A 57,671-nucleotide genomic window follows, 5' to 3' on the forward strand; every position below is an offset into this window, starting at 1 on the left:
GTTCCGGCCTATTGCAGAAGGCCGGAACGACGCCCGACACCAACGAAACTGCAAAGCAATGAGGGGGTCAGTTCTTCGTTTCGCCCCAGGGGTCAAATCCTCACTTCGCTTGACACAGCTTGAAGGCGCTTTGTTCCAATAGAGAAAATCGCGTCTCCTTTTCCTCTAGGCTGAGGTCGCTATTGATGAACGTTGCTGGGACTTTCTTTTTGAGCAGATCGGAAACCTGCTCCGACATCAGCGTCTTAAGTGGGGAAACGACTATCGACACCCCGCGCCGGAGAACGGCTGGGAGTTGGAAGCAAAGCGTTTTACCTGATGCCGTGGGGCTGACGACCAGCACTGATTTCCCGGACAGTGCGGCCAAAACAATAGGCAACTGCCCACTGCGAAAACGTTGCAAACCAAACAAGTGAAGGGCCGGGCCGAAGTTGCCACTGGCTTCCGAGATTGTGCCCTCTCGGTCGAGCCAGCGCGCAATCGCTATAGCCCACCGTTCCAACGCCCGGCGAGCCAATCCTCCAGCGAGATTTGGGTGATGGCTGGCGTGACATCCGTCGCAGAGGGTGACAAGGTTCGATAGTTCATCCGATCCGCCCATAGATCGCGGGAGAAGATGATGAACATCAGCTTCGCGCGATTTGAGCCCGCGGCCACAAGACACGCACCGATAGCCGTCACGCCGCAGCACTTGACGGCGGGTGGTCTCCCAATTGTCCGATACGATGTTCAGCGCATCCCCCAGACTTTGAGAATAGCGAGTAGACTGTTGCCCGCCAACTCCCCACGTCTGCCGTCACTGGTTATGCCTTCAGCTCAGTTTCGCGGTCGCCGCGAAATGTGACCGCCGGCGCGATCGGGGACAAATTGGGACTCTGGCCAGCTATCGCCACCAACCTCGTTGGAAGAGACATGCGGTCGGAGACACTCTGCAAATCCAAGGACTCCAACGAACGTTGACATTGTCGGATTTATTTTGTAACTTTCTGACATTGGAGATTGGGGCAATGAGCGACGGACCGCACAGAAGTCTGCCAATGCGAAGGCCCTGGAAAGAGGTGGCCAAGCGCGGAGATCAGCGCACCTATGATTCTGCGCAGGTGACCGAAGCTGCGACTTATGCCCTGACCAGTGATTTCAAGAACGAGGTCTCCGGCGCGCTGATCAGCGCGTTGAAAAGCGTGTTCAATGGCCGGGAAAACTCGTTGCGGCTTCCGGAAATCGCGCTTGACCAACTCGAGGCCGCAAAGCCACTGGCAGCCGGCTCCGTGTTCGGCACGAACGCCGTTTCTTGGTGCGTCCAACTTGTACATGAGGGTCGGATGGACCCGGATGCGCTTTACGAAGCCGTAGGCCTTGCTGCCAAGGAACGCGGCTTTGCAGCAACGCGACAGGTTGAGGAGCACTTCCTTCGGAAATCCAGTCAGCGACGGGCCGACGGCGTCAGCTCTAGGTTGGAAGGCGCGATATCCGGAATGTCGGAGGGCCGGCTCGGATCGATGCTGATCGATCCGCAGCCAATCGCACGTCGTGCGCCGAGCAAGCGAACCGACATCAACGACGGGGTGCCACTGTCATGAGCGCTCTGGCGCGACTTCTCGAGCTCAATGAATTGACCGTGGACGTGGTCGAGGCCGGCGCGCGACCACGCCGAGGCTCCGTCGCTTGTGAGTTGGGTCAGAACATCACGTTCTCAACAGAGATTCTTGAAAGCTTCTCATCGACCAATTGGCAGGCGGTCGTCTATGACGCGCTGGTCGTCTCGGCGGCGGTAGAGTTCTGTGATCGCGGCTTGGCGCGCAGGGCGCTGAATTGGGGCCGCCGCTTCGACGTGCGGGTGCCGGTTCATGATCCGGCAAGGTGGTCCGACGGACACGTTTCTCGTTCTCTCGTCGAGGCACTGAACCTGCTGACCGGAGATGACTGGCACTTCGAGTTTCGTGCAAGACGCGTGTCGTCCGTGCCGCCCGCTCAGAACCGTATGGAATTCCCCTACGATGCCGATGCGGTCATTGCCTACAGCGAGGGCATGGATTCGCGCGCGGTGGCTGGGCTTGAAGGCAAGCGCTTGGGCAGCCGTCTGGTACGCGTCCGGGTTGGCACCAAGAAGCCAGACACCCCGAAGAAGGAGCGTGCCAGGCTGCCGTTTGCGGCCGTTCCGTACGAGGTCAGGCTGGGCAGCAACAATGCCGAAACGACTGCGCGCAGCCGAGGATTCAAGTTCGCTCTTGTCGCAGGGATTGGCGCCTATCTGATCAATGCCCCGGCCGTAATCGTGCCCGAAAGTGGGCAAGGCGCGCTGGCACCAGCCATCCTTCCGGTTGGGCAGGGGTATGCGGACTACCGCAATCACCCGGTCTTCACGGCTCTGATGGAGAAGTTCGTCAAAGTCCTGCTTGGACACGGGCTTCGATACCGATACCCACGCTTGTGGACGACGAAAGGAGAGACGCTGCGTGAGTTCATCGATAACTGCGGTCCCGAGGCTTCATCCTGGGCAGCCACGCGCTCGTGCTGGCAGCAATCACGGCAAGCGTCCGTATCTGGAACCAGGCGCCAATGTGGCGTCTGTGCTGCGTGCATGCTTCGTCGCTTGAGCGTCCATGCTGCCGGCGAGAAGGAAGCGCATGACATCTACGTATGGGAGACCCTGAGCGCGCGGACTTTTGAAGACGGAGCGAATGCCAACTTCAACCATATCACAACTGCTCTGCGCGAGTATGCCCTCGCAGGGGTTCTTCACTTTGAGCACTTCTCGTCGTTCCGCGATTCTACCCAGCACGCACTCCTCAAACGTCGCGCTCAAAGCGAGCTGGCAAGATCGTTGCAAGAGCCAGTCGACATGGTTGCCAAAAGCCTCGATCGGCTTCTGCAACAACACGCCACGGAATGGCGAGCATTCACGAATGAGCTTGGCGAGAGCTCGTTCGTGAACAGATGGATAGATATCGCATCATGAACAAACCAGGCCATGAGTTAAGCCCTGTTGAATTGGGCGAGAGATTGAAGGTCGCAAGAGAGACCGCGAATGTTAGGCAGGAGGTTGCCGCGACGACGGCCGGAATTGCTCGGACAACGCTCGTCGCCATCGAAAAGGGACAGCGCGCTGCACGTATCGAGGAGCTCCAGGCGCTGAGCCGTTGTTATGGCGTATCTATGAATTCGCTGCTTCGCCGTGAGGCGGTCCATGTAGACCTCGTTCCGCGTTTCAGGGCTCTCCCCGAGACCGGAGACACGGGGATCGACCAGGCCGCGCGAACGCTCAATGACTTGGTTCGTGCTGAAGTCGAGCTTGAAAATATTCTGGGCGTCCAGAGAAGCCATAACTATCCCGTGGAGAGGACCATACTCCCGGGCGACGTGCGGACGCAGGCCGAGCATGATGCGCAGAATTTACGACATTGGCTGGGGCTGGGAGAAGGCCCCGTCCAAAATCTGTTTGCCCTGATGGAGCTGCAGCTTGGCGTGCGCATCTACAGCCGCAAGCTCGATCCGAAGGTCTCAGGCCTGTTCGCCTATGACGAGGCCGTGGGCGCATGCATTCTGATCAATTCCAGTCATCGGAGAGATCGTCGCAATCAGACCGGCGGCCATGAACTCGGGCATTTTACCGCGACCCGGCGTGTGCCTGAAGTCTATCAGGACGAGAAGTACGACAATTCGCGGGAGGAACGCTACGCAAACGCGTTTGGCCGGGCGTTTCTCACGCCAGCGCGCGCGGTCATGGAGAAGTTCAACGAGATCACCACCGGATCGAGCCATTTGACTCGGCGCCACATTATCCTGCTCGCACACTTCTTCGGTGTGTCCCGCCAGGCGATGGTTATGCGGCTCGAAGAACTCGGACTGACCAAGAAGGGGACGTGGCACTGGTTCAAGGACAACGGCGGCATCAGCGATGAGCAGGTTCGGCAGGTTCTCGGCTCGGACGCTTACGACTCGTCCGCGTTCGATGGTCCGCTATCGTCGCGACTTTTCCTGCTCGCGATCGAGGCTTGGAAAAAAGACCTGATCAGCGAAGGCCAGATGTCGGAGATGCTGAAACTGGGGCGCGCGCAGGTTCGCGAGCTGCTCGACGAAGCAGCGGCGGAAGAGGATGAGGCAGATGACCTTTTCAAGCTGTCTCACTGAGGAGGACAGTGCGCTCGCTCTAGATTCCAGCGTCGTCATCAACCTCCTGGCGACGGGACGGGCTCGTCCTATCCTACAGGCGTTGTCCAAGCCGATTGTGATCACCGACAACGTGATCCGCGAAATCGAGCGCGGCGCCGTTAGCGGACGTCCCGAGGTCGATCTGTTAACTCAGATGATCAGCGATCAGTCCGTGCGCGTAAGCGAGCTTGATGGACCAGCTCTGCAAATATTCTTCGATCTTGTGTCGGGGAGCGCCGCAGAGTCGCTCGGCGATGGCGAAGCCGCGACGCTTGCCTTCGCCCATGCCAATAATTGTTCGGCGGCCATCGACGAGAAGAAGGCGACAAAACTGTCCGCTGATCGCTTCACCGCGTTGCGGCTTGCCACAACCATCGACATCCTCGCGTTTGACGCGGTGCGATCTGCGCTCGGAAAGGCAGCATTGGCCGAGGCAACGTTTCAGGCGCTTCACTTAGCCCGGATGCAAGTTCGGGAGCACCAGTTCGAGTGGATTCATGCGTTGATAGGGCCAGATAAGGTTGCCACCTGTTCGAGTTTAAAGCGATTGTCTAATAGTCACGCAAAAAGATCTCTCGAGCCTGTCATTCGATAAGGCAGCCGTGCACGGCTCGCCTTTCAAGAACAATGAAGCAATATTGACCATCGCGCGGGCGCGATTTGGGAAGGTCTAACTGCAACATGCTGCACAATTGCCCTCCGCCAATGCCTTTGCTCAACCGTTGGCTTCGCGGGGCCGCGCGGGTGAACGGAAACTATGGGCATCTGCTTTTCGAGCAGGTGATGCCGAGTGATAATGCCGTCGTCGACGAACTTCGCCCCTATTTCGAATCCGCGCACCTTGACGCGCGGGAGGTGTTTCATCGTGCCGCTCGGATCGACCTCCATCCCGATGCCGACGGACCGGGGGGAAATGCACAATATCCGAACTGTCTCCCGGCCACTGCGAGGAAGGGGCTGTTTGGAGAGGTAATGGCCGGCCTGATGACCCAAGCTTACCAGTTCATCGGCGGCCATCAATGGTCGATCCCGATCTTCCTGTTCCGCTATCATGCCGAAGTCGAGGCCTACATCTTCGATCTAGCGCGTGATGCGGCTCGCGTCCGAGAGGTTTCCGGTCGCCATGGCAATGACTTCATTGCCCTGGGGATCGATCCGGCCAGTGGCCAGGTAGTGCGGTTTATTGCTGGCGAGGCGAAGTGGCGCGCCGCGCTGACACCAAGCGCCATGAACGACATGATGCTTGGCAATTGGACCGGTCCTGCAGGAGCCAGAGTCCGCGGCAATGACGGCGTGTGGAACGAGATGAACCGTGGGCTCGCGGCACCGCAAGGGCTTGAGCAGATGCACCGGCTCCTGTGTGAGAAAGCCCGGGAAGATTATGCGGAGGCAATAGTCTCGCTCGATCGAGCCTTGCTGGTTGGCGCCGCGCCGCTGCCGCGAACCGATCTGGTCTTCGTCGCCGGCAACCGGTCGGCGCGACGGGCCGTGGGCGATGCCTTCCTGCCTACGGGCGCTCCGCCCCCGGAATACACTGCGGGGAGACCGCTTCAGGTTGTCGAGCTGGTGGTCGAGGGCGGCGTGGAGCTAATCGAGCAACTCTATCGTTCGCTATGGAATAACCGCTGATGGCTCGGCTCGATGAACAGCGTCGCGCACTGGCTATGGATCTCCGCTTCAATCGGGCGACCGCGAATGAACTGACACCCGCGCAGGCGCGGCTGTTTGTCCGAAGCCTGCAAACCTCCTGGCAAGTGCCTCCCATAGCCTGGGTAGCGAGGGAATCCCATGAGCAGTTCGACGATGCTCGGCGGCTGTTGCACGCCGCTGGGATCTTCCGCGAGATCGACGGCTTGGGCTCACCGGCATCTCTCGATTGCTACCGTCGCGCTGCAGAACTGCTCGAGTGGCTGACACGAGCATCGGATGCGGTTACGCGCGATGTGCCTGTCGGCCTGCTTGCCGCTGGAGCTTACCAGCTGGCGGGCCTGCCGGCTATGGCGACAAGTCTGCTGCGACAGGGTGGCTATGGCAGTGGCGTCGCCGAAATCTTTGCGGCCTTCCTGAGTGCTGACTTCGACCGCCTACTCGAGCAGTCTGGCGCATTCTGGAGAGATAATGCGGCGCTCACCGGGCGCGACGGCTCGGCGCCGCTGCTGGCTGCCGAGGAGGACGCGGGCATGGAGATCGACGATCCTGCCGAAGACAATCCCGATGTCGCCTTCGGGCTGCGCGATCGCGTCGAGCCGGAACCGCCGCGCGCCGGCAGCAGAATTGGCTGGTATGTGGTGGTGGAGCTGGTACGGGCTGTTGGTCTCATTGGAGACAGTCTACGTCGCGGCAACAACTCGCGGCTGACACAGGCGATTGCCAAGTTGTCGGGGCTCAGTGCCTTGGCGACGCGCCTGTCCAGCGACGAACTGTGGGTCCTGATCAACCTGATAGAGGCGACTGCAACACGCTTTGCTGCCAATAGTCTCCACAGCCGCGTGGCAATTCTCGCCGCGCGCGCGCCCAATCACCAATTACGGATGTGGCGCTTCGCGCGTGAGCAGTTCGCGCGTGGCCGCGGCGTGTTGTGGAGCTCTCAAGTCCAGGGGCTCGAGCGCCTCATCGCCAGTGACAGCTTTGCACTGTGCACGCCCACGGGATCAGGCAAGACGCTTGTTGCGAATCTAGCCTTGGTGAAAGAGTTGCTTTTAGTCAACACCCAGCCCGGCGAGGCACCGTTAGCGCTCTATCTGGTTCCTTCACGAGCTTTGGCGAGCGAGGTGGAAGCGAAGTTGACGGCAGAGCTCGGCAACGACCTGATCGTGACGGGGCTATACGGCGGCGCCGATTGGGGGATCACCGATTATTGGCTGACTGCGGACCGCCCCGTGGTCCTGATCGCGACAGTCGAGAAGGCCGAGGCCTTGATGCGCTATGTCGGCCATTTGCTTGTGCAACGTCTGCGACTCCTTATCATCGATGAAGCGCATCAGGTCGTCAGCGAAGGCGATGCTAATGCACAGGAAGCGCTCGCCACGCATAGCAGTCGAGCGATGCGGCTTGAGGCGATGGTCTCGCGCCTGCTCGCGATCAAGCCGGATATGGCGCGGATCGCGTTGACTGCAGTCGCGGGCGGTGCGGCACTCCCCGTCGCTCAGTGGGTCGAAGGCCGTATGGACGCGACCCCGGTCGGTGTCGGCTATCGTAGCAGCCGTCAGCTGATTGGGGGGCTGCGGGTCAATTCCCGGCGCGCGCCGGAAGCCGTGCTCGACATCATGAATGGTCAGACGCTCTATGTCCGCGGACGCGATGCGCCGGTCTATCTCCCGTTACGCATTCCCGCGATGCCGCTTCCCTCCGCGATCATCCGAAATAGTCTACCTCACTACAATCAGCTCTACGTTTTGTGGACGGCCTTGCATCTGCTCGAGGGCAACAGGCGGGTGTTGATATCGGTCGCGCAATCACCGGAGCGTTTGATGAAGCGCTATACGGAGGCCTTCGATCTTCCGGGTTGGCAAAACGTGCCACCGTTTGTTCCGCCAGCCGATCCGGATGGCCAGGCCCGGTTGCAGGAGACCCGCGCTGCCTGCGTCGACTATTGCGGTGCGCAGTCCTTTGAAGTGCGGCTGCTCGATCGCGGTATTGCGACAAGTCATGGCCAGATGCCACAGCGCTTACGACGGCTGATGACCGATCTAATCGACCGCAGAATCTGCCCCGTTACGCTCGCGACAGCGACGCTGACCGAGGGGGTTAACCTGCCGTTTGACATTATATTTCTCACCAGCCTCGAACGGCGCAGCTTCGACGCGCAGGTTGGACAGCCCATTGTCATTCCGATGTCGACCGCCGAGTTTCGGAACCTGGCGGGGCGCGCCGGTCGGCCGGGCGCCGCTGAATCGATCGAGGGTATGACGCTCGTTGCCCTTCCGGAGGCGGTCTCGACCACCGCGCGAGGCCAGCGCACAGAGCAGGTGCGTCAAATCCGACGAGCAGCTCAGGATTACAACAATCTGCTTGGCCGGCTTCAGGCTGAGGACGCGGCCGGCGCTGTCCATAGTCCGCTCGTCATCCTGTTGCGATCGATCTGGCAAAAGGCCTCGGTACAATTCGGGCTTCAGACCGAAGATCAATTCGTAGCCTGGCTGGAGGCGACGCTGCCTGAAGGTGCCGGTGCCAACCTTGGTGTCGCGTCACGGACCCCGGCTGACCAGCTCGGCGACAGTCTGGACGAACTCGACGGATTTCTTCTCGCCGCCAGCGAGGAACTTAGCCACATCGAACTGGCCGGCATCGACGGTGCGCGCGCCGAGATTTTTTTGCGCGATTTGTGGCAACGCACCTTCGCCAGAGTGACTGCCGCTGAGGAGGCGTGGCTAGAGCGAAGCTTCGTGAAGCGCGGAAGAGCATTTGTGGAGCGGCTTTACCCAAACCCGCAACAGAGGCGGCGGCTCTACCAATATGGTTTCACACCGTATATCGGCCGGCGTTTCGAGTTCGTGGCACCCCAGTTGATAGCAGAACTGCAAGGGGCGCTTGGGTATAGCGCGTGGACCGCTGAGCATCGTTTCGCGTTGCTCGTCCGGCTCGGCGAACGCATTCGCGCCGAGCCCGGGATCGGTTTTCGGGTCCGCGACACGATCGGGGATCAATTCTTGCTTGCCAACTGGCGCGGTATCATGGGCTGGTGGATGCAACTGCCAGCCGCAGTGGCTCCCGATGCCGAGCCCCTGCGCTCATGGCAGCGGTTCGTGGCCGAGAATATCGAATTCAAGCTTGGCGTCGCGGTGGGCGCGGCGGTGGCCCGAGCTTGGGGCGAGAATGCCGGTGATTTGGAAACACCTACCCTCGAAACCTGGCGCGCGACCAGTGGCCTGCCCTGGGTCGGATTCTGGTTCCGCGAACTGCTACGTTGGGGGACGCTCGATCCCTTTGTCGCCTTTGCGCTCGCGCAAGGACTGGCACGGACGCGCGAGGAGGCGGCCGCTCGACGTCCCGCGTTCGAAGCATGGCTTGCCCAAGAAGGGTTCGATCGTAACGCCGAGACGCTGATCGACCCGCAACGATTCCTCGCATGGCAACGATCCCTCCTTGCGCAGCGAGACGCAGCCGAGGCGGTGCGGGGAATCGCAGCGCAGCTTACGACGGTGGACGGTCGGCGCGGGTTGTATGATGTACGCCCGATTGTTCGCAACGATGGCATCGATTGGATCGATGCTGCCGGATATTCGGTAGCCCGATCGCCCTACTCAGCCGAACTGCTAACCGGCCATCCTGAGCGACATGATTTCAGGCTCACCGCTCTACCGGCAGCGGAAGTAACACGAACCTTTTAGGTTGAGGCAAATGCCCACTATCGAGCATCAGCGATTAGGGACAATACGAAGACATCGTCGCCCCGGTCGGCCAAGGCTGCGGAAGTTAAAACTAAAAAAAGGGGGCCATCGCTCGTCGTGTCGTCTTCGAGCAGTTTTCAATGGCATTCTCCCCATAGGCGACGTCGAAATTGCACGATCCGTGGCGCTTCTGGGCGAAAGGGCGAGAATCCCCCAACAAAACCGCCATCACCCAACTATCTGATATTTATACTGGAATGGCGCACCCGACAGAATTCGAACCTGCAAGAGGCCACAAGGTCGTTATGGAGAACCGGGTGACCTCGGCATCGACAGCGCTGAGTCTACGGCTTTGCCTGAGAACTCAAATGCGGCTGGCACGCCATCCCTATGTTTTATAGATCTTCGCGCCGGCAACCGTCGGTGCGCCAAGGAAGAACGGCGCATAAACAGCAGTCCTGCGCGCGTCCACAACAGTGGACGGTTGTCGCGCGTAGGACGGAGGAAATTCGCCCCCGCCGAGGGCGGTGAACGGGACAGCCGTAGGAGCGTCAGCATAGCGCCGGCCGCAGGACGGGACGCGGGACCGACTGTCCCCGTCCACGGCGTCCGCATGTTTTGCGTCAGGATGGAAGTTGACCGGCCGAGATCGCGGCCGGTTCCAGTTCTCAGCAGTCCGGTCGCTGATCGGCGAAGATGCCATGGGATTGACCCGCACTTGCGCCGAGTTACCCCTGAAGAGATCGATGAGGTCTTGCATCCTTCAACTCCCTCAATTGCGTGGAAGCTTGTGAACTTCCAGCCTGACAGGCCCGCCCCTGTCACAACTCGTGCAAAAAAGCGCGCGCTCGACCGAACTGAACAGAGCGCCTTTTCCATAGCGCTCGATGAGTCCGGCAGGCTTTACCGTTGCATGGTGCGAACAGGATCTGCACCACGCCCGCAACAGATGCCACTCGCGAATATCTCCGAGCGCCACATCTATGCCGGCGTGAACGCTGCCGTCGATGATGGTCTGTGGCGAGATCTTCACCTCGCCTGGTGTCAAGATTTTCTCCATGACATGCCGACTGTTGTAATGGATCAGCAACATGCCCGGCCGGCGCCGGATGGCGGCTTGCCAGGCTGCCTGACTCACCGTTGAGTCGGGGGAACGCGAAATTGTTTCTGCCAAAGCCTGCTCTTCGCGATCCCAGACCTCGATCCGAAAATTGTCTTCCGCTGTTTTTGCCATAGCCTCGCCGGCCAGCGCGATTGACGCCGAGCCATGGTCCTTTGCTGCTCCAGATCAAGCTGAAATAAGGAACATATTCCTCTCCCGTCAAGAGCAAGCTCGACTCTTTGTTCTCATTTTGTTCACATTGGCAGGATGAGGTCATAAGGAGGCGAACCATGGACCTTCGCTTGAACATCGAGGACGCAACATCCGAAGAGCTCGCACGCGGCATCGCGGCAGCCGAAGCCGTGTTTGCACACGCCGGCATTACGGCTTTGGAAGGCGCAGAAGGACTGTTTGCGTTGGAAGGATGGGATATCAAAGGCTTTCCCGAAGACGACAAACCTACGGAGGACGAGGACCGAGCCGCCACAGTTTGGTTGGAAGCCGACGAGGCTGCAGCCGCTGCATGTTGTGCAGGCTGGCCTGATGAAAAAATTCCGCACCATCAGATCATGGAGTTGATCGATGTTCCCCGCACGAAGTTGCAAGCTGAAGCAATTCCAGACACCTGGCCGGAGCGGAAGCAACTCTATCCCGACGTCGTCAAGCGGCTGGAGATCACGACCGGCCCGGACCGCCAGATCGATTTCGATATTGCTTTCGTTCTCGGTTGGGTTCCCGAGCGGCCGACGTTGGATCGAGTTGAGCCGCTTTCGGAAGATGGAGACCGTATCCCCTTTTTCACCAGCGACCTCGCCCAGGTCGAAGAAATGGCTCGCAAGGCGCTCAAGGACTGGACAATCGAGATTGACCGAGATCCCTGTGATGCCCACGTTTTCGACCCGGCGGCCGGCGATGACGATGACGATGATGAATTGCGCATGGCGGCATGGCGTGATTTCGACGGCTCCTTGCATATGGAGAAGCCGCCAGCAAATCCTGCAATCGCGCTGACGCTGGCAATGATGCGCGGCCAGTCAATGCATTTCGAATAGTGGTCAAACGCAGTCGGGGCTCACCAACCCCATCGGTCATAGACCGCGACTGGCCACACCAGGTTGCGCTGCCGGATGACCTCTGCACCGACCGGAACTTCACCATGATCGCGAAGTTCTGCCAGGAACGAGGGCTTAAGCACCAGACGCGGCATGTGCAGGCGATATGGCCGAGTGGCAAATATGAAACCTATCGGCTCCATTGCTTTAGCGATGCCGCATCGGCAGAGGTGTTCCGTGATCATTTCGAGGGGCTGATGTTCGATCCGAGGCGGGATCGGGAGAATGGAAAGTTGCGGGGCGTGTGGCGCCGCACGGGCGAATACATGCCAGTTCTCGATCTCGGTCCGCTCAGCGTACCGGAGATCTTGCGGAGCTAAGTCACGCGCTTTCGGGGCGAACGGTCTCCACCGAGAGCGATCCGGCTGGAAGCGGCCGCAGCAGTTCAGCCTCAGGCTTTGTCAGATTGATCCAGGCCGCCCAATTCTCCGGCTGAAGGACCACAACCTGCCGATTGTGATAGGGCGCGACATCCGGTCCGGGATCGGTCGTCAGCATGGTGAAGGTGGGCGGCTTGTTGCCGACTGCCCCACGCCAAAGCCCCGCGACAGCCATGAACGGCGAGCCGTTGAGCGTGAAGCGATGTTTGGCCTTCGGATATTTCGTGCCTGTGAATTCGAAGAACGCGGACGCCGGAACGAGGCAGCGGTTACTGTTTCCGAATTGCCGCCCTTCGGAGCGGAAGTTGAACACAGGCCCTCCCTTTGGTCCGGCAGGCGGAAATCCGAACGTCATCGATGCCAGTTCGATCGCATCCCCGGCGGCGCGCATTATGGGCGCCGGGTCATTGATGCGGACGTCGTCCGCCTGGGGCAACTCGAGTTCAGTTTGATGAGTGGGTATTTTGAGCGCCAGCGACGCCATCATTCGGCAATATTCGGCCCAGGCTATATGTTGCTCGTAATCGTTGCACATGGACTGCTCCGGACTGCGATCTTATCACACTACGGCATATAGAGACGCGACGGAAAGCGGCCTCACTCGGTCATGCCGCCACGCCAATTTTACATACCACCGCCGCAGCCGTCGGACACGTTCCACACATCCACGATCTGCTTGGCGGTAAAACCGTGTTCATGGATCAAGTATTTCGCCAGCCCGCCATACACCTTCCGGGGCCAGCATTGGCAGCAGCACGGGCCTTTCTCGTTCGAGTTGGCCATTGCGTAGTCGTAGGCCTTCTGCTCATCGCCGGTGAGTTGCAGGTCGTAATGGGAGGCCGCCTGCTGCGCCGTCGCCGCCGGAATGTCGTAAGGATCCTTCGGAATAATCACGATGTCGCGGTATTTGGTCAGGCCCTGCGTCTGCTCGGTATAGCGCTTCAGGTCCATCGGGCTGCAGCAGGAGCCCTTGATGCGCGTCATCGCCCGCATGCTGGCGATCGAGTTAGCAAACTTCGTTGAGCACGAACTGTTGCCGTTTATGCTGAGATCATCGAAGCGCTTGGCGAGACCCGGATCGTCTGCGGCCGCTGCGATGTTTACGGCGAGCAGGACAATCAGGCCAGCGACGGCGATCGTCAAGCGAAACGCCTTGCTTGCGAGGTTCGAAACGCCGACATGCCATTTTTCGCGGCTAAGCACGTATGATGCCGCGAAGCCATGTAATTTCCTCTGGCAGCGCGGAAGGCTCGCTTCAGTCGCCCGGCTTGTTCACAATCATGGCGATCGGAATTCTGCTCTTTCTAAGCTTCTCTAGGAACAAAGACCGACAGGTGTCCGTTAGCCAAAATTGGAGGCTATCAGTCTCGTGGACAATCAACGGCTAAACATCCTGATCCTAGCGGTTTGCATCGCGGCGGCGATGGCATTTGTCGCGGCTACGCCGGCACGAGTGCCAGAAAGACTTGCCGTAGCCGAAGCCATCGCGTCGACCGGAACTCACGTCGTCGTCAATTGCGATAAACTTATCGGGGACCGCCGCTGTTGCATGCCACTGCATTGCACGGCGGGGATCACTCCTGGTTCTTTTGCGCTGGCATTCCGGCTGCCGAGTTCAGACGCGGCTACAGGAAAGACGGACCCGTTCCAGTCCCACGCGTCAGGCCAACTGGAACGACCGCCAAAACAAATCCCTTTGGAAACTTAGTACCCCATCCGTTCATCGGACAGCCACGTCGCTGTCTATCCATCCAGATTAGACCGATCGGAAAAATATCATGCGTAACGTCAGAATCGCCCTTGCAACAGCTACTCTGTTGGCGGGCGCAAGTTCAACCGCTCTTAGCCAGGAAGGTTCCGCACAGGCTTCACCACTGCCGAAGCAATGCCGTCAAGCCGGCACCGAACAAATGTCTGGCATGGATACGCCAAAGATGGACGCATCCGGAATGGACGAAGCCCACCAAGATACATGGCGTCAATGACGAAAATGGAGCCGGCCATGATGGAAGGTATCAAAGCCAAGGATGCTGACGTGGCCTTTATCTGTGGGATGATCGCCCATCACCAGGGCGCTATCGATATGGCGGAGGTCGAGTTCAAATACGGCGACAACGCCGACGCTAAGAAAAAGGCGCAGATGGTCATTGATGCTCAGAAGAAGGAAATCAAGGACTACGCGAAGTGGCTCAAGACCAATGCAAAATAGTAAAGCGCACCCGCAATCGATACGAGCATTTAAAGGAGAATTTCCATGCACCAACTGAGTCCTAAAATGAGGGCCTGCATCGAGGAATGCTTGCGCTGCTATTCAACATGCCTTTCGACTGCGATGGGTCACTGTCTAGAAATGGGCGGAGAGCACACCGAGAGGAAGCATTTCACCTTGATGATGGCCTGCGCCGAAATTTGCCGAACATCGGCACATTTCATGTTGCTCGGCTCCGAGCATCACAAGCATGTTTGCCGTGAGTGCGCTGAAGTCTGCAGCCAATGCGCAAACGACTGCGAACGCCTCGGCGACATGCAAGAATGCGTTGACGTCTGCCGTCACTGTGCCGAAAGCTGCAGCAAGATGGCCGCATAGGCCAAATCAAAAGCGGGGCGCGACCACAGCGTCCCGTTCCAACTCAGCAAACGCATGGCGTTGGCCGTCACCAGCACCGTCGCGCCGGTATCGGCCAGAATGGCGGGCCACAGGCCAGTTATGCCCGCTATGGTGGTCACCAGAAACACCGCCTTCAGCCCCAGCGCCATGGTGATGTTCTGCTTGATGTTGGCCATGGTCGCTTGAGACAGGCTTATCATCGCAGCGACGTCTCCGACGCGGCCATGCAACACAGCCGCATCTGCCGTTTCCAACCCGACATCCGCGCCGCCGCCCATCGCGATGCCTATGTCGGCGGCCGCCAGAGCGGGGGCGTCGTTGATGCCATCGCCGACCTTGGCCACGATGAGCCCCTGCCCTCGAGATGCGCTGCTTGTCCTCAGGCAACAGTTCAGCGCGCACCTCGATGCCGAGTTGCTTGCCGACCGCCGCCGCCCTGCGCTGGTTGTCGCCGGTCAGCGTAACAGTCCTGATGCCAGCATCGGTTAGCGCCTTGAGACTGGCCTGCGCATCCGGCCGGAGCTCGTCGCGCATGGCGATGAAACCGGCCAGCATATCGTTGATCAACAGCACCGACACCGACTTCCCTTCATCGTTGAGTTCGGCGCCTCCTCGACCAGCTTGACGATGCGGGCAATGGTGTTGTCGGACGCCGCCGCCGTTCATGTTGATGCGCAACACGCCGTCGCCATTGACGGGGCCGGCGAAGACGTCGGCGTCGACGCCCTTGCGCACCGGCACGCTTTCTCCCGACACCGACGACTCGTCGATTGCACTTTCGCCTTCAACGATCTTGCCACCGGCTGGAATGCGATCGCCAGGCCGCACCAAAATGATGGCGCAAACCTTGAGGGATTCGGCCGGAACTTCGCGCGTGGCGCCATTCTCTTCCAGGAAAGCCGTCTTGGGCACCAGCGTGGTCAGCGCCTGGATGCTGGAGCGCGCCTTGCCTGCGGCTACTCCTTCCAGCAACTCGCCAACTAGAAACAGGAAGACCACGGTTCGGCGGCTTCCTATCGCGCAGGGTCTGGAAGCCGAAGTGGTTCAGAAAGCCCGGTGTGGTAACATAGGTAATACGGCGCGCCGGCTGCGGGCCGCGCGGCCCCGCGCCGACAAACCCCTCACCGCGCAGCGCAGCAATCTATAGTGAAAAGCGGATCGTTGCGGACTGTGCGTCCTTCCAGGGCTAACCGTAAACGACAGCCGGCTTGCTCTGACCCACTTCGATGATGTAGCCGTCTGGATCGCGAATGTAGCAGCGAGTCTCGCCGTACTTTTCCATCGGCTCCGTGATGAATTCAGCGCCCCGGGCCTGCCAAGTTTCATAACAGCCATGGATGTCGGCAACGCGGATGTTCATGAAGCTGCTGAGTAAATCCGGATCTGGAGGAACACCGAGCGTCACCGACGGTTTGTCAGGTGTGGGGCCGCCCCCGATGTTGACGATGAGCCACGTGTTGGCGATCTGGATGTATCCCGGCGCGCCACTGCTATCACCCAGGCTCAGGATGCGGCCTCCGAAGACCTTCTCATAGAATCGTGCCGAGCGTTCGATGTCGGCGACTGTCAAAAAATGCGCGACGGTAAATCCGTCCTGCGGGGGCATCGTATAGACTTTATCCTCAACTCGCACTTGGGTCATCCGCGACTCCTAATCAGACAGGTTCCGGTCGCGAGCCACCGTGGCGCGCGGCTCACAGGTTCTAACGTGGCCTTGTCGGCTCGGGCTTCAAGTTGACCTTTGTCATCGATCCGTCTCTGAGGCGGCGCGGCAGTTGCGTTCTGGGACGCAATGAGGGTCAGCCGCCCCTTGCGGCCAGTAGCTTGCGGTATTCGCCGACTGGCATCCCGCCCCAATCCCAATTCTCCATCTCCACTTCCTCAAACACGACCCAGGTCCAGTCCAGCGGCTTGCCGAGGACGTCGAGCAGTACCTCGCTCATGCCCTTGTAGATGGCTGCTTTCTGCTCCGCCGTAACATGATCCACTCCAGGCTCCGTGCCCTCGCGCGTGAGCTGGACGGTAACGATAGGCATGAAAATTCTCCCTTGTGACCAGCTGAATCAGTGGCCAGCGCTTTGGCCGCCGTCGACATGAAGCGTTTCCCCCGTCACGAAAGGCGCATTCTCCAAATACATGACCGCGCCGACAATGTCGGAAATCTCGCCCAGCCGCCCCATCGGATGCAGCGCCGCCAGCGCCTCGTATGTCTCTGGTTCGTGCATGGGCGTCCTGATGACGCCAGGCGACACCGCATTCACCCGGATTCCACTGCCGGCATATTCGATCGCCAGACTCCTAGTTGCCGCGTCGACCCCACCCTTTGTTAGGGACGCGAGCACCGATGGCACTTTCGAATTGGCCTGCTTCACCAGGGTGGTGGTGACGTTGACGACATGGCCGCTGCCTTGGCGTTCCATTGCGGCGATCACGGCCTGGGTAATGAAGAAGAAACCGGTCAGGTTGGTCGCGACCAGACGGGTGTAGTCCTCCGGCGAGTAATTCGTGAAACGGCCGGCAAGGAAGACGCCGGCGTTGTTTATCAGCGTATCGATCCGTCCGAAGCGCTGGAGTGTTTGCTCAACCACCTTCGGCCCCGTAGCGGGGTCGCCGATATCTCCTGTGATCGCGAGCACGTCCGATCTATCGGAAGGCTTCATAGAACGCGAGGTGGCAACGACGCGATGGTTCCGGCCGAGATAGGCCTCAACCAAAGCTGCCCCAATGCCCTGCGACGCGCCGGTGATGACGACGACTTTCTGTTCAGTTTCCATGATAACCTCGATGGATGTCCGCGCACCGACCCGGCTACGCCAGACCTGCCCCGTCTACATGCTGACAATCGAGGCCTCGAACCATTATCCAATGGTGTCGCGCACACTTTGGTATCGGTGGTTATACCGGGACACGTCGCACAATATCGATGATCAGCGGAGCCTCCAAAGCGCAGGTCAAAGCGCAGGTCAATAGTTGATGGAGATTGTTGATTATTTGGCGGCACGGGCTCGCCTGCCGATGCTTAAAGCGCAAACCCGCGCGGCGCACCTCCGTCTTAAGTACCGCCGACACCTTGGTGCAATGGAAGGTTTCGCCGAGGTCTGCTGTTGTCTTGTGGGAACGTCGAGAGGGAAGTCTCGCGGCGCGCGGTTTACCGGAGGATTTGGCCATGCCGACTGGATTTGCGAATCCATCACTCGGATCCTGCCAGCCGGTGGCATTGCATCTGGCTGAAGAGATCAGTCACCGGGTGATCGACGAATATACTGAAGCGATAGCGATCCTGTCGTCTGCCGCGTCACCAATGGATGTGACGGCGGAGCCGGCGTTGAGGCGCGCGGTGGACCGTCTGCAGGCGATGGCTGAGGCGCATCGATCGCTTCTCGTACCGATCACTGAGGAATACATCGACCTCGGTCATCATGTTGGGAAGCTGTGTTCCAGCCTGTCTCGCGCGTCCCTGAGCGAGCAAGGCATTCAATTGACCGTTGCTACGGATGAAATCCAGCTCGACGCCGCGCGATGCTGGCGCGTTGGTCTGATCGTCTCCGAACTGGTCCGGTACGCAGCACGTCACAGTCTAAAGGATCGCCGAGGTTCTATCCGCGTCACACTGAACAGGAGCGGCAGCAGCGTCTCATGTGTCGTCTGCGACGACGGATGCCCGGCCTCTGATCTGTCCGAGGGTCGTGGGGGGCGGTTGATACGCGGACTGACCGCAGAACTCGGCGGCATCGTGGAATGGAAATTTACCCAATGCGGATCGTTTGCGGGTGTGCGCTTCCCGGTGATCACACCTTAGCTCCTGCATCCGGAGTCGCGACTTGCCTCGCCCGGCATTTCTTGGACCTATCTGTCGTGCTGGACTCGCGGGCTGGGTAAGAGGCCGCGGCTCTCTTCATGCGGTTTCAGCATCGCATCTGAACGCAAGGACTTCTGGCATGGCTGATCAACTGGACAATCAGGCCGCCGTTCATCTGGTGGCTGTCGAAGCCAGTAGCCTGCGCGATCAGCTGGCCACGATCAAGCAGGCGCTGGTGGGCTCTCCGGTCCGCAAGTGGCTGCTGTGGACGTCGGTCGGCATCATGGCCGTCATTATCGCGACGTCGATCGGCCAGGTCCTGCTGAATCGCTGGAACCAGCCTTTCTATGACGCGCTCGCGCGCCGTGACATGGCGGCCTTCCTGCACCAGCTCCTCGTCTTTGCGATGATTGCCGGCGGCCTTCTGGTGCTCAATATCGGCCAGACCTGGCTCAACCAGATGATCCGGCTGAAGCTGCGCGAGGCGCTGACGCTGGACCTGATCGACCAGTGGATGCGGCCGGCGCGCGCCTTCCGGCTGGCCAATGCCGGCGCCATCGGCGTCAATCCCGACCAGCGCATGCAGCAGGATGCCGCGCACCTGTCCGATCTGTCGACGGATCTCGGCGTCGGCCTGCTGCAATCCTTCATCCTGCTGGTGTCCTTCGTCGGCGTGCTGTGGCAATTGTCATCGGGCTTCGTCTTCCACATCAACGGCTGGTCGCTGGCGATACCGGGCTACATGGTCTGGGCCGCGTTCCTCTATGCCGGCATCGCCTCATGGTTGAGCTGGCTGGTCGGGCGACCGCTGATCCGCCTCAACAGCGATCGCTACACGCGTGAAGCCGAGCTGCGCTCCTCGATGGTGCGCGTCAACGAAAATGTCGATGCCATTGCGCTCTACCATGGCGAAGCCGATGCCAAGAGACGGCTCGAACTCGACCTCGGCACGGTGCTGGGCGCCATGCGGCGCATCTACACCGCGCAGATCAACCTGTCCTGGGTAACCGACACCTATGGCTGGATCACCGTCGTGGCGCCGATCCTGGTGGCATCGCCGGTGTATTTCTCGGGCGATATCAGCTTTGGCGGCCTGATGATGGCGGTCGGCGCCTTCAACCAGGTGCATTCGTCGCTGCGCTGGTTCATCAACAACATCGGCAGCATTGCCGACTGGCGCGCGACGCTTATGCGCGTTGCCGACTTCCGCATCGCGCTCGACGAAACCGATGTGCTGCACGACAAGGAAAAGCGCATCGAATTCGGCGACAACGCCAATGGCAGCATGACCTTCGAGAAGCTCGAAGTGGCCTCACCGGAAGGCTGCAGCTAGCTTCCCGATAGCCATGTCGAAATCCATCCCGGCGAGCGCGTCATGATCACTGGCGAGCCGGGCGTCGGCAAGACGCTGTTCTTCCGCGCCATTGCCGGCCTGTGGCCGTGGGGCAGCGGGCGGATCGGCCTGCCGGACGGAGAAACCCTCATTTTCGTGCCGCGGGTGCCGTATTTGCCGGCCGGCAAGCTGCGCGATGTGCTCAATCACGCGAACGGGCATGCGCCCGCGAGTGACGCTGACATTTCGGCCGTGCTGGCCGAGGTCGGTCTTGAGCGGCTGTCGTCGTCGCTCGACCTCGTCGGGCGCTGGGGTCATGAGTTGCGCGATGACGAACAGCGCTTGCTGGGCGTGGCCAGGCTCGCCTTGCGGCAGCCGAAATGGGTGATCATCGACGAAGCCATGGACGCGTTCGACGGACCCTCGTTGCGGCGCGTGCTGTCGATGCTGGAAAAGCATCTGAATGGATCCGCGATCATCAACATCGGGCGTGACGAGCACAACGATCAGTTCTTTTCGCGCGGTTTGACGATCGTCAAGGATACCGGCGCCCCGGCGCTGAAGCCGGTCCGAGTCAGGGCCGGCGCGATCGAGCCGCCGCCCGTCGCCGCACGCCGCAAGAGATAGGCCGTATTCAAAACGGGGCCTATTTTTTCGTGATCGCGGTGAAAGGGGGCCCCAAGTGCTCTTCATGGTGCGGGGTACCCGCAGGGGCACAACGCCAGAGCATCTCGCAAATGTCCGCCGCCTGCTACGGCAGTAGCCTGACGGCGTGGGCAGGCCTTTGCAGTCAGCCGCTCGATCGTCGAGACTCATGGCGGCCGCCTTACGTCAGCGGGAACCAAGGTCCAGGCCTGGCCTCCTCTGGCAATCCTATGTCGGGGACAACGCGGTCAGTCGGTTCGGGGGCGGCAGGGAGATCGGGACCGGCCCACGGCACAAGCTGCTGCGCTGCAATCACATCGGGACGGGTTTATGCATCGACTCTGCCGATGCCGGCCGCTGACGGTCCGTTAGCCTGCCCATATCCAACTCACTTCCCGGAAGGTGCCGAAGATGCGGCCGATGACGAGAATTCTGTGCGCGAGTCGTTGCAGGACTGATTGACATCGTGCCACTTCGAAGTTTTGCCGTTCATCCGCCGAAGTTTTCCTGGGACTCATAATCTCTGGGAAAGCCTGGATGAAGACGATGGCGATCCGCCGGCCCTCAGCTGTGACTCGGTGCCTGTGTGAGCACCTTTGAGCAGGGTTCCATCGGAGCAGCGCCGGCTCATACCCGGGAAGCTCTTTTACAGCAAACGTTCGCAGCGTGAATACAGGCGGCGCGGCCGCTGCTGGAGTCCGAAAGTCGGTCGGCCGATCGTCAAGCGGTCGGCCTTACCTTGCTAGGCCGACACCATGGTCTTGGCAATACGTTCGTCCAATCGCGGGCAAGAAGCCCGTGCATCATTTTGTGGGGACCGTGCATGCAAACACCAAAGGAGGGTCCAGTGGACGCCAAGACAATCACCTCGCAGATTCGCCTGACACGTCGGACGCCCGCCTATTGGCGAGTGACGTTCGACAACCCGCCGCTCAACGTCATGGGCCCGCAGATGGTTCAAGAATTCACGCATCTGATCGACGCTATCGAGGCCGACGATGACGTTCGGGTCGTGGTGTTCGACAGCAGCGTGGACGGCTACTTCCTTAACCACTCCGATTTCAAGGCGCGGATCGACGACATGCTCGCGCTGCCGCCGGGTCGGACCGGGCTGCCGCCCTGGCCGGATTTCCTCGTGCGGCTGACACGCGCGCCGGTCGCCTCGATCGCGCTTATCCGCGGTCGTGCTACGGGCAATGGCAGCGAGATCACCCTTTCTTGCGACATGGCTTTCGCAAGCAGGGAAAAGGCCATTATCTCCCAGTGGGAAGTTGGCGTGGGCATGGTCGCCGGCGGTGGACCGATGGCCCGCCTGCCCCACCTCATTGGCCGCAATCGCGCCATGGAGGTGCTGTTGAGCTCTGAGGACATCCGCGGCGAACTTGCCGAGGCTTATGGCTACGTGAACAAGGCCCTACCCGACGCTGAGCTCGACGCCTATGTCGATGCGCTTGCTACGCGTATCTCGAGGTTTGACAAGTGGGCGATCGCGCAGACTAAGCGCCTGGTTAACACTAGCCTGACTCCGGATGTCGAGCTCGGTGCCGGCTGGGAAGCCTGCATAGCATCGCTGGGTCGACCCGCCGCCCAGGAGGGGATCAAAGCGCTGACCGCTAAAGGTTTTCAGGCGCCTGGAGATGTCGAGGACCGGCTGGGTTTTCACCTGGGTGAATTGCCGCCGCGATAGACCGCCGCCGATGGCGACGCCGTCCCCCCCCAAAAGAAGGAAGAGCCCTATGGATCTGCTCATGAAAGCGAAGGCGCTAGCCGAACGTGTGGAGGCAGAAGCGACAAAGGCCGAGGTTCCCGTCGCAGTATGCATCATCGACGTCCACGGCAATCTGGTGCTCCAGCACCGGATGAACGGCGCGCCTGTCTTCGCGCTCGAGATTTCCGAGCGAAAGGCGTACACCTCGGCCCTCGTGCGCCTGCGCACGGCTGACATCCTGCCGCTCGTGCAGCCGGGGCAATCGCTGTATGCGCTGCCCACGGTGGGCGGCGGGCGCTTCTGCCCCATGGGTGGCGGCATCCCCCTCGTCGACGACGACGGCAAAGTCTACGCGGGTGTTGGCGTCAGCGGCGGCACGGCCGAAGAAGATGTCGCCATCGTTGAAGCCGCTGTCCGATGATCAGGACGCCGGCGAATTCGTCAGATGCCTCCGGTCCCCCGGCATCGGAGGTGTAGTCGTGAAGCGGAGCCCGAGGCGCAATCGTCGATGGAATAATGCAGGTGCCAACTCGTCCGCCGGGGCGCACGGTCGAGAATTGATCAGTTGAGATCGAGACGCGATCCGTCACATCGCCGCAGGAGTCGCCGGATTGTTCCCCGACGTGTTCGTCTCTGCATGACAGCGACGGCCCAGTGCGGACTCATTGAGGGCGGCGTAATTGACCCGAACACCGCAAGCAGCTAGCGACGCCGAGCATGTTCCGCTCAACTGTCTGATGACGGAGGCTTCGTGCCCGTGAACTCTGGTGCGCCTTAGACTCTGCACGAATTGCTTATCCGGTGGTCGGAAGAGGACAGTTTTTTGTTCACGGCGGACGGCCGGCGCCTGGCGGGCCGCGTCACAGTCGTAGCGATCATTGGAGACGAAGGTATCGGCGACACCTTGGTCTAGTGGATTTGGGTTCGCAGCACGGCTCTACTTCATCCGGATATTGTTGGAGAATCCACTATGAAAACTTTTATGAAGACCATTGCGATCGTTGCGGCGTTGAACCTTACGGCGGCGGCGGCTCTGGCCGGCGACCGAAAGCCGACGATCGTCCTTGTTCACGGCGCCTTCGCAGAGTCCGCTAGTTGGAATGGAGTAGTCGCGGAGCTGACCCGCGACGGGTTCGCGGTGATCGCGGCGGCTAATCCGTTGCGCAGTCTAGGTGGTGATGCGACCCAGGTGGCAAGCGTGGTTGCTTCCGTAGAAGGGCCGGTGGTCCTCGTCGGGCATTCCTATGGTGGGGCGGTGATCTCCGCAGTGGCGGACGAGCAGAGCAAGGTGAAGGCGCTCGTCTATGTGGCAGGGTTCGCGCCCGACATCGGTGAGAGTAGTCTCGGACTGACCGGCAAGTTTCCGGGGAGCACGCTCGGGGCGACGCTGGCGCCCCCGATCAACCTGCCAACTGGCGAGCAGGACCTATATATCCAGCAGGACAAGTTCCCGGAGCAGTTTGCAGCTGACGTTCCGACGGCTGACGCACGATTAATGGCTGCGGCGCAGCGGCCGGTGACGCAGGCCGCCCTGGCCGATCGGGCGGTTCGCGCGGCCTGGAAGACAATCCCATCTTGGTGGATTTACGGTGCCGCAGACCGCAACATCCCGCCCGCCGCGATGGCGTTCATGGCTGAGCGCGCCCATGCCCGGAAGGTCGTGGTCATCGCGGGAGCCTCACACGTGGTGATGGTCTCCCGTCCCCATGAGGTTGCCGCGCTAATTGAGGATGCGGCGGCCGACGCAAAATAGTGGTGTCCCGCGGATCGGAGCATCGTCGACCGCGTGTCCTGCATCACCTTGAAGGCGACGCTTACGGAGTATGCCGGGCGCTTATGCGAAGAAGTTTACGGATAGCACCAGACGATTTTTCGCGGCCTCATCGAGAGCCTGCCAGTGCAGGAATCCATTCCCCGACGCATTCGACGGCCCTCGCGGCTGGTCCGCGGTCGGATAGACTGGAGTTTGCAATGACCGATCCAGACTTCCCCACCATCGAAGCCCACCCAATCGTAGGCCGGATCACCAGTCGGTTTGGCGCGCAGTCGACGGCAGTTGAGGTGATCCAGGGTATTGACCTACGGGGCAAGCGCGCAGTTATAACCGGGGCCTCGTCCGGGATCGGGGTCGAGACCGCCCGCGCGCTCGCGGGCGTCGGCGCGGAGGTAACGCTCGCGGTCAGGGATATCGACGCAGGTCAACGGGTCGCGGAGGATATCACGGCGACCACGGGCAACCGTGATGTGCCAGTGGTCGGACTGGATCTCGCCGACCAGGTCTCCGTGGCTGCCTTCGTGTCGGGGTGGCGCGGCCCTCTCCACATCTTGGTCAATAACGCCGGCATCATGGCCTCACCCGAGCGGCGGACGCGAGAAGGCTGGGAATTGCAGTTTGCTACCAACCATCTCGGCCACTTCGCCCTAGCGATCGGACTCCACGATTTCTTGCGGAGCACCTCCTGCGCACGCGTGGTGGTGGTTAGTTCGGTGGGCCACGTCAACGGCGAGGTAGACTTCGACGACATCAACTTCGAACGGCGCCCCTACGACTCCTGGGCGGCCTACAGCCAATCGAAGACCGCCAACATTCTCTTCGCGGTAGAGGCGGTGCGACGCTGGGCGGCCGACGGTATCACAGTGAACGCCCTCAATCCGGGCCGCATCCTCGGCACCCGCTTGACCCGCTTTATGGACGCGCCTACCGTCGGGCCAGTGAGTTTCGAGCCGGCCAGCACCGGCGTCTCCTGGAAGACCGTCGAACAGGGCGCCGCCACATCGGTCTTCCTGGCAACCTCGCCGCTCGTCAACGGCGTCTCGGGGCGCTATTTTGAGGACTGCAACGAAGCCGGTCCACACCACCCGTGGGTTCGCCGTGGTGTCGCCGACTACGCGCTCGATCCGAAGAAGGCGGCTCGCCTCTGGCAGGTTTCGCTCGACATGCTGGCCAGCCGACGTCTGCCCTGATGAAAACGAGCGCTACCACATGGCCACGGCCCATCGCCTCGCTCGGAATGTGGCCGGACCTGTCTTGCTGGATAGGAGAACCGCTGCACGTGGTGCAAGCCGCCGGAAGAGCTGTCCGGTCGTCGCGGCGCGCGCTCGAGCCCTCGCCGGCCCTGCGTCATCTGCGTGATAGCATCCATCGGATCGACGCTATTGCCAGGAAGTCGAGATCGCCGACCTGCCGCTTTACACCGAGGATCTAGATGCTATCCGCCGGATCCGTGGGGGCGGCGCGGAGCGTTTGATACGTCCCAACTGCTGCTGGCCGCAAGGATGTCCGGTGCTGACCAGCGCGTTGGCGAGGCCGAGGCGATGCACCGGCAGGTTTTGTGCCAGCAGCTTGCAAGTTGCTGCGAAGCTGGCGCTTTCGCTGCGGCCAAGAACGATGCGTCGAGCCGGGCGTGGCGAAGCCGGTCGCGAATCGCGTTTCCTGTTGCAACAGAAGTCGATCGCCTTGAATTAAGAGGAGACCGTCACTGAATGGTGTTTGGTGCACGCCGATCTTCAAGCCGTTTTTCCCCAATTGGCAGCATCACGGAAAACACGGCGCCATGAGGTTTGTTCGGCGTTGCCCAGAGCCTGCCACCATGCGCGTCCACGATCGAGCGACAGATCGGCAATCCCATCCCCAAACCGTTGGACTTGGTCGTGTAAAACGCCTCAAAGATGCTCTCTGGGTTAGCCTGAGACAGACCCGGGCCCGTATCACTTACCGAGAGAAGGACGCCGCCTGACTCAGCCTTGCTGGTCCTGATCGTCAATTCGCGCAATCCCTGCTCAATCTCGCTCATGGCTTCAATGGCGTTCATGATCAAGTTCAGGATCACCTGTTGCAACTGGACTCTGTCCCCAAAAATGAGCGGCAGGCCCTCTGCCAGTTGCATCTTCTGAAAGACCCCTTTCTCTGACATCGGAATACGGGCTAGAGCCGCAATTTCCAAAATTGCTTCGTTGATTTCCAAGTCTTCCTTTCGAGCCGGCGCATTCTTGGAGAAGTCACGAATCCGGCTCACAATGTCACCGGTTCGCTTACCATCCCTGATAATCCGGTCGATCGCGTGCTTGACCCCTTCCAAATTTGGCGGCTGACGGCCGAGCAAGCGCATCGCGGTTCCAGCATTCATAAGCGTGGCAGCGATAGGTTGATTGACTTCGTGGACAATGGACGCGGCGAGTTGGCCCATCGTCGCCACGCGGTTGGCGTGCACCACCTCTGCCTCGGCGCGTTTTCGCTCCGTCAGGTCCAAGACGAAGGCCACGCCCTGATGTCGGAGTTCGTCGAAGGTGGCCCCACCCACAAGCACGGGCACCAGCTTGTTGTCACTCCGAAGAAGGTCCTTTTCGTAAGGTCTGCAGGTTCCAGTAGAAGCCATATCCGCCAAGGCGCGTTCGTCGGCTCCCCTCCATTCGGCCGGAGTCAAGGAGGTCCAGCGCAGGCTGCCGGAAATAACATCTTCACGGCTATACCCCACGATATGGAGAAAGGCCTCGTTAGCCTCCAGGATGGGACCGTCAAGATCAAAGATACATATTCCGATGATATTGGAGTCGACAAGGCGTCGAACCTTCGCCTCTCGTTCTTGGAGATCGCTATAGAGGCGTGTGTTCTCAAGCGAGATCGCTGCTTGCGCGGCCAGCAGTTCCAGCACAGTAATTCGGGACGGTGTGAACGCGTGTGAAGTCAGCGCATTTTCAAGGAGGAGAATTCCGGTCAACTCCCCTTGTTTGATGAGCGGCACGCAGAGGATCGACTTCGATTGTCGGTGGCGCAGATAGTCATCAACGGAGAACAGGTTAGGTTTGGAGGCATCATCGAGAATCACGCTTTCCCGTGTACGGATGACGTAGCGGACGAGGGATTCTGGACAGGTAATCGGGGTGATCGGTTCTTGACGCATCATGACGTCGATCTGATCTGCGGTCGCTCGCGCCTCCGCTTGGATCAAATATTCATTCCCTGAGGGCAGGATCAAAAGGCCGCGATCCGCGCCTGCGTTCTCGATCAAGGTCTTCATCAGCCGCTCGATCAATCTAGGCAACTCGATCTCACTGGACAAAGCCTGACAGGCTACTACGACACTCGCAGCATCCAGATGTTGAACCGGTGAGCCAACGGCATCACGTTGCCCTTCCGGAGCTGCCAGGTGCGGATAAAGCCGATCGAGCTGCGCCGCCTTGCCGTGTGCGCCCCAGCGGAGATAGCAGCGCTGGGCCTTGCGCAGATGGGCATTGGCGGATGTCTCGGAGCCGCGCGCGTTGTAAAATCTGGCCGCCAACTCACAGGCCAAGCCCTCGTTCTGCACGAAACCTTGGTCGCGAGCCGAGCAAATAGCCTGCTCGTAAAGCTGCATGGCCGCGGCGTCCCGTCCTTCAACACGGGCGATCTCCGCAGCCAGCAGGGCATGCTTGTCACCGAAAGTCGGTGGATAATTTTCTGTCCACTCGCTCAGTTGCTCCAGATGCAGCGCCAAGACATTATGCCATCCTCGCTTCTCGCCGGCGGAGGCGTTCTCATAGAGTGCGGACATCGTCAGCGCGGTGTAGTAGAAATAGTCGAGACGCTGGAAATGAACGGGTGCTGCCCAAAGCAGTTCTTTCGCCTTCTCGGCTGACGTGAGCGCCTCGACGTAGTCGCCCGACAAGAACCGGGCTTGTAACTTGAGGATCCAGTATAGGCACGCCGCCGTGGCCGTGCCATCAGCAGTGATTTGCGCTTCGAAGTTCGCTTCGTCAAACTGCGCATCACTGAACGTGGAGAAGGTTAAGGTACGGCCTTGCATGGTCGCAATGAAGTGTTGCTGAGCCACGATTACGTTAGCGACGTCATGGAACCGAGCTTTCCGGACAAAGTCCAGGCCCATTTCCGCCTCGCGCCAGACCGCGTCGAGCGGATCGCTCCGCATCAGAGAGTTGGTGATCGACTTGTCCATGCAGTAGCAGGCGACGGTCAGATCACCGGTATCGCTTGCTATGCGAAAGGCCGTTCGCAGAAGATCTGTCGAGGTTGCGATCGGTTGTGTCCAGACGGCGACTACTCCTTTCGCATGGTAGGCCTTCCCGCGGTACGCGACGAAGCTGTGCTTATCGACAAGTTCGCAGGCGAGCTCGGTGAATCGATAACCTTCGCTGTAACGGCGAAATACTGGTCCGAGGATTTGGCCAAGATCGGCATAGCCATGGGCGGATGCGCCGCTTGTTCCGTGCTCCATGGTCACCTTCCCCATCCGGCACGCGAGCAAACACCACAAATGGAAGTCAGTATGATAAGCTGGGGAGAGGAGCACTGACAGCACGTCCATCGCGGCCAGCATTTCTGGATCTGTCATCATTGGCAGGTCAATCAAGCTTTCGATCGGGCGCCCGCCGAGGGTCTGCCAGACCATCTCGTATTCGGCCTGGACCTGCGCCAGTGTTGGATGCGCCGCGACGTCAATGCCGAACAGTCGCAGGCAGGAGAGTGCGCTGTCGACTGCTTGGGCGTTTTCCGATTTCAGAGTATAGAGCAGGACTTTCAGACGGTAGGTGATTGCAAGATCGACTTTGGACGCCGCGCGTTGCGACAAATCCACCAACAATTGCTCGGTTTCTTCGAAATCGCCGATCAAAAAATTGCACTCTGCACGTTCGAACCAGAGGCTGAACGTTAGCTCGTACTGGCTGTCCCAGCTTTTTTCGTCGAGCATGGCCAGTCCGGCCGCTAGATACACGCCAGCAGACGCATAGGCAGCCGACGCTTTGGCCTTTCTCCCGGCCCGCAGGTTGAGCGTCGCCAGCTGGGCTTTCTCCAGCGGGTCGGTCAGCAGTCCAGCGCCTCGATTGAGCTGACCGACGACATTGAAGAGATGCTCGGCAACCTGATCACCCGACATGTTCGCCAGCAGCTTGCGGCCGATGAGTAGGTGGGTGTCAACGCGGAGCTCGTCGGGAATGAGCGAATAAACCGCCTGTTGAATTCGATCATGCAGGAACCTGTATGCGCCGTCCAGCTGATCGATGAGACCAGTGTAGACGGCTTCCCGGAGCGTCGCGTGCATTGCTTCCTCTGGTCCATTTTGTACCAGAGTTAGGGTGGCTATGTGGGCGACGTGGCCTATACAGGCGAGTTGTTTCAGCACTTCCAGGGTGGGCGGAGAAAGCCGCTTCAGCTTTTCCACCATGAGATCCACCACATTGTCGGTATAGCCCTTCGCATGGATACGATCGAGTTCCCAACGCCAGACTTGCGCAACGGGGTCAAACACCAGCAAACCCTCGTCGGCCAACTCCATCAAGAATTGGATTGCAAAGAATGGATTTCCGCCAGTTTTTTCCTGAACGAGCTGCGACAAAGGCCACGCGCGCTCGATGTCACACTGCATCGCACTCGCGGTAAGCTGACCGACATCGTTGAGACCGAGGGAAGCCAACATTATCTCACCCACCCTCGCATTTGCCTTTTTGATTGCATCCAGCGTTCGAAAAAGCAGGTGAGCGGGACCGACCTCGTCATCCCGATAGGCGCCAACCAGTAGAAGGTGCCGCACTTCCGGGTGCGTGATTAAATGCTCGATGAGGTCGAGCGTGGCCGTATCCAGCCACTGCAGATCATCGAGGAACAAGACGAGCGGATGATCCGGCTTGGCGAACGCACCAAGGAAGCGGCGGAACACCAACTTAAATAGATTCTGCGCTTCTTGGGGTGGCAGGTCGGAAACGGCCGGCTGTTTCCCGATGATGAACTCGACTTCGGGAACGAGGTTGACGATCAGCTGTCCGTGCGATCCAACCGCCTCAGTCAAGACACGCCGCCATTGGTCCACCTCCGCTTCGCTCTTGACGAGAATCTGCCGGACCAGAGTTTGGAAGGCCTGTGCGAGGGTTGAGTATGGGATATCCCGCTTGTATTGATCGAACTTGCCTGCTGCGAAAAGTCCGCGCGACGGGACAAGGACCTTATGCAATTCGCTTACCACGGAGGATTTGCCGACGCCGGAATAGCCGGATATCAGCACGAGTTCCGAGATGCCTTCGGCCAAGACGCGATCAAAGGACGCAAGCAGAGAGTCGATCTCACGTTCCCGCCCATAGAGCTGTTCCGGGATCATCAACTGGCCCGATGTGTCATGCGCCGCCAGCGGGAAGGGTTCAATGCGACCATGCAGCTGCCATTCCATCAGACAGCGGCGCAGGTCAGCCTCGACGCCCCCGGCGGTCTGATAGCGTTCCTCCGCGGTCTTCAGGAGAAGCTTCATCACGATTGACGACAGCACCTGCGGAATTTGGCTTACCCTCTCGCTGGGCGAGTCGGCGAGCCTCGCAATATGGCAGTGAACCCACTCCATCGGATCTGAAGCGGTGAACGGCAGCCGGCCGGTCAAGATTTCGTACAGCGTGATACCCAGAGAATAGAGATCACTCCGAGAGTCGATAGAACGGTTCATCCGTCCGGTCTGTTCGGGAGCCATGTACGGGAGTGATCCGGCGATAAATTCGGGCGCTTCAGGCGACTGACGCTGGCGGGGGAGCCGGGACGCGACCCCAAAGCCGGTAAGCCATACGCGACCGAAATCATCCACAAGTGCGTTCGCCGGCTTAATATCCCGATGGATGAGGCCTTGCCTGTGGACTTGACCAAGCGCTGCTACCAGACCGATGGCTATATGCAGGAAGCGGAGCAGGTCGATCGGGCGTCCCTTCTGTTGCTCAACTGTCTGATCCAGCGGTTCACCACCTGGGTCCTCAAGAATGAGGAGCATCCGCCCTTGTTGACGAATCATCGCGAGGGGTCGAGCCGCCCACGCTGGATCAAGTTCGCTCGCCAACGAGTATTCGTGTTCGAGCCGCTGCAGACTCTGAAACGATGGTTGCTCAGCCGCGACCGCTACCGCTAGGATCCGGTTGCCGTGCTCTCTGCCGCGGTAGAGCGTGAACTCCGCCCCTTCGCGTAGCGGCTCCAGTGCGTACTCGGAATCCTCAGCCATCAAGATTCTTGCTGGTAGGAGAATGAGCCCGTGCTCGGAGAGAGAAATTGACCCGCGAAAATCCGCAAATCAAGTGCCGCCTACCGTCAATCTAATCGGCGTCACCTTGAGTGGCTTCCTACAGAGACGAGCTTCGATCCGGCCTTGGCCGTTTCAGGACGCAATGACCGCCTTGGAAGTGGCTTTCCCTTCATTAAGAGCCTCATGTCTGCGATCCGCGCTGAGTTAGCGTGGCAACAGTGACAGTAGTCTAGTCACGCAGATGTGAAGAGCTGTCCGAAGGTATTGGAGCCACTGCGGGCCTCGAAATTGGCCTCGCATGCCCGGAGACATGGCAGCGTTCACCAGATAGGAAAACCGCAGTGGCGAACATGTCCAAATTGCTTGCGCGGCAACCATGCCACGATTTGCCAAGAAAGCCGGCTTGGCGGGTCGTCGTTCGGATTACAAGAGCATCTGGTAGGGTTTCGAAGCTGCGGCCCATCGGGAACGTTATGCCAGCGACGCGGTCCGAGCCGTTTCCTAGAACCCTCATCCGACACAATGAGTTTGAGTCGGTGCCGGCCTGGACACTCGATGCGGATCGATGCCACCCGACCGCCAGTCAGCATACTGTCTTCACGCGACCCCCTTGCCGCTCAGTTGGAGGAGTTGCGTGATCACCGAAGGCGCGATCTGCCGGTGCTGCCTGCGGACTCTCGTCGGCCCTGCCCCGCTTTTCCGCTCAGACACGGCAAATTTCGTAAAGAAACCAGCTGCGCCGTTCGCTTTCGTCGATCCACACTTCGACCAGGCTCGCAGTGGCAATGTCCGAATAGCTATCGCACAGCTCATGGATGCGACGCAGTTCAGCCACCAATTGCTTGTTGTCGCCGTGAAGCTCGGCGAGCATGTCCTGCGGGGCGACATAGTCGGCATTGTTGTCAAGGATGCGTTGGCGTCCTGCAATATCGGAGATTGAACGGATCGTGGTTCCGCCGATCTTGCGCGCGCGCTCGGCGATCGCATCGGTCATAGCAAAGACCTGGTCCGCATGCTCGTCGAGCAAAAGGTGATAGTCCCGGAAACTTGGACCGCTCATGTGCCAGTGGAAGTTCTTGGTCTTGAGATACAGGGCGAACACATCAGCAAGAAGGCCGGCGAGGCCGGCGGCGATGTCGCGGGTCGCGTCGGAGCCCAGATCTGTCGGAGTGCGAAGGAAGCGATCCGGACGGGTTGTCTTGCTCAATTGTTGCGTCATGGTCTCGGTCCCTCTACACGCTGCACGGGCGTTTTCTCGGCATTTTAGATTACGAAATGCCGCGTTATGATCCAATCAGACGAAGGTATAGATGCGCTGGCGGAGCCTCGACGATTGCATCCAATCAAGGCCCCACGAGCGAGCTGCAGTCACCCGGTCTTGACGGCGATGAGACCCCAAACATCTTTTGGCAACCTGCTCAGGTCGCCGTCGAATTTTTGAGAATTTCATCCTCTGGTGCCCTATCGTGCGCATCGCTGTCTGCATTGAAGATGCGGGCTCCATGGTGTCGATCAGCCAGCCTGCCGGCAGCAGGAGCCGCTCATGGCCAGAATGATGTCTAACGGCTTCGCCCCCGGACCGAGCGCAGCTGCCGCGAAGCTCTTGACACTGAATCCAAAGCTGATAGTGATACGTATCAGTAATACGTATCACCGGATAACTGATGGTAAGCGGCAGAGCGACGCAGAAGGATGTGGCCAGGGCGGCGGGGGTCTCGCAGGCCGCGGTTTCCATGGTGCTGGGGGGCGGCAGCGCTCCTTCGATCCCAGCGGAGACCTGGGCACGCATCACCAAGACTGCCAAGGAACTGGGCTACGTTCCCAACCGCTTTGCGCAGGCGTTGAAGACCAGCCGTTCGATGACCATCGCCTGCATTGTTCCGGACATCACAAATCCTTTCTATCCATCGCTGATCCGTGGCATCCAATCGGTGACGGACGGCCTGAGTTACGACGTCATCGCTGTCAACACCGATGGCACACCCGAACGCGAGCGGCACTTCCTCGATTGGGCCCGTCAGGGTCGGGTCGATGGCGTGATCGGTGTCTTCTTCACTTTGCGTGCCAGCGATTTCAGCCCCTTGGTCGAAGCAGGGGTTCCGGTGGTCCGGATCGAGTCTTCCAAGAAGCGCGGCGGCGAGATCGTCGTCGACGACATCTATGTCGACAGCTGGGCCGCGGCGCTTGCGGTCACGGAGCATCTGATCGGCCAGGGCCACAAGCGTATCGCCATGGTAGCCGGCCGCGGTGGACCCCAAGCCACTCGCATCGATGGTTATCGCTCGGCCCTCGCCAGGGCAGGATATCCGGACCATGTGATCATTGACGAGGAATTCTCGGAGATCGGCGGCACACGCGCCGCTGAAGCGATACTTGCGAGCACGTTTCAGCCCACCGCGATATTCGCCGCCAATGACCTTATGGCCGTCGGCGTCATGCAGGCGCTGCGCGAGCGCGCCATCGAGATACCCAGAGAGATCGCCGTCGTCGGCTTCGATGATATTCCTGCAGCGAAGCTGGTCACGCCGCCGCTGACCACCGTTGCACAGTTTCAATGGCAAATGGGCGCGCGCGCGGCACAGACGCTAATGGAGCGGCTTCGCGGCACGAAGACCGGTGCGGGGACTGCGCTGGAAATGCCCTTCGAACTGATCCAACGAGGCTCGACACGAGCTATCTAGACACTGGCCGTCTGACCAACTGGGAGGAAAACCATGCAACGCCGTACAATTCTGAAAGCCGGACTTGGTCTGGCAACCCTGCCGCTCCTGCCGCGTGTCGCCTATTCGGCCGACCAAAATCCCGTGACGTTCTGGTATGAATCGGCATCGCCGGAAAATCAGGACAATCTCAAGACTCTGCTTGTAGACCCATTCAACGCGGCCCATCCGGAAGAGCTCCTGAGCATCGACTTCCGCGGCTCCGATCTCGACAAGCAGCTTCGTGTCGCCATGCTCTCGGGCACCGGACCCGACGTCGTCTTCACCGCGGGCCCAAGTTATGTCGCTGCCATGGCGCAGGCTGGACAACTCCTGTCACTCGACGACTATGCCAAGAAATACGGCTGGAACGAACGGCTGCTGCCTCTGTTCCTCGATCTCGGCCGCTACGAGGGCAAGCTCTACGCGCTCGCCAAGACCTACGAGACGCTTGGGCTGTTCTACAACAAAACGCTGTTCGCGAAGAACAACTGGAAAGCACCTACGACGATTGCAGAACTTGAAGCCCTCGCCGATGAAATGAAGGGAAAGGGCCTCGTGCCGTTCGGCGCCGGCAATGCCGATTGGCGTCCGGCGAACGAATGGCATGTATCGATTGCCATCAACTCGATCGCTGGGCCGGAAACCGTCCACAAGGCATTGACCGGAGCCATTCAATGGACGGATCCGGCCTTCGTCGCGGCAATCGACAAGCTGGCCGAGTGGTGGGACAAGGGCTATTATGGCGATAACTACTTCTCGCTGACCTCCGAACAGGCCTTTGCGCAGATTGCCACCGGCCAGGCAGGCATGGCGCCTACGGGCACCTGGAGCTTCACCAACGTCAAGCCCTATTTCCCTGACAACAATGCCGAACCGGGTTTTGTCGGCTTTCCCAGCGCGTCCGGCGATCCCATCTTTCCGCTCGGCATCGGCTCGACGCTTTCGATCAATGCCAAGTCGGAAAATCCGGACGGTGCGGCCGCTGTACTCGACTACATGTTCCAGGACGACTTCTACATCAAGATGAACTCGGTCTGGCAAGGCGAATGGAACCTGCCGCTTGCGGATCTCTCCAAGGTGAAGCTGTCAGACAAGGTTCTGCCGCTCTATACGGAAGCCATGAAGAAGCTGTCCGCCGCCGTCGGTGCGGGCAAATATGGCTATACGACGTGGACTTTCCTGCCACCCGCGACCGACACCTATCTGGTCAGCGGCATGGAAGAGGTTTGGCTCAAGAAAGCCTCATCCGCCGACTTTCTCAAGAAACTCGACGAAACGTTCAAGCAGGAAAAGGACGCGGGCAAGGTGCCTGCAATTCCGGCCCGCGCCTGACACACCGCTGAGGGCGGCGCGGCATGCGTCGCCCTCCCCCGGAGGAATTCCATGCATCGGCTCTACATTGTCCCGACGATGATCATCAATGTCGTCATCGTGCTGGTTCCGGCACTTTTGACAGTCGCTCTCGCCTTCTGCAATTGGGATGGCATCTCGGCGCCGACTTTTGCAGGCCTCGACAATTTCCGGGCCTTGGCTGCGGATCGTGTCTTCTGGTCGGCGCTCGGCAACAACATCGTCTGGACGGCCGTCTTCCTCACCGTGCCGATCGTCATGGGCCTCGCTGCCGCATCGATGCTGCTGATCGTGCGCCGCGGCAGCAACGTCTTCCAGATCGTCTATTTCCTTCCTGTGGTCATCGCCACCGCCATCACCGCGCGCGTCTGGCAAGGCATGATCTATAGCCCAGTTACCGGGGTCTTCGGCGTCCTCAAGAGATATGGCATGCCGGTCCCCAATCCGCTGACGCAACCGCCGCTGGCGCTGTTCGGCGTCGCGACGGTCGATCTCTGGCACTGGTGGGGCTTTCTTTGTGTCATCTTCTTCGCCGCGCTCCGCCAGGTGCCGCAGGAGCAGATCGAGGCCGCACGGCTCGAGGGCGCCACCTATTTCCAGATGATGCGCTACGTGCTGCTGCCCGGCATTCGGCCGACGATAACGCTCATGATGATCATGACGGTGATCTGGTCGTTCCTCGCCTTCGACTTCGTCTACATCATGACCCAGGGCGGCCCGGCATTTTCGAGCGAGCTCCTGTCCACCCTCGCCTACCGCAAGGCCTTCTACGACCTGAATGTCGGGCAGGCCGCAGCCGCAGCCCTTGTCATCAGTCTGTTCGGGCTGGCTGGCACCTTCTTCTACGTCCGTATCCAGACGCGGGAGGGCGAGCAATGAGGCTTGTCGAAAGCCGCCTGACGCTGACGGTTTCCTATGCGCTTCTTGGCCTGTTCGCCTTCATCGCTCTGTTCCCGATCGCGCTTCTGGTGCTCAATTCCCTGAAGCCGGCTGCTCAGATCGTGGAGAACCCGCTCGGTCTGCCGGACCCGATCCGTTGGGAGAATTTCGTCAATGCATGGAACCACGCGAAGTTTTCGAAGACCTTCGTGAACTCCCTTGTCGTCAGCGGCACGACGATCGTCTTGGTCTGCTCGACCTCGTCGCTAACCGCCTATGTTCTGGCTCGACGCAAGCTCAAGTCGTGGAAGATCTTCACCTTCTACCTGCTGGCGACGACGACGGCGCCCATCCAGCTCTACATCTTTCCGCTCTATTTCGGCTTCGCCAAGCTTGGCCTGATCAACAATATTTTCGGAGTCGCGCTGATCTATACCGCACTCTATAGCCCCTTCGCGGTGATGCTGCTGAGGACCTACTTCATCGCCGTTCCAAAGGAACTCGAGGAAGCCGCGATCGTCGATGGCGCCACCTCGTGGCAGGTTTTTTCGCGGGTAATGCTGCCGATCGTCTCGCCCGGCATCCTCACGGTGGCGCTCATCATCGGCCTCAATTCGTGGAACGAGTTCTTGATAGCGACGACCTTCCTGCAGAAGCAGGAAAACGTCACCGCTGTCATCGCCTTTTATCTGCTCTCCGGCCAATACAGTTCCGACTGGGGCGAGATCATGGCCGCTGCCCTCATCATCGTCGTACCCGTCGTCCTGCTCTTCGTCTTCATGCAGAAGCGCTTCATCGAGGGCATGGCCGGCGGCTCGGTGAAGGGCTGATCCCGTTTCGAATTGTGGAGTGAACGATGCAGTTTCCCAACGACTATCTCGAACGCGTCTATGCCGGCGTCCTCGGCAAGCTGGTGGGGGTCTATCTCGGCCGCCCTTTCGAGGGCTGGACGTACCAGAAGATAATGGCAGAGCTAGGCCCGATTGAATACTACGTGCATGAGCGCCTGAACCAGCCGCTCGTCGTCACGGACGACGATGTCGCGGGCACCTTCACATTCATTCGCGCGCTGGAAGACTATGGTATCAAGGCAAGCCTTTCGGCCGAGGAAATCGGCAAGGCCTGGCTCAACTACATCGTCGAAGAACGCGCGATCCTGTGGTGGGGCGGCAACGGCAATTCCACCGAACATACCGCCTGGCTGAATCTCAGGAAGGGTGTGCCCGCCCCGCAGTCCGGCTCGATTGAAACCAACGGTCAGGCCGTTGCCGAGCAGATCGGCGCGCAGATATTCATCGACGGCTGGGCCATGGTCGCGCCGCGCCAGCCCGAACTTGCCGCAAGGCTCGCCGAACAGGCCGGCAAGGTCAGCCATGATGGCGAATCCGTTTACGCCGCCATGCTCTGGGCAGCTATGGAGGCCGAGGCCTTCGGCTCCTCGGACATCGACCATCTGATCGATACCGGCCTGAGCCAGATACCCCAGGACTGCCTGATCGCCAAGCTGATCGGAGATATCCGGGCCTGGCACAAGGCGCATCCGGATTGGCGCGACACCCGTGAGAAGATCGAGCATCACTATGGCTACGACAAATATCCCGGCAACTGTCATGTCGTGCCGAACCACGCGCTTATGATCATGGCCGTGCTTTACGCGCCGCAGGATTTCCAGAAGGCCCAGATGATCGTCAACACGTCGGGCTGGGATACTGATTGCAATGCCGGCAATGTCGGTTGCTTGCTCGGCATCATGAACGGACTCGAAGGGCTGGAAGAGGGCCCCGACTGGCGCGGGCCGATCGCCGACCGCATGCTGATCTCGTCCGCCGACGGCGGCAACTCAATCAACGACGCGGTCCGCCAGGCCTATTTCCTCACCAATCTGGGCCTGCAGTTGGGCGGCAGGCGAAAGCTCGACGCTCCGAAGGCTGGCGCGCAGTTCCATTTCTCGCTGTCCGGCAGCCAGCAGGGCTTCAGGCCGCAGACCGGTCTTGCCGTCAGCCACGCGGTGCGCGTCGGCAACGCGGAGTTCGAGGGCAGCCGTGCTCTCACAATCGACTATGACGCGTTGGGGCCCACGCAGGTCGCGGTGGTGACCAGTCCGACCTTCTCGCCGCGCGAAATGCTTAACATGCGTACCTACGACCTGATGGCGACGCCGCTCGTCTATTCCGGTCAAGTCGTGCGCGCTCGCATCATTGCCGATCAAAAGAACCGCGGTGCCGTCGCGGTAGGACTGCGGGCGCGCGTCTACGACGAGCACGACGAATTGCGCAATGTCGACGGCTCCCCGGAGATCATCGAGCCGGGCAAGGAGGCCGTTCTCGAATGGGTTCTCCCGGATACCGGCGGCCAGCCTATCGCCGAGCTCGGCCTGTCGATTTCCAGCACCGGCAAGCGCGCGGATGGTCGCTTGCTTGTCGACTTTGTCAGGTGGGATGGTACGCCTGAACTGACGCTGAAACGCCCGGCTGGTGACGGCGATTTCTGGCGGATGTCCTGGGTCAACGGCGCAGATTTCTTCTCCAAGCGTTATCCCGCCGCATTCCGGATATCGCAGAACAACGGCGAAGGCATCATCATTCATGGCACGCGCCAGTGGACCGATTACCAGGCGTCGGGCGATGTGATGATGCATCTCGGCAATTATGGCGGTCTGGCAATCCGGGCGCAGGGTCTACGCCGCTATTATGGCGCCCGCGTCACCCGCGACGGCAAGATGCAGATCGTTCGCGTCCGCGACGAGGACACCGAGGTGCTCGCTGAAACCAGCTTCAACACCGTATTCGAGAAGCCTATATCGATGAAAGTGGCGGCCAAGGGCGATCGCATTACCTTCGACGCCGACGGCAGTTCGCTGTTTGCGGAAGACAGAAGTCCGCACGCTTTGCACGACGGCGGCATCGGCTTGCTCGTACATGAAGGCGCCTTATCGTGCAATGAAATCCGCGTCGGAGCGGCCTGATGGCGAACGTTGCGATCGATAAAGCGCGCAAGGCATATGGTTCGGTCGAGGTGCTTCATGGCGTCTCTGTCGACATCCACGACGGCGAGTTCATGGTGCTCGTCGGCCCGTCCGGTTGCGGTAAATCGACGCTTCTGCGGATGATCGCGGGTCTGGAAAACATCACCGGCGGAACGATCGGCATCGGCGGGCAGGTCGTCAATGATCTGCCTCCGAAGCAACGCGACATCTCCATGGTGTTCCAGAATTACGCGCTCTATCCGCATATGACAGTGGCGGAGAACATGGCGTTTTCGCTGACGCTGGCCGGCGCACCAAAAGATGTGAAGCAGAGGCGCGTAGCGGAAGCTGCTGAGATACTGGGACTGACGCCGCTTCTCGATCGCTATCCGCGCCAGCTGTCGGGCGGCCAGCGCCAGCGCGTGGCCATGGGTCGATCAATCGTTCGCAAACCGCAGGTCTTCCTGTTCGACGAGCCGCTCTCCAATCTCGATGCAAAGCTGCGCGTCGCCATGCGCGCCGAAATCAAGAGCCTGCACCGCAGGCTTGCCACGACCATTGTCTACGTGACCCATGACCAAGTCGAAGCCATGACCATGGCTGATCGGATTGTGGTGATGAATGGAGGCCGTATCGAACAGATCGGCCGGCCGCTCGATCTCTATGACGACCCGCAGAGCATGTTCGTTGCCGAATTCATCGGCTCACCGTCCATGAACCTGCTGAAAGGCCACTTCGGAAGCGCCAACGGCCGGCCCGTTTTCATGGCCGATGGAGGCGCCATACTGCCGCTGCCCGACAGCGTTTCAAGGCCATCCGGCATGGAAGCGGTTTACGGTATCAGACCGGAATGTTTCACTATCGCACCGCCAGGTTCGGGTATCCCGGCCCAGGTCATTGTCGTTGAGCCACTCGGCCCGGAAACGCACGTGACCGCGAGCGTCGGAGGACAGACCGTGGTGACTATGTTTCACGAGCGGATCAACGTGCAACCCGACGAAACGATCTGGCTGCGGTTGCAGGCCAATCGCGTCTGCTTGTTCGACACCACCGGAGGGCGATTGCAGTCTACTATCGCCCCGCTTGCCCGCCTAGAGGCGCGGGAAGTAATGAGCCGGTCATAGCCAATATGATCGTTTTAACGGTTAGCCACGCAATTAGCACGTTTGCGGCAGCAAAAAATGGAAGAGCCAAGGCGGTCGCCAAACCGGTGTCGCCACGGATGGCGAGTTTTTCAATCGTTGTTGCCAACGCTGTGGCGCCGAAGCTTACGCTCCAAAGACCGGCAGAAAAACGGCGGACAATCCGCGGGAGAACGCCGCCGACGATAACTGCCTGCAGCATTGCGTAGCCGATAAGACAGTGGACAAATACGTCTCCTGGGGTACCTGACAAGTTAGTATAAGCGAGCGAGCAGACCGCCGGAGGGGCGAGCTGGACCCCCAGGGTCGACCGAATCTGTTCTCGAAGCGGCTCGCCAAAATAGAGCCGATAGAACAACACGGAATCGATTGTGAGCCACGAAAGCAGGCCCGCACCCAACGCTAGTTGCGCCCATTCAGAATGTCCAAATGTCGATAGGCCAATGCTGAGGACGAACGACCCGGCGGCAACAGGCAAGTACAAGGCTGGCGTCGCGTCAGACAGAGCGATTGCCGATTTCCAGATCAATTGCGAATGCCAAAGACCAAATCCGACCGCCACTGCCCCGCCGATGCACAGGAGTATGGTCGAGATCGCCGCGCTGAACGGCAATACACTCACTGCGGTTAGCATCATGCCGATTCCCGCTAGACCAGGAAAGCAGTTCTGAACGGGATCCGCGAGTTCTGCTCGCACCGCGACCGGCGCGAACCACAACTTCAATCCATAGAACGTCAAGAGGGCTGCCCATAGGCACGTTGCCACTATGACCACCGCCAGAACAATTCCGTCGGGAACTGTCCACAGTTGATGCGCAACCTGCCACATGACGGCGAAAGAACTTGTCCCAAGGCCGATGGCAAAAAATGAGGCCGGAAACCGAGCTATTAAAGATCGCTCTGTCTGCGGAGGGATCTCGCGCTCCGCTGCCACCGCTCCTTCGGAGCGCACCCCACTCAGTTGGGCGACGCCGTCTGATTCGGATCGCGCCTTCACAGTTGCACCTCACATCCTAGCGTCGAAGCCATCGAGCTTTGCCAACAAACCACCAACTGAATGGGCGACCGGTCACACGCCCTCTACCTTCACGCCCCTAATGCATCGCGGGCAATTTCAACGTCACTGTCGTGCCTGACCCAAGCGTACTCTTAAGATCGATACTCCCTCCGGAATCTTCGACGAAACGTTTCACCATCGGCAATCCAACGCCACCGAGGCCTTCGCCTTTCGTCGTGAAGAAGAGATCAAATGCCCGCATCATGGTGTCGCTGGTCATTCCAATACCGCGGTCTTCAACACGAATGTCCACCTGGCTGGAGTTCTCCGATTCTGAGGCGCTAACTGAAATCAAACCACCGTCAGGCATTGCATCGCGCGCGTTGAACAGAAGGTTGAGGACCGCATTTTGCAATCCAACCCGATCGCACCGTACCAAAGGTAGGTCGGAGGCGACCCGAATCTCGAGATGGATGTTTGCGTCCCAAGCGCTGCGAATAACGGAATGTAGGTCCGCCAAGCAAACCCCCACGTTCGCATACGCAATTTCCCCTTGGATTTCTCCGGCTGTCCTGATGGTCTGCCTAACAAGGCAACCCGCTCGTTCCAAAGCGGTTTTGGCGCCACCAATTACAAACCCCACGCCCGGAGTCGTTGCGATATTCGGGTCGCGGCCCAGGTGATTCAACGCGGATAGGGCGACCTGAATGAGATTCCCTAGGTCATGGACGATACCGGCTCTCGACATCTGCGAGGCTAAACGTCCCTGAACAACATCTCCCCGCACGGTAAACACATTTTGATCTGCGTCTGGATCTGACATTCCATTCCTCCGCACGCTCAGTCGCCACGGCTTGCCTTCTGAAGGCCTGCCTGCAACATCACCAAGAACAATCCAACCGAATGGCGAAAACACCGCGGGTCCGGACTCAAAGAACGCCCGTGCACAATCCGAGGCCGACGGCCATACAAGTCGCGCCAACAAGACGATTGACCGGACCCGGCGCCAAGCGTTGCAAAGTAAGTGCCAAACCGATGCCGACGGCATGCAACGTGGCGGTGGCGAGCGCAAAACCCGCGACGTACTCCAGCCCGTTCACGGTATGGGCGACCTCGGCTCCGTGAGCATGTCCATGCAGTAGCGCAAAAAGGCCGATGATCGCGGCGCCGACCCATAAAGGCGGGTTCACCGCCAACCCCACCATGAGCCCCAGCACGACGACTGAGGCCAGAATGCCGGGTTCGACAAAGGGCAAAGCGATCTGTACCAGGCCGAGCACGCCGCCAATCAGCATAACTGCGACAAAAGTCAGCGGCCACGCCCAGAGCGCGCGGTTACCCTTGACGGCGGCCCACACGCCAACTGCCACCATGGCGGCAATATGATCGAGGCCACCTAGCGGATGAGCGACGCCGGCCGCGAAGGAAACGGCCGAACCGATACCCGAATGCGCCGAGGCCGGCATCACAAAGGCTGCGGTTAGAGCTATGCAGGTTGGGATCAATCGCATCGTACTCTCCTTTTAAGATAAATAGTCCCGCATCTGCCCGCAAAAGGAGCAGGTCTGCGCCGATGTGAGATGGGATGCGATCAACCGTAGGCGCCATGCGGCGGCCCTAGGTAGGGGAACTCGGCAAGCAGATCGCTATGCGCCCCAACTCCGTCCCCCGCCAACTTGCCGTTCGTAAGGATGGCCATGAAAGCGTCCGCCGTATCGTCCGTCAGTGTCCTGCCATTTTCGGGAAAGGACGCAGGCCGGCTCGAGTCATAGGGCATGATATCCGGCAACAATGTCCTTGCCACACGCTCGGCTTCATCCGGTAGATATCCACCAGTGTGCTCAAGCGCGTGTGCGAACACTGCGACAAACCGGGCGTCATCTGCAGGTTCGCCGGCGAGATAAGCCTCTTGCTGCTCACCGGGCAGGAATACTGCCTGCTGGGGGCGCGCACCCCGTTCGACCTGCACCCAACCCTCACTTTGCTTGTCCAGCGTGCGTGCCCACAGACCAACCGGTTTGGTCCCCAACGCGGAGTTGGGCACTTCCAGAACGATGCTGCAGACGTTTTTGTCACAGAAGAAATCAGCACCAGTGAAATGCAGATCATTTATGGCACCCAAGGTATCAAAGAAAAATGCTTCGCTTCGCCAACCCGCGAAAAAACGATAGTCGCCGGCCTCGGCCACTTGCGCATCCCTGCCCGTCGACACCGGAGCCTCCAGAAAGACAACCTCTCCACCGTCGTCTGTCCCAGCGGCTAGTATGCCCTCAACCCGCCGTACCGTGGCAGTCTGCATCGCTCCTGGTAAAGCTGAAACGCGGACTCGATACGCGATATCGGCGACCGCATCGCCATTGGTGTCAATTTTGATCTCATAAAGGCCGTCAGGCGAGAACGGTTCGTTAGTGGTAGGCTCCGGATGGATTACCGTAGAGGACGGATGCACATTCATGATCAGGATCGACTTCCCCGCGTCCCCCGGTTTCGGAAAGGCATACAGATCGGTGAGATCCAGCCGCGCGTCTGCCTGCGGGAAGCCGAAGTTGGGACCTGAATAATGATGTGACATCGTCATAGGCTCCTCTGCATCAAATTCGCGACACAAGGTCCAAAATAGCGTGACACGCGTCAGAACAGCCTTCACCAAAAAGCAAGAGCCCACACGCATATCTATCAAATAGACCTCAGTTCGAAAGTATTGCCAGCAGGCAGAAAAAGAATATATGGCACGATGGTATCATCGATACTTTGGTGTCACTCGTCTCGATGGCCCCTGCAATGCTATTCTCTGGTGGCGGGTCGGAATGTCAGAATCCCTGGTTGAGGGGTCGCTGCGTGAACTCGCTGGCATTGGCTGGCTGAAAGGACCGAGTGATGGCTCGTTTGCTGTCCGTCAATGTGGGCTTGCCGCGTGGCATTCCATGGCGAGGAAAGACCGTCGACACCGCGGTTTGGAAAACGCCAGTTCAAGGCCCACGTCAGGTACGCCGGCTCAACGTCGATGGCGATGGGCAAGGAGACGTGGCGGGGCACGGCGGCGAACAACGGGCGGTATTGGTGTATCAATGGGAATCCTATCGCTTTTGGCAAAGCGAGCTGGGCCGCAATGACTTCACCTACGGGCAGTTTGGCGAGAATTTCACGGTCGATGGCCTGCCGGATCAGGACGTATGCATAGGTGATCGCTACCGGATCGGGAGCGCCTTGTTCGAAGTGACCCAACCCCGCGTCACCTGCTACCGAGTCGGTATTCGCATGAACGAGCCGCGCATGGCCGCGCTGCTGGTTGCACGGGGCAGACCCGGCTTCTATCTGCGCGTGCTGGAAGAAGGTCAAGTCGAGGCTGGAGATGAGATCGTCCAGGTGGGGATAGGCCCTGAGCGCATGACAGTGTCAGAGGTCAATGCGCTGCTATACTTGCCCGGTCACCCTCGCCGCCAGCTTGAACGGGCGCTGCGCATCCCGGCGCTGAGCACTGGCTGGCAAGGATCCTTCCAGGCTCTACTCTTACAAAACAAAAGTAACGGTGCGACGACCGGAAATGCCGGGCTTGATCCAGCGTCCGGACCGCCTAGTGCGTGGGCGGGATTTCGCCCGCTGCGCGTGATGCACAAGATCCGCGAGAGCAGCAGTGTGATGTCGCTGGTGCTGGAAACCGTTGATGACTCTCGCCTCACTGCAGCTCTTCCAGGCCAGTTTGTCGTGCTGCGCCTACAGATGGCGACCGATGCTCCGGCACTGATGCGCAGTTATTCTTTGTCGAGTAAACCTGGTGAGCAATACTACCGAATAAGTGTCAAGCGGGAACTGCATGGTCTGGCGAGTGCCTACATCGACGACAAGGTCGAGATCGGCGACATGCTGGACGTTAGCGCCCCACGTGGCAGCTTCACGCTTCGGTCCAACGATGGACCAATCGTGCTTCTAAGTGCTGGGGTGGGTGCGACTCCCATCATCGCGATGCTTCATGCATTGGCGGCCGAGAACTCGACCCGGGAAGTGTGGTGGCTCCACGGAGCCCGGTGTGGCCACGAGCACCCTTTTGCCCAAGAGGTCCGAGACTTGCTCAAAGCCCTGCCTCACAGTCACAGCCATGTAAGCTTCAGCTCGCCCGATCGCGAGGATAGGCAAGGTGTCGATTTCGATGCCGCCGGACATTTGGACATCGAGGTACTCCGAGAACTGGACGGGCCTCGCCATGCCAACTTCTATATTTGCGGGCCGTCGGCCTTTATGGGCGACCTGAGCGCAGGCCTTGCAGCCTGGGGTGTCACCGCGGACCAAATCCACACGGAGCTGTTCGGCCCAAGTCCCGCGATTACCCCGGGCATTGCTACCTCTCCAAGCCGGCCGCCGCATTTACCTGACGAACCTTCCAGTGCGGGACCTCTCGTTTCGTTCGCGCGGAGTGGCTTGAGCGTCCATTGGGGTTCGAGTTTTCAGAGCCTGCTTGAACTTGCTGAAGCGTGCGACGTCCCCACCCGATGGTCGTGCCGCACGGGTGTCTGTCACACTTGCGAGACCGGGCTTGTGACTGGAACGGTCGAGTACCAGCCCGATCCAATCGATCCACCCGCGGCCGGCAACACGTTGATCTGCTGCTCCCGGCCAACGGGTGATGTCGTCCTTGATCTCTGAAGTCGCAAGATATGACGTCATTGCGGCGCATGTGGCAGTCGATTTCAGCGCCGGTAGTTACGTGGCCGCACCGACTTCGACTACTGCGTCGGCAAATGCCTGCGGCGCTTCCTGAGGGAGATTGTGCCCTATGCCGCCGGTGATCAAACGATGGGAGTATCTTCCTGAGAACATCTTCGCATAAACGCTGGCTTCCAGATGGGGAGCACCATTGGCGTCACCCTCCAGAGTGATCGTGGGGACGGCGATGACCGGCGCCTGCGTAAGCCGCTTCTCCAGGTCCTCATAATGAGGCTCGCCTTCGGCCAGACCGAGACGCCAGCGGTAATTGTGGATGACGATCGCCACATGATCAGAATTGTCAAACGCGGCCGCGCTGCGCTCGAAAGTAGCATCGTCGAAGTTCCAGCGCGGCGAAGCGAGACGCCATATTAGCTTCGCGAAATCGCGAGTATATTTCTCATAACCGGCGCGACCACGATCCGTCGCAAAGTAGTACTGGTACCACCACTGCAATTCCGCGCTCGGCGGCAATGGCTGCCTGCCTGCCTGCTGATTGCCGATTAGATAGCCGCTCACCGAAACCATAGCGTTGCAGCGCTCTGGCCACAGTGCAGCGACTATGTTGGCCGTTCGCGCGCCCCAATCGCAGCCAGCGATAGTGGCCCGTTCGATTCTCAGGGCATCCATCAGGGCAATAACGTCCACGGCGACCGCCGACTGCTGGCCGTTGCGCATGGTCTCGTCGGAAAGAAACCGAGTTGTGCCGTAGCCGCGTAGATATGGCACGATCACTCGATAGCCCTTTGAAGCCAACAGGGGCGCTGCGTCAGCGTATGTGTGTATGTCGTACGGCCAGCCATGGAGTAGTACGACGGCCGGGCCGGCGGCAGGGCCCGTCTCGGTGTATCCGATGCTGAGCAATCCGGCATCAATCTGCTTCAACGAACCGAACGACATTTGAGCCGCTTTCGTGACGAGGTTTTTGCCCGGATTGTTCACAGACGAACCCGCCAGTGCAGGCTTGCCTGTCCCCAGTTCGAAGGCAGTCATAGCCGCAAAGGCCGTGCCGAGTAAGCGGCGGCGATTGTGGTCAATTTGTTGTGGCATGCCGTCCATTTTCAAGCCTCCTCAGGGAAATGATTGTCCGTTCTTGCCCCACGTGCAACTGAAATGCGCGGCCGGGTGGGGGGGCGACCCGGCCGCGCTACTGGGCAAAGGCGATGCGGGGAGAATCGCCTCTTTCGCCTCAGATTGTTCGGCGTAGTGGTCTGAACGCCTCCCTGAGCTCAGTAGAGAAGACGTAAGGCTGCTCCCACGCCGCGAAATGGCCGCCTCTATCCACTTCGTTCCAATAAATGAGGTTACCGAAGCTTCTATCGCACCAACTCCGCGGTGCGCGGTAGATCTCGGCCGGATACACGGTGACCGCCACAGGGACATTCGGGATGTCAAACGCATCAAACGGACCACCGCCTGCTTGCGCGCCTTCCCAATACGACCGCGATGACGAAGCTCCCGAGTTGGTAAACCAGTAGAAAGAGATGGCATCAAGCATCTCGTTGTAGGTGAAGATCCGTTCTGGCTCCCCGTCGCTATCGGTCCACTCCGCGAACTTGTCGTAGAAATACGCTGCCATTGCGACCGGAGAATCGGAGAGGGCATGGCCGATGGTTTGCGGGCTCTGATTCATCATCGCCGCGTAACCGAAACCGTCGCGGTAGAAATGCAGCAGCCGATCATAGGCGCTCTTCTCCCGATCCGATAATTCCACCGGCGCCGGGTCGAAATTACGGAGATGCCGAAGAATGCTCGGCGGTACACTCCCAGGCATATTAACATGAATGCCTAGAAGACCTTTCGGAGCCTGAACGGCCAAGAACTGCGAAACGATCGCGCCCCAGCCGCCTCCCTGCGAGACGTACTCGTTGTAATTCAGCCTGATCATTAGCTCATGAAACGCGCCACCTATCCGCGCCGGACCCCAACCGGTCGCAGTCGGCTTACCCGAGAAACCGTAGCCCGGCATCGTCGGAACGACGAGGTGAAATGCATCTTCTTCCCGCCCCCCATGCACAGTGGGATTGGTCAGCGGGCCTATGACTTTCAAAAGTTCCACAATCGAGCCAGGCCAACCATGCGTCATAAGCAATGGCATCGCCCTCTCGTGCGGTGAGCGAATATGCGCGAATTGAATATCCAATCCGCCAACACTGGTAATGAACTGCGGCAATTTATTCAGTTTGGTCTCAGCCTTGCGCCAGTCATAACGGCTGCCCCAATACTCGACGAGCGTTTGCAGCTTTGCGAGTTGGACGCCCTGGGAGCGATCATTGACGGTCTCCCGTTCCGGCCATCTTACAGCTTTGATACGCCGACGAAGATCTGCAAGCGCCCATGTCGGGACGTGAATACTGAACGGGCGGATGGATTCTTCTCCGGCCGCTGCATGCAAAGCTCTAGGCACCAGGTTGGCAGTTCCAACTGCTGCGGCCGCAACAATGACATCGCGCCGAGTTGGTGATAGCGATATCGCCGACATCGTTTCTTCCTCGCTCAGCCCGATCTATTCAAATATAAGTTTGAAGATCAACCTCCAAACTGCGTAAATCTATTGCACGATGGTATTGGCAATACGTTCTGGTTGGTGAGGAGCAAGCAAGCGAGGATCATCGATCCTTGCCGGTCTCGGACTGTCGGGGTCTCGCGCGGTATGGGGGTCAGCACCTCTCCCGCATCCCTCGCGCGACGTGACCAACTACGCCGCTGCTCACGTCGGCAGCGGCTGCCCGGTCTGTTCCGCTACCATGTACCCGGCGTACCAATCGGGCCAGTTCTCATCCCGTTCTCCTCCCGTCCGCTTCTCATGCTCGCCATGGGCCGCTGCTGCACGCCGGAGCGCGGCCTCGAGCTCGACCGACGTGGCGAATGTCGTGGCCGCGTCTACTCGTCCAGGCAGTCGCGTGGTGATTTCCTGTAGCAGCCACGCGTTGCCATCGGGATCCTTGAACGAGGTAAAGGAGTTGTAGCTGCGCCGCTCCGGATCCCTGCCTTTGATCGCTGGCTGTCCCGGCCCTGTACGGTATGACACTTCGGTCGCGTCGACCCCGTAAGCTACGAGTTCGGCGAACGCTGCTTCAATATCGGATACGACGAGATAGAGTCCCTGTACCGAGCCGGGCACCGCTGACGTGATACCGGTCCCGAAGTGGATCGAACTCGCTGACCCCTGAGGCGTGAACTGGACGACCCGAAATGTGTCACCAACGGCGAAGTCGGCATCGAGCCTCCAACCTAGGCCGCCATAGAAGCGCTTGGCTCGCTCTACATCGGAAACGGGAATGACGACGACCTCGAGCTTCATGTCGATAGCCGGCGTTTCCTGGCGATTGGTTGCGTCTTTGGCGCCCACTACATCATCGCTCATATCAAGCTCCTTCGGTTCGACGGCAAGACCTACCCAACTGCGAACACGAGAGCAGAGCCACGCCGCCCCATCAATTGCTCGATGGTATTGGTCAACGCCGTTCCACTGTTCCCCGTGACTGGATTGAGCCGCCGCCTCACCGCAGGGCACGCGAGTTCGGGTCGAATCCTCGTGGGTCCACGCCTCTAGCGTCCCGGGAAGGGCACCAACGATCCCAGCACTCGCCATCGCGGCAATGAACTCGCGCTCCGCGGGCAATAGCGATCTTGTTGGCACGCCTGCGCCCTCATTCTTTATCAATGGAAAAGCTAGGTCTATCGTTTGGGCAAGGTTATTCCATTGCACGTTGGTATCGTCGAACCCTCGCGGAAGCCAAGACCTCCCTCCCCCGATTGCCCTTCCGCATCGCTGCCGGAGTTATGACCACGCAGTCATTGAGTCCGCGCGTTGTCCCGTCATCTATCCGAAAGTAAAGGCGTAGGCCCGCACACCAGCGTCGAAGAACTCAACATAGAATGCAGGCCGTGCTCGATTGCCGAACGCTCGCCATATTCCGTAGTCGTTGTCGAGAGCAACCGGGTAGCCGACCGCAAGCAATTCCGATTGCTTGCGCACGTCGACGAAGTTTTTCTCGTAGGCGAATTCGGGCGTATGCACTCCGATGACGAAAGTCCACGGTCCCGGTATTTGTCGGCCCAAGCACGGAGATACGGGAGTGCTCTCAAGCTGTTATGCAAGAGCGCGTCCAGAAATTCACGAGAACAACGTTGCCCTGTAGATCTTCAGGACGAAGCGGCCGAAGCAATTGGAGAACTGAGCAAGAACGGCCGATCGTACCGAATCCCTTCCGCGGCCTCGGCAAGCGCACCTCGGATCAGCATCTCTCAACCGACCCTATGCCAAAGTATCGACGACACCATCGCACAATAGATTCACGCCGACCTACGGATACATAACAATTCGTCCGGGGAGTTTCGGTCAACGGAAGTGAAGATCAGATCGTCATCACGGTCGTCCGGCGGACAATTGGTTCATTAACGAGAAGGAATTCGTCATGAACATCAAAGCTAAATGTCTTGTCGCAGCATTTGCAGTCTCAGTACTCGGCGGAAGCGCGCTCGCCGGCGCTCTCGACGTTATCGATCCCATCAACAAGCAGACGATCTACACCGGTTCCATTCACGAATTGAACCACACGAATCCCATCATGAGAACCAGATTCAAGGCGGCTCTCGCAACTCTGCCACCGGCGAAGCGCAGGGCGATGATGAGAGAATGCCAGGACGCGGCAATGACCAAACCTTACGCTGAGTTCTGTGCGGACCTGAATGCTCTTGCCGGCTCATGATCCTCCAAGCCAGGGTGGTGAACCCCGTCTGAGCCGAAGAGTGGCGGGCGTAGCGCCCGCCACTGCTGTTTCGAAGCCTCCTACGCCAGGAAATCACGCCCTCCGTCTCTTCTCGCCTAGCCGCCGGGTGCGCCCTTGGGAGGCGGCCAGGCGACATCCATCGGCGTCCTCTGGTGAAGCCGCGCAATCCGACATTGACCGCAATTATTCCCACGCCGGCAAGAATTATCGAGTTCGTGTGAACCGATTCGCGGCAACGACGGATATAATTACGCTCAAGCCCCGGAACGTAAAACGCGTCGGGGGCTATTCGGCCGGCAAGTGTTATGAAAATACCAAATGGCAATCGCTATTTGTAATTCGGCAACACTAAGGAAGGGGTTGGACATGAGCTTCAAGTTCGCCTGTTTCTCCGCGACACTTGCTCTTTCAGTCTTTGGCGGAGTGGCTTTTGCCGACGCACTCGATGTGGTCGACAACATTTGACCGTTCTACACCGATGCCGGCATGAAAACGCTCAAGCCGAGAGCTGAGTTCAAGACAGCGTTCATGTCAATGCCGCAGGCCAAGCGCGAGATGATGATGAGAGAACGCCAGGACGCAGCCACGGGCAAGCCTCACGCCGAATTCTACGCGGACGTGAATGCCCTCGCTGGTTCGTAATTCACTGAGGCAAATATGACGCGCCCGAGCAAAGCGCTCGCCATCATTCGTGGTGCTGCCTGCCGAAGCAACTTGTATCAGCTTGGTGCCGACCAGTTCTGCCGCTCCCCAGCGGTTCTGCGACGGTCCGCCCCTGAGACTGATCGTGTCGTTTCATTTCAGAAAATTACATTCGCCGCGGCAATCGCAATCCACAATCCAAATAGCGGCACCAGAATCCATCGCGCTTGCCTCACACTGCTCTCGGTGGCCCATGAAGCCCCACCTCGTACCTTACTGGTTGGGAGTTCGATGTCACGTCGTGAAAGATTGGCTATGATTGGCTCGAGCCGGACAAAATTGTCCGAAAGCTGTTCTGCCCGGTATCCATAGGCCCCGAATGTTGCGGTCATACCGAACCGATCCGCCGACTTTGTGGTATCAGGGACATGAGTTTCCTCCACGTCCGCGCCATGGGCGGTACGCGATCCTTCAAAGCTCGTCATGACGAGAAGTTGCCTCCCGTCGATTGAAATACCATTGGCATGCAATTGTCCGCTCCTTGTCGATCCCGCTATATTAGATGGGATGCAGATCGACCAGGAATGGCGGGAATTCTATTGTACGATAGTCTCGGCAATACTTTACGCCATTCAAGGCAGCGAGGTCGCCAGCCCAGGCAGTCATGGATCCAACACGGCATCGGCTGTCTTGGCCGCTCGATCCGGAACTAACGGAGGCAAAGGTCGGTAGGATATCTCTGATACCATGGTGTCCGCGATACCTAAGGATAATAACTTGCCGCGGAGTTATGAGCAAAGTCTTCCCGCACGCATTAATCAAAGCAGGAGGTTTGCTGTGCTTGTCTATCGTTCCACCCTTTTGACCGTCGCTGCGAAGATCGGTTCTGTTGCAATCGGTGTTGGACTTGGGTTGGCACCCATCGAAGGGGTCCGCGGCGAGACCCTGCCAGGGGAGCCTGGCGCGCCTTATCAGAATATGCCGTCGCTCGCGCCGATAGGCACGCGCGTTGACCACTACCTTCCCATTCCCAAGGAAGACGTAACTCCAGCCATCGACCCGAAGAAGGGATACCGGACCCAACAGTTAGGCCGTGGTCTCTATATGGTCACCGACAACGGCTATCAGTCGATGTTCCTGGTATACGAATCAGGCGTCGTCGTGGTCGACGCACCTCCGGGATACTCGGCCCATATACGCCGGGCTATCGCGGAGGTGACCGACCGACCGATCACACATGTCGTCTATAGCCATGCGCACGTAGATCACATTGGCGGCGTAGACGACCTCGGCGGTCATCCAATCATCATCGCCCAAGAAGAGACCTTGCATCTGCTCGAACGGGCGAAGGATCCAAGGCGCCCTGTGCCTACGGTCACGTTCAAGGATCACTATACGCTGAAGGTCGGCAGTCAGATTCTGGACCTGAGCTATCCCGGCAACAGTCCCCATGAGCCAGGGAACATCTTCATCTATGCTCCCGAACAGAAGGTTCTGATGGTGGTCGATGTGATCTTCCCCGGCTGGATGCCTTGGCGTCGTTTCGCGCTTGCCAAGGACATCCCCGGTTACTTCGACCAGGTGGCGTACATCGACACATTGCCGTTTGAAACGCTCGTCGGAGGCCACGTCAATCGCGTGGGCACTCATTCCGATGTGCGGACGCAGCTCGAATTCATGAATGACCTGAAGGCGGCTGCCGCCGCTGCTCTCAAATCGACGCCCCCGGGCGAGGAAATGGAAGCCGAGGACAAGCCGAACCTCTGGGCTGTCTACGACAACTACATCGACCGTGTCGTTGTGAAATGCGTCAATGCCGTCACGCCCAAATGGCAATCTCGGCTGGCCGGCTATGACGTGTTCATCTGGGACCAGTGCTACGCGATGGAGCAGAGCCTTCGCATTGACTGAAGACCTGGTAACCAGAGAGTTCGGACGGGGGTGCTCGTTATGTGACGGTTCCGCTTGGGGTGCCGCGATGTTTGGTCGCAAAGGATTTGCTGTCAGAGTCGACCAGGTCTGTGCGTCGCCGGCAATCTTCTGACATGGCCAGACAATTCGCAAGATCGAACGGGAGATTGGATGGTTGAGATGCTCCGAGCTGAAGTTTTTGAAGGACCCACCCAATCGGCGTTGAGGAGTGATGACGAATCGCAACCGACAGCGTCTCCCGCATTGGGTTTGGTATTTTCGCCAAAATCAACGGGAGCAGCAATAAGCCGGGCTCGCAAGATCGGTATCCTAATGGTGGCGACTGTGACGATTTCTCTGTCGGCAGCCTGGGGTTGGCAATGGTATTTTCACGGTCGTTTTGAAGAAACCACCGACAACGCTTATGTCCGTGGGGACATAACGAGCATCGCGCCCAAGCTCTCCGGCTATGTGGTCGAAGTCGCAGTCGGCGACAACGGCGGCGTCAGCAAGGGAAGCTTGCTGTTTCGCATCGACGACAGTGACTACCGGGCGAAACTCGACCAAACGATTGCCACTCTGTCCACGCGACAGGCCGAGATCGCAAACATCGAAGCAACGCAAAAACTGCAAGATGCCCTGATCGAACAGGCAGTGGCGCAGGAGCGCTCGGTCTCGGCGGATTTGCTCCTCGCGAGAGCCAATCTTGACCGCTACACCGCGCTTCGAAAGAGCGGGACGGCCAGCGAACAAAAGCTCCAGGATGCGCAGACCGCGTTCGCAAAAGCCGAGGCTGGGGACAAAGCCGCGGCGGCCAAGACTCTGGCGCAAAGGCTGAAGCTTGGCGTGTTCGATGCCCAACTCGCCGGCGCCCAAGCAGCGATGGCCCAGGCCAAGGCGTCTGTCAGCCTGGCGAGGATGGATCTCGCCAATACCGTTATAGAGTCGCCAATCGACGGTGTCATCGGCAACCGGCAAGTTCGCGTCGGCCGGTACGTCACGCCCGGCACCCCGGCGATGGACGTCGTTCCAGTCAAGGATGTATGGGTCGTCGCCAATTTCAAGGAGACCCAGCTCGATCGAGTGGAGGTCGGGCAGCCTGTACAGGTGGTCATCGACGAGTACCCTGATGTTCAGATTGATGGTGTCGTCGATAGCTTCGCCCCGGGCAGTGGGGCTGCCTTCAGCCTGCTGCCACCGGACAATGCGACCGGCAACTTCATCCGCGTCGTCCAGCGCGTTCCAGTCAAGATAAGACTTACGCGCAATCCATTGCCTGGTCGGCTGGTTCCTGGACTCTCAGCCCGCATTGCCGTTCGGGTGGACAAGGAAACGAATCCCGCAACCGCCACTTCCGTCCCACCCGGTGATCTCGCAGAAAATCGAACCGGTATCGCACAATGACCTTTCACGTCGAACCGCTCCCGGTGCTGACCAAGCGGCCCGAGGTGCTCGGCGCCATACTGGTCTTGACCGGAGTTCTACTGACTGCCGTCATGGATTCGATCGCCAGCACGGCGCTCTCTATTGGGCGCCTGGATATGCTGGGCGACATACACGCCACGACGGACGAATTCGCGACTTTCGACATCGCCTTTGTCGCTGCCAAGGTGACCAGCTTTTTGGTCGCGCCTTTGTTTGTCGCAGCGCGAGGGCCAACGCCTTGTTTGCGCGCCGGCGCGGTTGCGCTTCTCTTGGCGTCGGCCGCAATGACATTTTCGGTCGATATCGCCTGGATTGACGCTTGCCGCATCGTTCAAGGTTTCGCCGGCGGGACCGTGCTCGTGGCGGGCCAGACATTGCTGTTCTTTCGCTTCCCGAGTCGTCAGCAACCGATTGTGCAAGCTCTCTTGGCCCTCGGCTCCGTAATGGCCCCAACGACAGTGACACCAGCGCTCCAAGGTTGGCTTGTCGACCACCTGTCGTGGGACTGGATATTCCTGAGTAACGTGCCAGTGGGCATTGTCGCCCTTGTCATGCTCGCGGCGGACCGCGGACGAACGTTCCGCTACGAAATCCGCACTCCCTACATCCAGATCGCGCTGGCTGGAATCGCCGCAGCCTCTTTGACTTACGTGTCGCAGCAAGGCAGCAGGTTCAACTGGTTCGACGACGGGCACATCATCCTTCTCACCGTGACCGGTCTGCTGGCGGTCATCCTCCTGCTGCTGTGGGAGTTCCAATTTGCATCGGATCGTCTGATACTTCCCGCGTCGCCTTTGGGTAATCCCGACTATTGCTTCGCCCTTGTCGTCAGTCTAGTAGCCGGATTTGCCCTGTCCGGCAGCGCTTTTCTCATCCCCGCCTTTGCCTTAAACGTCCTCAACTTCACAGCTACGGATGCTGGGGCTCTTCTTCTGCCGAGTGGAGCAATGTTGGGCTGTGCGCTGCTGGTTGCAGGAATCGGCGTAAAAAAAAGCGGAATAAATCCGCTTGCCCTGGCTCCTGCCGGTGTCGTGTTTTTCGCCTCGGCAATGTGGTTCATGTCGGGTTCGACAAGCGACAGTGGAGCCGTGGATTTGGAGTTTCCGCTGCTGTTGCGCGGCTTTGGACTGGGTTTCCTGTTCGTGGGTTTGACGCTGTTTGCCCTCACGCTGCTCCCTGCCAAAGCGCTGCCCTTCGGCATCGGTCTTTTCGATCTTGGCAAGCAGGTTGGCGGTCTGGCGGGCACGGCTCTCCTGCAAACTTATCTCGACCAACAACTTGCCCATAACAGGACGATACTGGCATCACACCTGGGTGTTGGCGAGGTTGTCCTCGAGGAGCGCCTGAAGGCAGTGGCGGGCCAACTTGAGGCTAGGGGCCTCGACGGTGTTGTTTCTGGCAAAGTCGCGCTATCGGTTCTGCGGCAGGCTGTCGACAGGCAAGCCGTCACCATTTCCTTCAATGAAGCCTTCTTGGCGATTGTGCTGTTGTTCTTGGTAGCGGCGCCCTGCTTGATCCTCTGCAAAAGGCTGCTTAGCCTTCTATCAGCAGTCCAGGTAAATATATCGAGCCAGGCCGCTATCGCTGGCAAACGTCGGTGAACGCTATGCCTCGACGAGGTTTCCTAGAGGCGTGAGATAACCACTTTGCTGGTCGCGACGCGTGCCCGGCTGCGGCTGATCCGGCCAAAATGACGAAAGCTAAAATGTCCGGTTTCGTGGTTGGCGTAACGGCGATTGGGGTCCACCGGCGACAACAAGCGGCCGAATGCCTCGAGGGCAGAGACGTTCGTTCTTGCGGGTCATGCTCCAATCGAGAACCAGCTCCGTGGACCACAGCACTCAGTCAGCAAAGGAGTTAATCCTCTCAGCTAAGGAAGAAACGGACTCCGATCGGCTCAAAGAACGATCGGAGAGCTTTGAAACAGGTTGAGACATCTATCCTCGACGGATGGCGGAAGTTGAGTCCACCGAACTCAGGACTCGTCCTGCGGCGTTCCCATTGCTGCCCGGGCTTCCTGAGCCTTTGCCGGCCCTCGGAGAATCTTAGCAACCAGCACGGCAATGATCGCGCCGGCGACCGGTCCCACGACATAGACCCACCACGTGGACAGATCGCCCCTCGCCAAGTCGGGTCCGAAAGCACGGGCAGGGTTCATCGCCGCTCCGTCGTAGGGCCCCCCCAGGGTCCCGAGCGACATCACGTAAGCACCCACGGCAACTGGGACAAACTGGCCATTAAGCTTCGGGCCGTTTGCCATCGAAATCACCATTAAAACCATGCCGAATGTAAGTATGGTCTCGAAGAACACCGCTTGGATGAGTTGTTCCGGTTGCGGGATAGTGGCTGCGAGATTGCCTTCGATGCCGAAGAATGACCGGGCAAGAAATGACCCAGCCGCGGCGGCAATCAACTGCACAACGACGTAGGCCGCGCACATCGGCCAACCCATATCGCCGCGCAAGGTAAACGCAAACGTCATGGCAGGATTAAAGTGCGAACTGATGTCGCCGAGAAAATAGATCGCCACGACCAGCCAGAGTGCAGAAATCGCCGACAGGATGAAGGCAGCGATGATGGGCTCGACCTGTATTCCGCCATACAGTACAAGAATCGCCGCGCCTGCCGACAATACGAAGGTCAATCCTGCCGTACCGATAAACTCAGACAGCAAGCGTCGGAATCGGTGCCTGGGACTTTTCCAGTTGGCGTTGAACCGAGGCTGGCCAATCTGCAACGCGAGTGCCGCTTCGCCGAACACGACAGGGGGGACGCTCATGATACTCCTAGACTCCTAGATTGAAAATGATGGTTGCCTTGCCGAAGCCGGCAACGAATGCTGGCGACTCGAGCAAGGCGAACTGACGCGAATCCTAGACACAGGTCGCGACGTAAGGTTTGACCATTTTCTCTGGGTCAACCGCGTGGTCGAACACCGCTTCGGAAACCAAGCCAAGCATCAGCGCAGCCGCCCTGAGTGTGATATCGTTGTCCATCGCGTAGTGCGCGATCCTCGAAGCCTGGTCATAGCCGATAACAGGGGAGAGTGCGGTCACGAGCATCAGGGA

48 protein-coding genes and 2 pseudogenes (1 of these 50 running past the window's edge) are annotated in these 57,671 nt (G+C 59.4%); 29 read left to right on the plus strand and 21 right to left on the minus strand.

Features of this window, described 5'->3' with window-relative positions; genetic code table 11:
• Positions 1-100: 100 nt before the first annotated feature.
• On the minus strand, positions 101-691 hold the full coding sequence (locus NKH67_RS21150; RefSeq protein WP_353031767.1) for a DEAD/DEAH box helicase: 591 nt from the start codon (positions 689-691) through the stop codon (positions 101-103).
• A 316-nt stretch (positions 692-1,007) separates the two neighbouring features.
• Here NKH67_RS21150 and NKH67_RS21155 point away from each other — a divergent pair, with 316 nt between their 5' ends.
• The 6 genes from NKH67_RS21155 to NKH67_RS21180 all read left to right on the plus strand — a co-directional run bounded on the left by NKH67_RS21155 (position 1,008) and on the right by NKH67_RS21180 (position 9,482).
• Positions 1,008-1,580 (plus strand): hypothetical protein, encoded by a 573-nt coding sequence (locus NKH67_RS21155; protein WP_352502354.1) that lies wholly within the window; start codon positions 1,008-1,010, stop codon positions 1,578-1,580.
• Positions 1,577-2,959, plus strand: coding sequence for a hypothetical protein (locus NKH67_RS21160; protein WP_352502353.1), 1,383 nt, complete (start codon positions 1,577-1,579; stop codon positions 2,957-2,959). Before NKH67_RS21155 ends, NKH67_RS21160 begins: the two co-directional genes overlap by 4 nt.
• On the plus strand, positions 2,956-4,131 hold the full coding sequence (locus NKH67_RS21165) for a helix-turn-helix domain-containing protein (protein WP_352502352.1): 1,176 nt from the start codon (positions 2,956-2,958) through the stop codon (positions 4,129-4,131). Before NKH67_RS21160 ends, NKH67_RS21165 begins: the two co-directional genes overlap by 4 nt.
• Complete coding sequence (locus tag NKH67_RS21170) at positions 4,106-4,747, plus strand: PIN domain-containing protein (RefSeq protein ID WP_352502351.1); 642 nt, start codon at positions 4,106-4,108, stop codon at positions 4,745-4,747. The genes NKH67_RS21165 and NKH67_RS21170 overlap by 26 nt, the downstream gene beginning before the upstream one ends.
• A gap of 110 nt (positions 4,748-4,857) precedes the next feature.
• Positions 4,858-5,781, plus strand: coding sequence for an aminotransferase (locus NKH67_RS21175; protein WP_352502350.1), 924 nt, complete (start codon positions 4,858-4,860; stop codon positions 5,779-5,781).
• Entirely contained in the window at positions 5,781-9,482 is a 3,702-nt protein-coding gene (locus NKH67_RS21180) for a DEAD/DEAH box helicase (protein ID WP_352502349.1), read from the plus strand. The genes NKH67_RS21175 and NKH67_RS21180 overlap by 1 nt, the downstream gene beginning before the upstream one ends.
• Before the next feature lie 772 nt (positions 9,483-10,254).
• Here NKH67_RS21180 and NKH67_RS21185 read toward each other — a convergent pair.
• The gene (locus NKH67_RS21185; protein WP_352502348.1) at positions 10,255-10,716 is read right to left on the minus strand and encodes a hypothetical protein; all 462 of its coding nucleotides are present in this window, start codon (positions 10,714-10,716) and stop codon (positions 10,255-10,257) included.
• A 158-nt stretch (positions 10,717-10,874) separates the two neighbouring features.
• Here NKH67_RS21185 and NKH67_RS21190 point away from each other — a divergent pair, with 158 nt between their 5' ends.
• Both NKH67_RS21190 and NKH67_RS21195 read left to right on the plus strand, forming a co-directional pair.
• Positions 10,875-11,636, plus strand: a complete 762-nt coding sequence (locus NKH67_RS21190; RefSeq protein ID WP_352502347.1) for a hypothetical protein — start codon at positions 10,875-10,877, stop codon at positions 11,634-11,636.
• A 104-nt stretch (positions 11,637-11,740) separates the two neighbouring features.
• A complete protein-coding gene (locus tag NKH67_RS21195; protein WP_352502346.1) occupies positions 11,741-12,016 on the plus strand; it encodes a hypothetical protein in 276 nt (91 codons plus the stop codon).
• Position 12,017: 1 nt separating this feature from the next.
• On the opposite strand, the gene NKH67_RS21200 is transcribed toward NKH67_RS21195, so the two are convergent.
• Together NKH67_RS21200 and NKH67_RS21205 are read right to left on the minus strand one after the other, a co-directional pair.
• Positions 12,018-12,611 carry an SOS response-associated peptidase gene (locus NKH67_RS21200; RefSeq protein ID WP_352502345.1) on the minus strand — a complete coding sequence of 198 codons (594 nt, stop codon included), beginning with the start codon at positions 12,609-12,611 and terminating at the stop codon, positions 12,018-12,020.
• Between the two features lie 89 nt (positions 12,612-12,700).
• A complete protein-coding gene (locus NKH67_RS21205; RefSeq protein ID WP_352502344.1) occupies positions 12,701-13,219 on the minus strand; it encodes a hypothetical protein in 519 nt (172 codons plus the stop codon).
• A 635-nt stretch (positions 13,220-13,854) separates the two neighbouring features.
• On the opposite strand from NKH67_RS21205, the gene NKH67_RS21210 reads away from it, so the two are divergent.
• From NKH67_RS21210 to NKH67_RS21220, 3 genes are read left to right on the plus strand one after another with little or no spacing between them, the layout of a single operon-like run.
• Positions 13,855-14,061, plus strand: coding sequence for a hypothetical protein (locus NKH67_RS21210; protein ID WP_353031772.1), 207 nt, complete (start codon positions 13,855-13,857; stop codon positions 14,059-14,061).
• Between the two features lie 17 nt (positions 14,062-14,078).
• Positions 14,079-14,285, plus strand: coding sequence for a DUF305 domain-containing protein (locus NKH67_RS21215; protein WP_353031774.1), 207 nt, complete (start codon positions 14,079-14,081; stop codon positions 14,283-14,285).
• 45 nt (positions 14,286-14,330) lie between these two features.
• Positions 14,331-14,663 carry a four-helix bundle copper-binding protein gene (locus NKH67_RS21220; RefSeq protein WP_352502342.1) on the plus strand — a complete coding sequence of 111 codons (333 nt, stop codon included), beginning with the start codon at positions 14,331-14,333 and terminating at the stop codon, positions 14,661-14,663.
• Here NKH67_RS21220 and NKH67_RS21225 read toward each other — a convergent pair.
• The 4 genes and pseudogenes from NKH67_RS21225 to NKH67_RS21240 form a co-directional block, all read right to left on the minus strand.
• Positions 14,627-15,686, minus strand: a pseudogene (locus tag NKH67_RS21225) (HAD-IC family P-type ATPase); the annotation flags it as partial. The gene NKH67_RS21220 and the pseudogene NKH67_RS21225 sit on opposite strands and share 37 nt — an antisense overlap.
• Positions 15,687-15,870: 184 nt before the next feature.
• On the minus strand, positions 15,871-16,326 hold the full coding sequence (locus NKH67_RS21230) for a VOC family protein (RefSeq protein WP_352502341.1): 456 nt from the start codon (positions 16,324-16,326) through the stop codon (positions 15,871-15,873).
• 157 nt (positions 16,327-16,483) lie between these two features.
• Positions 16,484-16,720: a tautomerase family protein gene (locus tag NKH67_RS21235; protein WP_352502340.1), complete on the minus strand. Its 237-nt coding sequence runs from the start codon at positions 16,718-16,720 to the stop codon at positions 16,484-16,486.
• Between the two features lie 27 nt (positions 16,721-16,747).
• Positions 16,748-17,458, minus strand: a complete 711-nt coding sequence (locus tag NKH67_RS21240) for an SDR family NAD(P)-dependent oxidoreductase (RefSeq protein ID WP_352502339.1) — start codon at positions 17,456-17,458, stop codon at positions 16,748-16,750.
• Between the two features lie 392 nt (positions 17,459-17,850).
• On the opposite strand from NKH67_RS21240, the gene NKH67_RS21245 reads away from it, so the two are divergent.
• The 6 genes and pseudogenes from NKH67_RS21245 (at position 17,851) to NKH67_RS21270 (ending at position 25,133) form a co-directional block, all read left to right on the plus strand.
• A complete protein-coding gene (locus NKH67_RS21245; protein WP_352502338.1) occupies positions 17,851-18,483 on the plus strand; it encodes a histidine kinase dimerization/phosphoacceptor domain -containing protein in 633 nt (210 codons plus the stop codon).
• A gap of 139 nt (positions 18,484-18,622) precedes the next feature.
• A pseudogene (locus NKH67_RS21250) lies at positions 18,623-20,443 on the plus strand (ABC transporter ATP-binding protein/permease).
• An 841-nt stretch (positions 20,444-21,284) separates the two neighbouring features.
• Positions 21,285-22,148: an enoyl-CoA hydratase/isomerase family protein gene (locus tag NKH67_RS21255; protein WP_353031777.1), complete on the plus strand. Its 864-nt coding sequence runs from the start codon at positions 21,285-21,287 to the stop codon at positions 22,146-22,148.
• Positions 22,149-22,197: 49 nt separating this feature from the next.
• The gene (locus NKH67_RS21260) at positions 22,198-22,590 is read left to right on the plus strand and encodes a GlcG/HbpS family heme-binding protein (protein ID WP_352502336.1); all 393 of its coding nucleotides are present in this window, start codon (positions 22,198-22,200) and stop codon (positions 22,588-22,590) included.
• A gap of 549 nt (positions 22,591-23,139) precedes the next feature.
• A complete protein-coding gene (locus NKH67_RS21265) occupies positions 23,140-23,922 on the plus strand; it encodes an alpha/beta fold hydrolase (RefSeq protein WP_352502335.1) in 783 nt (260 codons plus the stop codon).
• Positions 23,923-24,140: 218 nt separating this feature from the next.
• Positions 24,141-25,133, plus strand: coding sequence for an SDR family NAD(P)-dependent oxidoreductase (locus NKH67_RS21270; protein ID WP_352502334.1), 993 nt, complete (start codon positions 24,141-24,143; stop codon positions 25,131-25,133).
• A 512-nt stretch (positions 25,134-25,645) separates the two neighbouring features.
• Here the strand turns inward: NKH67_RS21270 and NKH67_RS21275 are convergent.
• Both NKH67_RS21275 and NKH67_RS21280 read right to left on the minus strand, forming a co-directional pair.
• Positions 25,646-31,132 (minus strand): AAA family ATPase, encoded by a 5,487-nt coding sequence (locus NKH67_RS21275; protein ID WP_352502333.1) that lies wholly within the window; start codon positions 31,130-31,132, stop codon positions 25,646-25,648.
• A gap of 724 nt (positions 31,133-31,856) precedes the next feature.
• On the minus strand, positions 31,857-32,372 hold the full coding sequence (locus tag NKH67_RS21280; protein WP_352502332.1) for a Dps family protein: 516 nt from the start codon (positions 32,370-32,372) through the stop codon (positions 31,857-31,859).
• A 445-nt stretch (positions 32,373-32,817) separates the two neighbouring features.
• On the opposite strand from NKH67_RS21280, the gene NKH67_RS21285 reads away from it, so the two are divergent.
• From NKH67_RS21285 to NKH67_RS21310, 6 genes are read left to right on the plus strand one after another with little or no spacing between them, the layout of a single operon-like run.
• Positions 32,818-33,834, plus strand: coding sequence for a LacI family DNA-binding transcriptional regulator (locus NKH67_RS21285; protein ID WP_352502331.1), 1,017 nt, complete (start codon positions 32,818-32,820; stop codon positions 33,832-33,834).
• Between the two features lie 33 nt (positions 33,835-33,867).
• Entirely contained in the window at positions 33,868-35,187 is a 1,320-nt protein-coding gene (locus NKH67_RS21290; RefSeq protein WP_352502330.1) for an ABC transporter substrate-binding protein, read from the plus strand.
• 51 nt (positions 35,188-35,238) lie between these two features.
• Positions 35,239-36,084, plus strand: coding sequence for a carbohydrate ABC transporter permease (locus NKH67_RS21295; protein ID WP_027027101.1), 846 nt, complete (start codon positions 35,239-35,241; stop codon positions 36,082-36,084).
• Complete coding sequence (locus tag NKH67_RS21300) at positions 36,081-36,914, plus strand: carbohydrate ABC transporter permease (RefSeq protein ID WP_027027102.1); 834 nt, start codon at positions 36,081-36,083, stop codon at positions 36,912-36,914. The genes NKH67_RS21295 and NKH67_RS21300 overlap by 4 nt, the downstream gene beginning before the upstream one ends.
• A 26-nt stretch (positions 36,915-36,940) precedes the next feature.
• Positions 36,941-39,049, plus strand: coding sequence for an ADP-ribosylglycohydrolase family protein (locus tag NKH67_RS21305; RefSeq protein ID WP_352502329.1), 2,109 nt, complete (start codon positions 36,941-36,943; stop codon positions 39,047-39,049).
• Positions 39,049-40,173, plus strand: a complete 1,125-nt coding sequence (locus NKH67_RS21310) for an ABC transporter ATP-binding protein (protein ID WP_352502328.1) — start codon at positions 39,049-39,051, stop codon at positions 40,171-40,173. The genes NKH67_RS21305 and NKH67_RS21310 overlap by 1 nt, the downstream gene beginning before the upstream one ends.
• Here the strand turns inward: NKH67_RS21310 and NKH67_RS21315 are convergent.
• From NKH67_RS21315 to NKH67_RS21330, 4 genes are all read right to left on the minus strand, one after another.
• Positions 40,121-41,188: an SLAC1 family transporter gene (locus NKH67_RS21315; protein ID WP_353031783.1), complete on the minus strand. Its 1,068-nt coding sequence runs from the start codon at positions 41,186-41,188 to the stop codon at positions 40,121-40,123. The genes NKH67_RS21310 and NKH67_RS21315 overlap by 53 nt on opposite strands.
• 97 nt (positions 41,189-41,285) lie before the next feature.
• Positions 41,286-42,011, minus strand: a complete 726-nt coding sequence (locus tag NKH67_RS21320; RefSeq protein WP_352502326.1) for a sensor histidine kinase — start codon at positions 42,009-42,011, stop codon at positions 41,286-41,288.
• 106 nt (positions 42,012-42,117) lie between these two features.
• Complete coding sequence (locus NKH67_RS21325) at positions 42,118-42,699, minus strand: HupE/UreJ family protein (protein WP_352502325.1); 582 nt, start codon at positions 42,697-42,699, stop codon at positions 42,118-42,120.
• Between the two features lie 80 nt (positions 42,700-42,779).
• Positions 42,780-43,760 (minus strand): DUF4331 family protein, encoded by a 981-nt coding sequence (locus NKH67_RS21330; RefSeq protein WP_352502324.1) that lies wholly within the window; start codon positions 43,758-43,760, stop codon positions 42,780-42,782.
• Between the two features lie 305 nt (positions 43,761-44,065).
• Here NKH67_RS21330 and NKH67_RS21335 point away from each other — a divergent pair, with 305 nt between their 5' ends.
• Positions 44,066-45,829, plus strand: a complete 1,764-nt coding sequence (locus tag NKH67_RS21335; RefSeq protein WP_352502323.1) for an MOSC domain-containing protein — start codon at positions 44,066-44,068, stop codon at positions 45,827-45,829.
• Positions 45,830-45,886: 57 nt separating this feature from the next.
• Here NKH67_RS21335 and NKH67_RS21340 read toward each other — a convergent pair whose 3' ends face one another.
• From NKH67_RS21340 to NKH67_RS34205, 4 genes are all read right to left on the minus strand, one after another.
• Positions 45,887-46,939: an alpha/beta fold hydrolase gene (locus tag NKH67_RS21340; protein WP_352502360.1), complete on the minus strand. Its 1,053-nt coding sequence runs from the start codon at positions 46,937-46,939 to the stop codon at positions 45,887-45,889.
• Positions 46,940-47,078: 139 nt separating this feature from the next.
• A complete protein-coding gene (locus NKH67_RS21345; protein ID WP_353031786.1) occupies positions 47,079-48,371 on the minus strand; it encodes an epoxide hydrolase family protein in 1,293 nt (430 codons plus the stop codon).
• 228 nt (positions 48,372-48,599) lie between these two features.
• Entirely contained in the window at positions 48,600-49,256 is a 657-nt protein-coding gene (locus NKH67_RS21350; protein ID WP_352502321.1) for a VOC family protein, read from the minus strand.
• A 459-nt stretch (positions 49,257-49,715) separates the two neighbouring features.
• On the minus strand, positions 49,716-49,913 hold the full coding sequence (locus tag NKH67_RS34205) for a thioredoxin domain-containing protein (protein WP_502893788.1): 198 nt from the start codon (positions 49,911-49,913) through the stop codon (positions 49,716-49,718).
• Between the two features lie 397 nt (positions 49,914-50,310).
• On the opposite strand from NKH67_RS34205, the gene NKH67_RS21360 reads away from it, so the two are divergent.
• Together NKH67_RS21360 and NKH67_RS21365 are read left to right on the plus strand one after the other, a co-directional pair.
• Positions 50,311-50,604, plus strand: a complete 294-nt coding sequence (locus NKH67_RS21360) for a hypothetical protein (protein WP_352502320.1) — start codon at positions 50,311-50,313, stop codon at positions 50,602-50,604.
• Positions 50,605-51,111: 507 nt separating this feature from the next.
• Positions 51,112-51,267 (plus strand): hypothetical protein, encoded by a 156-nt coding sequence (locus NKH67_RS21365; RefSeq protein WP_352502319.1) that lies wholly within the window; start codon positions 51,112-51,114, stop codon positions 51,265-51,267.
• A gap of 158 nt (positions 51,268-51,425) precedes the next feature.
• Here NKH67_RS21365 and NKH67_RS21370 read toward each other — a convergent pair whose 3' ends face one another.
• On the minus strand, positions 51,426-51,797 hold the full coding sequence (locus NKH67_RS21370; RefSeq protein WP_352502318.1) for a hypothetical protein: 372 nt from the start codon (positions 51,795-51,797) through the stop codon (positions 51,426-51,428).
• 307 nt (positions 51,798-52,104) lie between these two features.
• Between NKH67_RS21370 and NKH67_RS21375 the strand changes: the two genes are divergently transcribed.
• The 3 genes from NKH67_RS21375 to NKH67_RS21385 all read left to right on the plus strand — a co-directional run bounded on the left by NKH67_RS21375 (position 52,105) and on the right by NKH67_RS21385 (position 56,204).
• Positions 52,105-53,178, plus strand: coding sequence for an MBL fold metallo-hydrolase (locus NKH67_RS21375; RefSeq protein ID WP_352502317.1), 1,074 nt, complete (start codon positions 52,105-52,107; stop codon positions 53,176-53,178).
• Between the two features lie 171 nt (positions 53,179-53,349).
• Positions 53,350-54,582, plus strand: coding sequence for an HlyD family secretion protein (locus NKH67_RS21380; protein WP_352502316.1), 1,233 nt, complete (start codon positions 53,350-53,352; stop codon positions 54,580-54,582).
• Positions 54,579-56,204 carry an MFS transporter gene (locus tag NKH67_RS21385; protein WP_352502315.1) on the plus strand — a complete coding sequence of 542 codons (1,626 nt, stop codon included), beginning with the start codon at positions 54,579-54,581 and terminating at the stop codon, positions 56,202-56,204. Before NKH67_RS21380 ends, NKH67_RS21385 begins: the two co-directional genes overlap by 4 nt.
• A 374-nt stretch (positions 56,205-56,578) precedes the next feature.
• Here the strand turns inward: NKH67_RS21385 and NKH67_RS21390 are convergent, their stop codons facing one another.
• Entirely contained in the window at positions 56,579-57,382 is an 804-nt protein-coding gene (locus NKH67_RS21390; protein ID WP_352502314.1) for an MIP/aquaporin family protein, read from the minus strand.
• Between the two features lie 94 nt (positions 57,383-57,476).
• Positions 57,477-57,671, minus strand: partial view of a class II fumarate hydratase gene (locus NKH67_RS21395; protein WP_352502359.1) — the 3' portion only. It continues 1,203 nt past the right edge of the window; only the last 195 of its 1,398 coding nucleotides appear in the window; its start codon lies off the right edge, out of view — the gene reads right to left on this strand; its stop codon occupies positions 57,477-57,479.

Source organism: Mesorhizobium sp. M0968, assembly GCF_040319065.1.
In the GTDB taxonomy this organism is placed as follows: domain Bacteria; phylum Pseudomonadota; class Alphaproteobacteria; order Rhizobiales; family Rhizobiaceae; genus Mesorhizobium.

Bases quoted from the DNA above. Each gene is read 5' to 3' on its own strand.
- NKH67_RS21155 (WP_352502354.1), top strand. From the start codon at position 1,008: ATGAGCGACGGACCGCACAGAAGTCTGCCAATGCGAAGGCCCTGGAAA.
- NKH67_RS21160 (WP_352502353.1), top strand. From the start codon at position 1,577: ATGAGCGCTCTGGCGCGACTTCTCGAGCTCAATGAATTGACCGTGGAC.
- NKH67_RS21165 (WP_352502352.1), top strand. From the start codon at position 2,956: ATGAACAAACCAGGCCATGAGTTAAGCCCTGTTGAATTGGGCGAGAGA.
- NKH67_RS21170 (WP_352502351.1), top strand. From the start codon at position 4,106: ATGACCTTTTCAAGCTGTCTCACTGAGGAGGACAGTGCGCTCGCTCTA.
- NKH67_RS21175 (WP_352502350.1), top strand. From the start codon at position 4,858: ATGCCTTTGCTCAACCGTTGGCTTCGCGGGGCCGCGCGGGTGAACGGA.
- NKH67_RS21180 (WP_352502349.1), top strand. From the start codon at position 5,781: ATGGCTCGGCTCGATGAACAGCGTCGCGCACTGGCTATGGATCTCCGC.
- NKH67_RS21185 (WP_352502348.1), bottom strand. From the start codon at position 10,716: ATGGCAAAAACAGCGGAAGACAATTTTCGGATCGAGGTCTGGGATCGC.
- NKH67_RS21190 (WP_352502347.1), top strand. From the start codon at position 10,875: ATGGACCTTCGCTTGAACATCGAGGACGCAACATCCGAAGAGCTCGCA.
- NKH67_RS21195 (WP_352502346.1), top strand. From the start codon at position 11,741: ATGATCGCGAAGTTCTGCCAGGAACGAGGGCTTAAGCACCAGACGCGG.
- NKH67_RS21200 (WP_352502345.1), bottom strand. From the start codon at position 12,611: ATGTGCAACGATTACGAGCAACATATAGCCTGGGCCGAATATTGCCGA.
- NKH67_RS21210 (WP_353031772.1), top strand. From the start codon at position 13,855: ATGCGTAACGTCAGAATCGCCCTTGCAACAGCTACTCTGTTGGCGGGC.
- NKH67_RS21215 (WP_353031774.1), top strand. From the start codon at position 14,079: ATGATGGAAGGTATCAAAGCCAAGGATGCTGACGTGGCCTTTATCTGT.
- NKH67_RS21220 (WP_352502342.1), top strand. From the start codon at position 14,331: ATGCACCAACTGAGTCCTAAAATGAGGGCCTGCATCGAGGAATGCTTG.
- NKH67_RS21230 (WP_352502341.1), bottom strand. From the start codon at position 16,326: ATGACCCAAGTGCGAGTTGAGGATAAAGTCTATACGATGCCCCCGCAG.
- NKH67_RS21235 (WP_352502340.1), bottom strand. From the start codon at position 16,720: ATGCCTATCGTTACCGTCCAGCTCACGCGCGAGGGCACGGAGCCTGGA.
- NKH67_RS21240 (WP_352502339.1), bottom strand. From the start codon at position 17,458: ATGGAAACTGAACAGAAAGTCGTCGTCATCACCGGCGCGTCGCAGGGC.
- NKH67_RS21245 (WP_352502338.1), top strand. From the start codon at position 17,851: ATGCCGACTGGATTTGCGAATCCATCACTCGGATCCTGCCAGCCGGTG.
- NKH67_RS21255 (WP_353031777.1), top strand. From the start codon at position 21,285: ATGCAAACACCAAAGGAGGGTCCAGTGGACGCCAAGACAATCACCTCG.
- NKH67_RS21260 (WP_352502336.1), top strand. From the start codon at position 22,198: ATGGATCTGCTCATGAAAGCGAAGGCGCTAGCCGAACGTGTGGAGGCA.
- NKH67_RS21265 (WP_352502335.1), top strand. From the start codon at position 23,140: ATGAAAACTTTTATGAAGACCATTGCGATCGTTGCGGCGTTGAACCTT.
- NKH67_RS21270 (WP_352502334.1), top strand. From the start codon at position 24,141: ATGACCGATCCAGACTTCCCCACCATCGAAGCCCACCCAATCGTAGGC.
- NKH67_RS21275 (WP_352502333.1), bottom strand. From the start codon at position 31,132: ATGGCTGAGGATTCCGAGTACGCACTGGAGCCGCTACGCGAAGGGGCG.
- NKH67_RS21280 (WP_352502332.1), bottom strand. From the start codon at position 32,372: ATGACGCAACAATTGAGCAAGACAACCCGTCCGGATCGCTTCCTTCGC.
- NKH67_RS21285 (WP_352502331.1), top strand. From the start codon at position 32,818: ATGGTAAGCGGCAGAGCGACGCAGAAGGATGTGGCCAGGGCGGCGGGG.
- NKH67_RS21290 (WP_352502330.1), top strand. From the start codon at position 33,868: ATGCAACGCCGTACAATTCTGAAAGCCGGACTTGGTCTGGCAACCCTG.
- NKH67_RS21295 (WP_027027101.1), top strand. From the start codon at position 35,239: ATGCATCGGCTCTACATTGTCCCGACGATGATCATCAATGTCGTCATC.
- NKH67_RS21300 (WP_027027102.1), top strand. From the start codon at position 36,081: ATGAGGCTTGTCGAAAGCCGCCTGACGCTGACGGTTTCCTATGCGCTT.
- NKH67_RS21305 (WP_352502329.1), top strand. From the start codon at position 36,941: ATGCAGTTTCCCAACGACTATCTCGAACGCGTCTATGCCGGCGTCCTC.
- NKH67_RS21310 (WP_352502328.1), top strand. From the start codon at position 39,049: ATGGCGAACGTTGCGATCGATAAAGCGCGCAAGGCATATGGTTCGGTC.
- NKH67_RS21320 (WP_352502326.1), bottom strand. From the start codon at position 42,011: ATGTCAGATCCAGACGCAGATCAAAATGTGTTTACCGTGCGGGGAGAT.
- NKH67_RS21325 (WP_352502325.1), bottom strand. From the start codon at position 42,699: ATGCGATTGATCCCAACCTGCATAGCTCTAACCGCAGCCTTTGTGATG.
- NKH67_RS21330 (WP_352502324.1), bottom strand. From the start codon at position 43,760: ATGTCACATCATTATTCAGGTCCCAACTTCGGCTTCCCGCAGGCAGAC.
- NKH67_RS21335 (WP_352502323.1), top strand. From the start codon at position 44,066: ATGGCTCGTTTGCTGTCCGTCAATGTGGGCTTGCCGCGTGGCATTCCA.
- NKH67_RS21340 (WP_352502360.1), bottom strand. From the start codon at position 46,939: ATGCCACAACAAATTGACCACAATCGCCGCCGCTTACTCGGCACGGCC.
- NKH67_RS21345 (WP_353031786.1), bottom strand. From the start codon at position 48,371: ATGTCGGCGATATCGCTATCACCAACTCGGCGCGATGTCATTGTTGCG.
- NKH67_RS21350 (WP_352502321.1), bottom strand. From the start codon at position 49,256: ATGAGCGATGATGTAGTGGGCGCCAAAGACGCAACCAATCGCCAGGAA.
- NKH67_RS21360 (WP_352502320.1), top strand. From the start codon at position 50,311: ATGAACATCAAAGCTAAATGTCTTGTCGCAGCATTTGCAGTCTCAGTA.
- NKH67_RS21365 (WP_352502319.1), top strand. From the start codon at position 51,112: ATGAAAACGCTCAAGCCGAGAGCTGAGTTCAAGACAGCGTTCATGTCA.
- NKH67_RS21380 (WP_352502316.1), top strand. From the start codon at position 53,350: ATGGTTGAGATGCTCCGAGCTGAAGTTTTTGAAGGACCCACCCAATCG.
- NKH67_RS21385 (WP_352502315.1), top strand. From the start codon at position 54,579: ATGACCTTTCACGTCGAACCGCTCCCGGTGCTGACCAAGCGGCCCGAG.
- NKH67_RS21390 (WP_352502314.1), bottom strand. From the start codon at position 57,382: ATGAGCGTCCCCCCTGTCGTGTTCGGCGAAGCGGCACTCGCGTTGCAG.